Below are 57,671 nucleotides of genomic sequence, written 5' to 3'. Positions count from 1 at the left end.
TGGAATCCATCAAGAAGAACTGCGTCTTAACCGATTGGATGTAGAGCTGGAGAACCGTTTGAACCATCTGAGTGAGGAATATCAGCTTTCTTATGAACGAGCTAAGGAAAAATACAGCTTGAAAATGGAGCCAGACGAAGCCAGGACGAAAGTGAAGCTTATCAAGCGTGCTATCGATGAACTCGGCACAGTAAACCTGGGAGCGATCGATGAGTACGAGCGGGTGTCTGAACGTTATAATTTCTTGGTCGAACAGCGTGATGACTTGAATGAAGCAAAATCGACCCTTTATGGAATCATTACAGAAATGGATGAAGAGATGACGAAGAGGTTCAAAGAATCCTTCTTCGATATTCGTGAACATTTCCGTGAAATTTTCCGTGAGTTGTTCGGTGGTGGAAGAGCTGACCTTGAATTGACAGACCCGGATGATCTATTGAATACAGGGGTCAATATTCTTGCGCAGCCTCCAGGTAAAAAGCTTCAACATCTCGCATTGTTATCTGGCGGTGAACGAGCATTGACAGCCATTGCTTTATTATTCGGAATTCTAAGAGTAAGACCGGTTCCATTTTGTATCCTCGATGAGGTTGAAGCCGCACTCGATGAAGCTAATGTAAGCCGTTTTGCAAAGTTTTTACGTGCATTCAGCGAACAGACGCAATTCATCGTCGTAACCCATCGGAAAGGTACGATGGAAGAAGCGGATGTCCTTTATGGAGTAACGATGCAGGAGTCAGGCGTTTCGAATCTTGTATCAGTCAAATTGGAAGAAACAAAAGAACTTGTGACGACATAGTAATGAGGTGGAACATATGAGTTTTTTTAAACGTTTAAAAGATAAGCTAACCACACAAAGTGACACGGTTACTGAAAAGTTCAAGGATGGTTTGGGGAAAACACGGACATCCTTTTCAACCCGAGTCAACGATCTTGTGAAGAATTATCGTAAAGTAGATGAAGAGTTTTTTGAGGAACTGGAAGAGATCCTTATTGAAGCGGATGTCGGTGTAGCGACTGTTATGGATCTGATCGACGAATTGAAAGATGTTGCCCGGACTAGGAACATTAAAGAGACCGAAGAACTTCAAGTCGTTATCTCAGAAAAGCTCGCTGAACTGCTTATTAAAGGAGAAGAAAGTACGAAGCTTAACATCCAAGAAAATGAACTGACAGTCATATTATTCGTGGGAGTCAATGGCGTAGGAAAAACGACTTCGATCGGAAAACTCGCTCATAAACTAAAACAAGAAGGTAAATCTGTACTAATGGCAGCTGGAGACACGTTCCGTGCTGGGGCGATCGATCAGCTCCAAGTATGGGGTGATCGTGTCGGCGTCGATGTCATCAAGCATAGTGAGGGTGCAGATCCTGCGGCGGTTGTATTTGATGCAGTGAAATCCGCGCAATCACGTGGTGTGGATGTTCTTTTGTGTGACACTGCTGGACGACTTCAGAACAAGGTCAATCTGATGAACGAACTTGAAAAGATCAAGCGCGTCATCGGAAGAGAGCTGCCTGGTGCACCACACGAGGTCTTACTCGTGGTCGATGCTACAACTGGCCAGAACGCAATGAATCAGGCGAAGACGTTCAGTCAAGCAACAGATGTCAGCGGAATTGTGTTGACGAAGCTTGATGGAACAGCGAAGGGCGGTATCGTACTCGCCATCCGCCATGAACTTGAAATCCCGGTCAAGCTTGTCGGACTTGGAGAAAAAGTTGAAGACCTTTATGAATTCGACGCTGATCAATTCGTCTACGGACTGTTTTCTGACATACTGCCAGATGTAACAGAAGAGGAATCAGTAGATCGCTTTTGACTTGATAAAATAAGATTCCGAGATCTTATCGGACAACTGAGACCTTATATATGAAAAAATGGATGTTTTAGAAAAATAGCGGACACCAAAGACCTTATTTCGTTGAAAGCAAGGTGAATCATCTTATTAGTACAAATAACTGTGCAGGTGTCCGGTAAACTTCATACTCAACCCAACAAACGCTTCCGCCGAAGCGTTTGTTTCATTTGAACCTCCGGAACCTCGGTGCCTGGCACCGAACGAAAAGCCTAGCGCCCCAACGGTTTTAAAAAGGTGCCTGGCACCGAACGAAAAGCCTGGCGCCCCAACGGTTTTAAAAAGGTGCCTGGCACCGAACGAGAAGCCTAGCGCCCCAACGGGTTCAAAATGGTGCCAGGCACAAAAATCAGTACGAAAACTGATGTTAAGAAAAAAACTTGACAAAGGTTTCTATGGGGTGTAGTATGATTAATCGTAAAGGCATTTCGCTTAACAAGGAGTGGATTGAGTGCTTGAGAAAACGATGCGAATCAATTTACTGTTTGATTTTTACCATGCTCTTTTAACTCCGAAACAGCGGAAATATATGGCCCTTTATTATCTCGATGATCTTTCCCTTGGAGAGATTGCAGAGCAATATGAAGTGAGCCGCCAAGCAGTTTATGACAATATCAAACGAACAGAATCAATGCTCGAAGAATACGAAGAAAAGCTTGAACTTCTCGGAAAGTATCAGACCAGACAGCAGCTATTGAGTGAATTACGCAAACAAGTTGCTGAGCAAAAAGATCAGAAAGAGTTGCTCGATACGATCGATCGTGTCGAGAAATTGGATTAGGAGGCGGCATTCTATGGCATTTGAAGGTTTAGCCGACCGACTTCAACAAACACTTCAGAAGGTTCGCGGAAAAGGTAAAGTTACCGAAGCGGACGTTAAAGTCATGATGCGAGAGGTTCGACTGGCGTTATTAGAGGCTGACGTAAACTTCAAGGTTGTTAAGCAATTCGTTGCAAAGGTCAAAGAAAGAGCGATCGGACAAGAAGTCCTTGAAAGTCTTACACCTGGTCAACAAGTCGTCAAAGTAGTCAATGAAGAATTGACAGCGCTGATGGGTGGAGAGCAAAGCAAGCTTGCGGTTGCCAACAAACCACCGACAGTCGTGATGATGGTGGGACTTCAAGGTGCAGGTAAGACGACGACAACCGGTAAACTGGCTAATCATCTCAGGAAGAAGAATAACCGGAAACCGTTACTTGTCGCAGCCGACGTGTACAGACCGGCAGCAATCAATCAATTGCAGACACTAGGAAAACAGCTCGGTATGCCTGTATTCGATCTCGGTACAGATACGAGTCCCGTTGAAATCGCGAAGCAAGGGATTGCAAAAGCGAAAGAAGAGCATCACGATTATGTGATCATCGATACAGCGGGTCGACTGCATATAGATGAAGGTTTGATGGATGAGCTATCTCAAATCAAAGAGCTTGCAAAGCCGGATGAAATCCTGTTGGTTGTAGATGCGATGACTGGTCAAGATGCAGTCAATGTCGCTGAGAGCTTCAACGACCAGCTCGGTCTCACGGGTGTTGTCCTTACAAAACTAGATGGTGATACACGTGGTGGGGCAGCCTTATCAATCAGATCTGTAACCGAGACGCCGATCAAGTTCGTCGGTATGGGCGAAAAGCTGGATGAACTGGAGCCTTTCCATCCTGAACGTATGGCTTCAAGGATTTTAGGTATGGGAGATGTTCTTTCTCTCATTGAAAAAGCTCAAACGAATGTGGATGAAAAGAAGGCGAAAGAGCTTGAAGAAAAAATGCGGACGATGAGCTTTACGTTCGATGATTTTCTTGAACAGCTTACCCAGGTACGAAGCATGGGTCCACTTGATGAACTACTTGGCATGTTACCGGGTTCCGGACAGATGAAGCAGTTGAAGAACGTCAAAGTTGACGAAAAACAGCTCAATCATGTTGAAGCAATCATCCAGTCGATGACGAAGGGTGAAAAGCAACAACCTGATACAATCAACGCTAGTCGAAAGAAACGTATCGCAAAAGGAAGCGGTCGTTCCGTTCAAGAGGTAAACAGGCTCTTGAAACAGTTTGAGGACATGAAGAAAATGATGAAACAAATGTCCAATATGCAAAAAGGTAAGAAAAAAGGTGGAATGGGCGGTATGAAATTCCCATTCATGTAAAGAGAGATTTCACCGGTACTCGATACCGTGAAAATAAAACAATTTATAAAAAATTTAGGAGGAATTATAGATATGGCAGTAAAAATTCGTTTAAAGCGTATGGGAGCAAAAAAATCTCCATTTTATCGTTTGGTAGTAGCAGATTCTCGTTCACCTCGTGATGGACGTTTCATCGAAGAGATCGGATACTACAACCCGATTGCACAACCAGTTGATGTGAAAATCGACGAAGAGAAAGCTCTTGATTGGATGTTGAAAGGTGCAAAGCCTTCTGACACAGTACGCAACCTTTTCTCTGACGCTGGTCTGATGGAAAAGCTTCACAATGCTAAAAACCAAAAATAAGTAGGGTGGGATTGATATGGAAGAGTTAATCGAAACGATTGTTAAGGCTCTTGTCGATCACCCAGAAGATGTGCGCATAGAAGAGGTTGAAACGAGCAGCACTGTCACTTATCAACTCACTGTTCATAGTGAGGACATGGGTAAAGTGATTGGAAAGCAAGGTCGGATCGCCAAGGCGATTCGAACCGTAATCAATGCTGCTGGTACCAATGAGCGTAAAAAGATAAATTTAGAGATTGTTTGATTCAAGTGAGAGGTGGGGGCAACCCCGCCTCTTCTTTTACACTGTGAGAAAGATGTTAAAATAGAGGACAACTATTCCGATATTTTTGAGATTATGGCTTGTTTTCAAAAAATAGAGGACAACTGTTCCGCTATTTCGGTGAAACACCTCTGATTTTTTCGAGTTTCAGGCAAATAAGGTCTCTGATGTCCTCTAATTTGATCAGTGAAAAATCTTCTTACACCTGAAGGCGCGAAGCCAACACCATAGGTTTGGCTTTGCCAGGTTGGCTAGAAATTTCAGGACCAAGGGGCGAATATATGTTTTTTGATTGAATCATGATAGTAGGAAATAAGTTATTCGGGGGAAAAATGATGAGCGAATGGTTTAATGTAGGAAAAATCGTCAATACACATGGAATCAGGGGTGAAGTGAGAGTCATCACCCGTTCGGATTTTGCTGATGAGCGATATGAGGAGGGTTCGAAGCTTTATCTATTTCAACCTGGGAAAAAAGAGCCTGTTCCCTTAGTAGTCCGCTCCCACCGCAAGCATAAACAATTCGACCTTGTCTCTTTTGAAGGCTACCCGTCCATTAACGAAGTCCAACCATTGCGGGATGGTATATTGAAGGTCCATAAAGAACAACTTGAGGATCTGCCTGCAGGTGAATTCTATTATTATGAAATCATCGGATGCGAGGTTAAGACAATAGAGGGTGAACATCTCGGTAAAGTGAAAGACATACTATCCCCTGGTGCGAACGATGTCTGGGTCGTCTATTCAGATGAAACGAAGAAAGATGTCTTGATTCCATATATAGAACATGTTGTAAAAGAAGTGGATGTTGTCGAAAAACAAATTTTGATTGAACCAATGGAAGGGCTATTAGAATGAAAATTGATATTTTAACCCTTTTTCCCGAGATGTTTGATGGCGTCTTGAATAGTTCCATTTTGAAAAAAGCTCAAGAAAAAGAAGCAGTAACGTATTCTGTTATCGATTTCAGGGAATACACCACGAACAAACATCGGAAAGTCGATGATTATCCTTATGGCGGAGGTGCAGGAATGGTTTTGACTCCGCAGCCCTTGTTCGATGCGGTGGACCAGCTTAAAAGTGGTCAGGAAACTTCCTCCAGGGTCATTCTGATGTGTCCGCAGGGAGAACGTTTGACGCAGCAAAAGGCGGAAGAACTATCACAAGAAGATCATTTGATTTTCATCTGCGGTCATTATGAAGGATATGATGAGCGTATTCGGGCGCATCTTGTTACAGATGAAATTTCGATTGGGGATTATGTTCTTACCGGGGGAGAACTAGCTGCGATGGTAGTGATCGATAGTGTTTCAAGGCTCTTACCCGAAGTGCTAGGCAATGAAGAGTCTTCTAAGCTGGATTCATACTCTTCCGGACTCCTTGAACATCCCCATTACACTCGGCCGGCAGACTTTCGGGGAATGAGGGTACCTGAGGTTCTTCTTTCTGGAGACCACGCGAAAATCCAAAAATGGCGGGACCAAGAATCGTTGAAAAGGACGTTCTTAAGGCGTCCTGATTTGATCGATATGGCGGCATTAAGTGAAGAAGACCGAATCTACTTGGAAAAGGTAAAAAAAGATAGAGATTCATAAACAAAGTCTTTTCAGGATATTGCGTCATCACTACGTTTATGCTATGATATTCTTTGTGGCTTATGCCGCTTGATTACGATGTTCCGCTGTTATGATGGAAAAGCATAGACAAGAACATTTGTAAGGAAGGAGGAAATACCATGCAACAACTACTTAATGATATTACAAAAGAGCAGTTGAAAACAGATTTGCCAGAATTCCGTGCAGGAGATACTGTCCGTATCGACGTTAAAGTTGTCGAAGGAACGCGTGAACGTATCCAGGTATTCGAAGGTGTTGTAATTAAACGCCGCGGATCTGGAATCAGCGAAACATTTACTGTTCGTAAAATTTCTTACGGCGTTGGAGTTGAGCGTGCTTTCCCAGTACACTCACCAAAAATCGCTAAGATTGAAGTTGTACGTCACGGTAAAGTACGTCGTGCTAAGCTATACTATCTACGTGCACTACGTGGAAAAGCAGCACGTATTAAAGAAATTCGCAGATAATGACGCACACTCGTGCGTAAAGGAGCTTGGAAACAAGCTCCTTTTTACATACCTTTTTATATTAGGATGAATTTCTTTGAGCGAAATTTGCGACACTTTCTGTGTGAAAAGCGAGCCAGGCAAGACACCACAGCGAATTAAGGATCTTCGACTAACAGCCACCACGTGGCATGGTGAACGTCGAAGCCAGCATAAGGAAAGCTTCTAAGAATTCTCATCGCCAGACACGAAAATGTTTTCTTGTGTTGAGATCCTGTGCAAGTGAGCGAGGAGGCTTGCGGATCGCCTGCGGAAAGCGAGTATATTTCCACGCTATAACAATAGAATTGTGAAAAAAACACTCTTTAGATCCAATAGAAACAAATGAATCTTTCACACTGACAGATGATTGTTTTAACCATTTCGAATATAATGAAGTATAGATAAATGGTAAATAGAAAAACTGGGGTGGAGAAATGACAAAGCGCAAAAGTGAATCTTGGGAATGGCTGAAGGCACTTGTTATTGCATTAGTGATTGCAGCAGGTATCCGTTACTTCTTATTTGCACCAATTGTGGTAGATGGGGAGTCAATGATGCCGACACTTCATAATGGAGATCGAATGATCGTCAATAAATTCAGTTATGAGGTAGGGAAACCTGACCGCTTCGATATTGTTGTGTTCCATGCTCCTGAAGGAAAAGACTATATAAAAAGGATAATCGGTCTTCCAGGGGATAAAATCGAATATAAAGATGACACACTATACGTGAATGGGAAAGCAGTTCCGGAGCCATACTTGAAGGAATTTAAACAGGGCCTTTCAGGAGGTAATCTGACCTATAATTTCGATTTAAGTGATGAAATCGGCACCCAAACTGTTCCAAAAGGACATGTGTTTGTACTGGGAGATAACAGACAACATAGTAAAGACAGCCGGAACATTGGCGCAATTCCGATGGATCAAATCATTGGTAAAGCGAATGTGATATTTTGGCCGGTTGCACATTTTGAAGTGCTAAAGTAGGTGAATTAAATGCAAATCCAATGGTTCCCTGGTCATATGGCCAAAGCAAGACGCGAAATTACAGAAAAACTGAAGATGATCGATGTCGTGTTCGAGCTTGTTGATGCACGAATCCCTTTGTCTTCACGGAATCCCATGATTGATGAGATTGTTGAACATAAACCTAGGCTGGTTTTGCTGAACAAGACCGATATGGCCGACCGTGCAATCACCAAAGAATGGGAAGATTATTTTGCCGCACGTAATTTGAGGACTGTCACAGTGAATTCCAAAACAGGACAAGGTCTAGAAAAGATTTCGGAAATTGCTAGAGAGCTTGTAAAGGACAAGCTAGATAAGATGATTGAAAAGGGTGTGAAACCTCGGGCAGTCCGAGCTTTGATATTGGGAATACCGAATGTCGGCAAATCAACGCTCATCAACCGACTCGCAAACAAGAAGATTGCGAAAACAGGTGATCGACCTGGAATAACACAAAGGCAGCAATGGATCAAAGTTGGAAAAGAACTTGAGTTGCTTGATACTCCAGGAATATTATGGCCGAAATTCGAGGATCAGACTACGGGTTATCGATTAGCAGTAACTGGTGCAATCAAGGACGACATCCTCGATTTTGGAGACATTGCCTTTTTTGCAGTTCAATATTTGAAGGATGCCTATCCTGAAAAACTGATTGATCGTTACAAGTTGACCGATACATCTGCTCCTCCGCTTGAAGTCTTTGAAGAGATTGGAAAAAAGAGGGGTTGCCTCATCAAAGGTGGAGAAGTAGATTTTGAAAAGGCTGCTGAAATCATCTTAAGAGACATCCGTTCTGAAAAGCTTGGACCGATTTCATTCGAAAGACCAGCAGACTACGAATAAGACGCTGAAACAAGGGGTTGGCTTGATAGTGATGAAACTATCATGCCACCCCTATCTTTACATTGAAAGAAAGTATAAATACTTTCTTCAATATTAGAGCAGATAAAGCTCAGCCTGCGCCAAAGGCTTGACCTTGCCAAGCTTTTTTTATGTATTTAGAGAAGGTAAACTATAATTCAATAGCTGGTGTGCAAAAGGGATAATTTCGCCGAAATCACCAATTAATAAAAGTTTCTACATAAACATTCTTTACAAAAAGGAGAAAACGATGGAAAAGAAATCAATTAAGGAGCTTCGGGCGCATATCGAAAGTCACGAAGGAGACCTTGATGATGGGTTTATTCAACAATTGAAAAATGATCCAAGAAAAGGCGTCCAACAGCTTTATGCACAATGGTGCAAGCGCAAGGAACAAGAAAAGGCACGAATTGATACATATAATCGTATGTCGATGATCGAAAACCATTGTTATTTGAATGGGTATCGTTTGGTAGCTGGAATTGATGAGGTTGGTCGGGGACCACTTGCTGGACCAGTCGTCGCCAGTGCGGTCATTTTAGATGCAAATACACCGATCATTGGACTGAACGACTCAAAGAAGCTTTCTGAGCCTGTTAGAGAGAAGTTATACGAAAAGATCATCAGGAATGCTGTGACAATTGGTGTCGGGGTTGTATCCGTACAAGAAATCGATCGGTTGAATATTTATCAAGCTAGTAAAATTGCGATGATGAAGGCAATCGAGGATTTGCCAATCGAACCTGATTATCTATTAATAGATGCGATGGACCTCCCAATGGATCTTCCGCAAGAGAACATCATTAAAGGGGATTCGAAAAGCAATTCAATAGCTGCTGCTTCAATCGTGGCAAAAGTGACTAGGGATAAGTTGATGAAGGAAATCGATCGTAAGTATCCGCAATACTACTTCAAATCAAACGTTGGCTATGGAACGGCACAGCATTTAGAAGCATTAAAAGCCCATGGGATCACACCTGAACATCGTAAATCGTTTGCCCCTGTTTCCGAATTGGTACCAAACAAAAGCTAATGTGATGCCGATATAAGGTAGGAACAGTTTATGACGGAGGGGGTTACGTTATGAAGGCGATGCCGATCGAATCCATCATTCGAAATATAGGTCGTTTGAACCCTGTAATAGAATTGAAACCCGGGCAGATTTTTTCAGGTAAAGTATTGGCTTTGTACCCGAACGATCTAGCCCAGGTACAACTGGCAGGCCGGAAAATAAACGCTCAGCTGTTGACCGGCTTGACCCGAAACGAAAACTATTGGCTCCAAGTTAAGTCAAGTACAAGTGGCGGGATACCGGTTTTGGAAGTACTAGAGCAAAACAAGGTTAATCAGCTGCCTGCACAGATTTTCGGTAACCGTAAAAATCAGCCAGCTATACAACAGATGTTTAAGAATCTTTCTAATGAACGACTTCCGATCACAAAGGAGTTGATCACTGTTGCTGAAAAATGGTTAACCCAAATGCCTTCCGTAGATAAAGGGATACAAGCTGTCAAAACAATGTTGATTAAAAATCTTCCTGTTACAGAAGCCATTTTTAAAGCACTTTACCATGTGCAAGATAGCCGATCGCTGACCTCAGAACTCCAATCACTACAGCAAAACATAAAAGGAGCAACGACGTACGGTGGAGAAAGCGCGGTTGAAAAGGTGATTTCCCGTGTATTGGATGCCACATCACGGAACACAGCCATAGAGACTGTCAAACAGCTTATGCAGTTATATTCTCTTCCGACGACTGATTCGCAATCGAAGCTGCAAATTGAAAACATATTTCGGACGTTGGATATGAAAATACCATATATGTATCAAGAGTTACATACACATTCTGGCAAGACTCAAATTTCAGATGAAGCGTTTTTGAAAGAGTTGAAGCTGAATATGTCTCTTCCGAAAGGCGAACTTTATTTACAGCAAAAATTAAGTACAATCAGCACGGAACAGTTGAATTGGATCCATGAGCAGCTAAATATGAATAAGACACCGAAGCCGCATCTTAATTTAATTGAAATCGTCCGTGGACTTGGTTTGACGTTCGAGCATGATTTGATCAACACACAGCTTGGAGAACTGAAAAATCAGCAACAATTAAAATCTGCACTTCTAGAGCTGTTATCTCAGGAATTACCTGGCAGTATCAAGGATAGGGCTGAAGTGTTGTTACATAGACTTACTGGTCAGCAGCTGTTGCATTCGAGTGAGAACCAATCCATCACCTCATTATTTTATCAATTTCCTGTTCACTTCAAAGAATGGGAGAGCGATGTGATGATGCGTTGGGATTTGAAGAAGGAAACGTCTGGGGAGATTGATGAAAATTTCAGCCGCATCCTTTTTTATCTGGATTTACAATTTCTCAAAGAAACGGTCGTTGATATGAATGTACAGAACAGAATCATTTCCGTTAGAATCATCAATGAAAGTGAATCCCTTAAACATCATATCTCAGAAATAAAACCCCAATTGAAAGATGCGCTTGAGAAAATCGATTACAAGCTGTCTACTGTGAAAATAGAGAACCCTTCTGAAGGATCCACGCTATCCTTCCAAACTGGATTACAAGACATGTCTTCACGAGGAGTGGATCTTTCCATATGACGAACCAAGAACGTAAATCAGCTGTAGCTTTGAAATATGATCAATCTACCAACAGCTCACCAAAAGTGGTAGCGAAAGGCAAGGGGACTACAGCTGAAGAGATTTTAGAAACAGCACGGCAGAATCAGGTACCGATTCAAGAAGATACGTCGTTAGTCCAATTGCTTTCAAAGCTCGAAATCAACCAGGAAATTCCACCAAACCTATATCAGGCGGTAGCCGAAGTTTTCGCTTTCGTGTATCAGTTGGATCAGGCATCGAAACCGAAGGATTGAACAAGGACTCATAATGAAAGGCAAAACACCGCATACTATTAAAAAATAGAGAGGTGGTTGTTTATGAGGAAAAACAAGCTGGAAGTACCAGGATGTGATCAAGCAGTCCAACAATTCCGTGAAGAATTTGCTGAAGAATTCGGTATTTTTCGACCGGCAGCCGAGCGTGAAAGCATCACGAAGAAAATCGTGGATGAGCGAAAAAAGAATGAAGACTGTTAAATAAAGCAATTGGCACTTGTGTGGATCTTAAAAATTCACAAAGTGCCTTTTGTTATTTCTCCTGTATAAGATGATTGCTTTAAGCCCCAATTTCGACTTTTCCATCCCAAATTCTTGAAATTCAAGAGAAATCAGTCGCAACGGTGGACATGAGAGCGGTTTATTTATACAATAAAAACGGTGTTGCATAGATTAGACACATGATAGGAGGATGGAGAATGAATATCCACGAGTATCAAGGAAAAGAACTCTTGAGAAAGTATGGGGTATCAGTTCCTAATGGAAAGGTTGCATATACGATTAAAGAAGCAGTAGATGCAGCTAAAGAACTCGGTACTGAAATCAATGTAGTTAAAGCTCAGATTCACGCTGGTGGACGTGGGAAAGCCGGCGGTGTTAAAGTTGCTAAAAATCTTGATGAAGTGCGTACATATGCTGAAGAGATTTTAGGCAAAACACTCGTTACCCATCAAACAGGCCCTGAAGGAAAAGAAGTTAAGCGTCTTCTAATTGAAGAGGGCTGTGACATCAAGAAAGAATACTATGTAGGACTTGTATTGGACCGTGCTACTTCACGTGTCGTCATGATGGCATCTGAAGAAGGCGGTACTGAAATCGAAGAGGTAGCAGAAAAGACACCTGAAAAAATCTTTAAAGAAGTGATCGATCCGGTAGTTGGACTTAGTCCTTACCAGGCTCGCCGCTTAGCTTTCAACATCAATATTCCGAAAGAACTCGTGAATAAAACAGTCAAGTTCATGATGGGCTTATATACTGTATTTGTTGAGAAGGATTGCTCAATTGCAGAAATCAACCCTCTCGTAACGACTGGAGATGGAAATGTAATGGCGCTTGATGCGAAATTGAACTTTGATTCAAACGCATTATTCCGTCATAAAGATATTCTAGAATTGCGTGACTTAGATGAAGAAGATCCTAAGGAAATCGAAGCTTCTAAGTACGACCTCAGCTATATCTCCCTAGACGGTAATATCGGTTGTATGGTTAACGGAGCAGGTCTTGCGATGTCAACGATGGACATCATCAAATATTACGGCGGGGACCCTGCGAACTTCCTTGATGTTGGGGGCGGTGCAACAGCTGATAAGGTAACTGAAGCGTTCAAAATCATCTTGTCTGATCAAAATGTAAAAGGTATCTTCGTAAACATTTTCGGCGGAATCATGAAATGTGATGTTATTGCTGAAGGTGTAATCGAAGCTACGAAACAAGTAGGTCTTGAACTTCCTCTAGTCGTACGTCTGGAAGGAACGAATGTAGACCTTGGTAAAAAATTGTTGAATGAATCCGGATTGAACATCACTGCAGCTGAGTCTATGGCTGACGGTGCAGAAAAAATCGTTTCACTAGTGAAGTAGGAAGGTGGGGAAAACTCGATGAGCGTTTATGTTAATAAAGATACGAAAGTAATCGTACAAGGGATCACAGGTTCAACAGCCCTTTTCCATACGAAACAAATGCTTGAATACGGTACTAAAATCGTTGGAGGAGTGACGCCTGGTAAAGGTGGAACAGAAGTTGAAGGAGTTCCTGTATTCAACACAGTTGAAGAAGCAGTGAAAGAAACTGGAGCGAATGCTTCTGTCATTTATGTGCCTGCACCGTTCGCTGCAGACGCGATCTTTGAAGCAGTAGATGCAGAGCTTGACCTAGCGATCTGTATTACAGAGCACATTCCTGTAATCGACATGGTGAAAGTCAAGCGTTATATGGAAGGCAAGAAGACGCGCTTGGTCGGTCCGAACTGTCCTGGTGTCATCACTCCAGAAGAATGTAAAATCGGAATTATGCCTGGCTATATCCATAAGAAAGGACATGTCGGGGTTGTTTCCCGTTCTGGAACATTGACTTATGAAGCAGTCCATCAGCTGTCTCAAGCTGGTATCGGCCAATCTACAGCAGTAGGTATCGGTGGGGACCCAGTCAATGGTACAGACTTCATCGACGTGCTTAAAGCATTCAATGAGGATGAAGATACTTATGCAGTCATCATGATCGGTGAAATCGGTGGTACTGCTGAAGAGGAAGCTGCAGAGTGGGTAAAAGCGAACATGACGAAACCTGTTGTTGGATTCATTGGCGGTCAAACTGCACCTCCAGGAAAGCGCATGGGACATGCAGGTGCAATCATTTCAGGCGGTAAAGGTACTGCGGAAGAAAAGATCAAGACCATGAATGCATGTGGAATCAAGGTAGCTGAAACGCCATCTGTAATGGGAGAAACGTTGATTTCTGTATTAAAAGAACAGAATCTATTAGAATCTTGCACAACACATAGCAAATAATACAACAAGGGGCTGGCCCGAAGAAAGGTTTCAGAGATCTCCGATCAGAGATGTCTGGGGCTAACGGACCGGCTCCTGTTTCTTTTTATATGGGCAAGGAGTTCGTCCGCAGAGTTAGATACATAAATGTTGCTCCGTTATGCTTTACATAATTGTTACATGAAATCAGATGCTTTATTAATGAAGGCTCTTTTCTAAAAGATTGTGGCTCTTGAGTTATTTTTAAAAAATAACCTAGTGCAAGTTGATTGGAGAGCAAGGTGCGAGACTCCTCGAAAATGAAAATCGCATTTTCTTCGTGCGATGTAACGCTGCCGAAGCTTTCCTTGTCCTGCGGGATCAGCGTGCCTACTACCTGAATAATCTCCTCGCAAGGCATGCGACGAGGAGGCTCGCTTCGACAGGACTTTCTTGTAGACGCAGGAGCACAAATGCTTCCTTGAAAAGGAGACTCCTGAGGTCGCAAGGCGACGAGTGGGCTCACCGGCACGCCCCGCGGAAAGCGAGCATCCTGGAGCGGAAATCAACGCCTTTTAAAGAAAACTTGGCGAGACCAAGCCTTTTGTAGGTCGAGCCTTAGCTGCCCTTATACTGAAGAAAGTATTTTATACTTTCTTTAAGTGCAAGAGCAACTAAGTTTGCGAAAACAGCCTTAAAGAAAAACCGCAACAACCATGGGGGAAAGGTGGTCAATCGCAATCTAGATTAAGCAGCCACTTTTTACATAACGGACACCAGAGCCGTTATTTGTGAAAAAAGCAGCTGTTTTACTATGATATTTGCGAAATAAGGTCCCTGGTGTCCGTAAGGTTTATAGAAATCTATTGTTTTGGTCAAATAACGTCTCCTGTGTCCGTTAAGGGTAAGTACAGTACAACCTGGTTCCAGTGAAGAACTTTTCCTAGATTCAACAACTATAAGAATAACGGAGCAAAAAAATAAAGGTGAATTGCCTATACATATCGAACAAATCGTGAAGAAGATTTTTCCTCAAGTGGATACATTGCACAAAAATCGTAATAAAACATTCCAGTTTATAAAAAGAGGAGATCGATTCATTGTTAAGTAGAAAGAAAGAACGTCTTTTATTTTTATCTGAGTGCAAGGGTTTGGGGATTAAAACATTGTCTAGAATGATTAGGGAAGACAGTACGCTTGAAAAAGTGTTTCAATTGAGTAATCATCAATTAAAGACACAGTATCTACTTTCCCAATCGACTGTAGTCCAAATCAGAGACAAAAAGAAGCAAGAAGCGTTTTTGAACAAATCCCAGAAATACAAGAATGAAAACATCGAAGTCATTACCATATTCGATGCGGGATATCCTTCCTTATTGAAGGAAATTTTCGACCCTCCGCTTGTTCTATATGTAAAAGGGGATTCGAGTCTTTTGCAAGGAGAAAAAATATTGAGCGTTGTCGGAACAAGAGATGTATCAATTAACGGTCGGCGCAGCCTCGAGAAAATCATCACTCCCATGATTGAACAAGGCTGGACCATTGTAAGCGGACTGGCTTACGGAATTGATATTTTAGCACATCGGATCACGATGACATCGAATGGTCAGACGATTGCTGTTCTTGGCAGCGGGTTCAATCATATTTATCCTCGGGAACATGCCGAGGACGCACAAAGGATTGCATCGGAACATCTTTTGATTTCCGAATTCCCACCTGATCGGAAACCGGCAAAGTGGCAGTTTCCAATGAGAAACAGGATTATTAGCGGGCTTTCCAGGGGAACATTGATTGTAGAAGCCCGTGAAAAGAGTGGTTCCTTGATAACAGGTGATCAAGCGCTTCAACAAGGAAGAGAAGTTTTTGCGGTGCCTGGTTCGATATTAGAACCACGTACGATGGGGACACATCACTTGATACAGCAAGGCGCAAAGCTTGCCGCAAGTGCGGAAGATATTCTTGAAGAGTTGTCTGACTTTAAATCTTAAGTTTGACAAACCAACATACTATATACAATAATAGGGAAGATTTTAAAATTAGAAAAAAAGGGGGAGACAGATAGAATTATGGCTGATTACTTAGTAATAGTAGAATCTCCCGCCAAAGCAAAAACGATTGAAAAATATTTAGGAAAAAAATATATCGTAAAAGCTTCAATGGGACATGTACGTGATTTACCGAAAAGCCAAATGGGTGTTGATGTAAATAACGATTTTGAACCTAGATACATTACGATCAGAGGGAAAGGTCCTGTACTGAAAGACCTGAAGACTGCTGCAAAGAAAGTAAAAAAGATTTTTCTCGCAGCCGACCCCGATCGTGAAGGTGAAGCGATTGCTTGGCATTTGGCCCATAGCCTTGAAATGGATGATACATCTGATTGTCGGGTTGTGTTCAATGAAATTACGAAACAAGCTATCAAAGACTCGTTCAAGAGACCTCGTAAGATCAACATGGATCTTGTAGATGCCCAACAAGCGAGACGGATTCTAGATCGACTGGTCGGCTATAACATCAGTCCTTTGCTATGGAAGAAAGTGAAAAAAGGATTAAGTGCCGGTCGTGTCCAAACTGTTGCATTACGCTTGATTGTCGAACGAGAAAAAGAAATACAAAATTTCAAACCAGAAGAATACTGGAAAATCAAAGCGATATTCGATCAAAATGGTGAACAATTCGAAGCGTCCTTCTTTGAATTGAATGGTGAAAAGGTTGAACTTTCGAATGAAGAAAAAGTGAAGGAAGTCTTGAAACACATCAAAGGTGAATCATTTGATGTCACTTCTGTTCAGAAGAAAGAGCGTAAAAGAAATCCAGCCGCTCCATTTACCACTTCTTCATTGCAACAGGAAGCAGCAAGAAAATTGAATTTCCGTGCAAAGAAAACCATGATGATGGCACAGCAATTATACGAAGGGATCGATATTGGGAAAGAAGGGACTGTCGGTCTCATCACCTATATGAGAACCGATTCCACACGTGTATCTGATGTAGCCAAAAGTGAAGCACGCGATTATATTACAGAACAATATGGATCGAAATTCACGAGCAATCGACCGACTGGAAAAAAGTCCAATAATGCACAGGATGCCCACGAAGCAGTACGCCCGACGTCGACTCTGCGGGATCCGAAAGCTGTCAAAAAGTATTTGAGCCGGGATCAGTATCGTTTATACAAATTGATTTGGGAACGTTTCGTTGCAAGTCAGATGGCACCAGCGATCATGGATACCATGGCGGTCAACCTGGACAATAACGGAGTACGTTTCCGTGCAAACGGATCAAAAGTGAAATTCCCTGGTTTCATGAAGGTTTATGTTGAAGGTAACGATGATAACAAGAAAGATGAAGATAAGATCCTCCCAGACCTGAAAGAGGGTGATTCGGTCAAAACAGAAGATATTGAACCGAGCCAGCACTTCACGCAGCCTCCACCAAGATATTCAGAGGCGAGATTGGTCAAAACGATGGAGGAACTTGGAATCGGACGACCATCCACCTACGCACCAACACTCGATACGATTCAACGTCGTGGATATGTGGCATTAGACGCGCGGAAATTCGTACCGACTGAGCTCGGGGAAATCGTATTGGAGCTAATCCTTGAGTTTTTCCCTGAAGTCATTGAAGTCAAGTTTACCGCTGAAATGGAAACGAGTCTCGACCATATCGAGGAAGGTACAGAAGAGTGGAAGAAAATCATTGCTGCCTTTTATAAAGAATTTGAGAAAAAATTGAAGGTTGCAGAGGAAGAAATGAAAGAAGTAGAGATCCAGGACGAACCTGCCGGTGAAAATTGTGAGAAATGCGGCAGCGAGATGGTCTATAAAATGGGTCGATACGGGAAGTTCATGGCTTGCTCGAATTTTCCTGACTGCAGAAACACGAAACCGATTGTCAAAGATATCGGTGTAAAGTGTCCAAAATGTAATGAAGGAAATATCGTTGAGCGAAAAAGTAAAAAGAGGCGCATCTTCTATGGTTGCGATCGATATCCAAAATGTGATTTCGTTTCATGGGATAAACCGATCAGCCGGCCATGCCCGAAGTGCGAAAGTTTACTCGTCGAAAAGAAAACCAAGAAAAGCAATACGATCCAGTGTACGAATTGCGACTATAAAGAGAAACAAAATTAGGGTGATGGAAATTGAATTTACAAGCAGTTAATGTCGTAGGTGCAGGGCTAGCAGGAAGTGAAGCTGCTTGGCAGTTGTCAAAACGCGGAATTAAAGTCAATCTATATGAAATGAGACCGAAGAGGCAGACACCGGCACATCATACGGATAAATTTGCAGAATTGGTTTGCAGCAACTCACTTCGTTCGAATGCCCTGACTAATGCTGTAGGGGTACTTAAAGAAGAGATGAGACATTTGGATTCTGTCATCATCCAAAGTGCAGATGACTGTTCTGTCCCTGCCGGAGGTGCGTTGGCAGTAGACCGCCATGAATTTGCAGCGAAAGTGACAGAACGCGTAAAAGGTCATCCTAATGTGACGGTCTATGAAGAAGAAATCCGTGGAATTCCTGAAGGACCTACGATCATTGCGACAGGTCCATTGACTTCTGAGGATCTATCAAAATCGTTATTATCACTGACAGGTGAAGAGTATCTGTATTTCTATGATGCTGCAGCCCCAATTATTGAAGTGGATAGCATCGACCGTGATAAAGTTTATTTGAAATCCCGGTATGATAAAGGGGAAGCCGCATACTTGAACTGTCCGATGACAGAAGAGGAATTCGATCGATTTTATGAGGCGCTTATTTCAGCCGAAACGGTACCTTTGAAAGAATTTGAAAAAGAAATTTTCTTTGAAGGATGCATGCCAGTAGAGGTGATGGCAAATCGGGGAAAGAAGACTTTGCTTTTCGGACCAATGAAACCAGTAGGACTAGAAGATCCGAAAACCGGGAAACAACCATATGCCGTTGTTCAATTACGACAGGACAACAAGACTGGTACACTCTATAACATCGTAGGTTTCCAAACCCACATGAAATGGGGCCCGCAGAAGGAAGTCATAAGATTGATCCCTGGTTTGGAAAATGCGGAGATCGTTCGATATGGTGTCATGCATCGGAATACGTTTATCAATTCACCAAATTTACTTAAACGGACATACCAGTATAAAGACCGTGATGATTTGTTCTTCGCCGGTCAAATGACAGGTGTGGAAGGTTATGTGGAAAGTGCGGCTTCTGGTTTGATCGCAGGAATCAACGCTGCACGTCTTGTTCAAGATCAAGAGCCAGTTGTTTTCCCGCTGGAAACGGCATTGGGCGGCATGGCAGAATATATTACGACTGCCAACCCGGATAACTTCCAGCCAATCAATGCGAATTTTGGACTCTTTCCTCCGCTTGATAAGAGAATCAAGAATAAGAAGGAACGATACGAAAAGATTGCAGAGCGAGCACTGGGAACAATTCAGAATTTTTTAACAAAAGTGTGAATATATATTGTCAAGACCTCTAAGTTGTGATACGATTTAGGGGTCTTTATGCTAATTGTTCCACTATTCAGAAAATAATAGGAAGTTGATCGTGATATGCAAGAAGACATCCGTCTTTTCATCGAATATTTACAAATTGAAAAAAATTGTTCGCAGCATACCGTCATCAATTATCAAGTTGACATCGACGATTTTGTGGAATTCATGAGGCAGCAAGGCTTGGACCTATTTGCTGCTGTTTCTTATGTACATGTCCGTCACTATCTGACAATATTGCATGAAAAGAAATATGCCAGAAAATCTGTAGCAAGAAAAGTCTCAACATTACGAAGTTTATATCGGTTTTTAATCAGAGAAGAACGCTTAGAACAGAATCCTTTTAAAACTGCTAGTCTACCGAGACAAAACAAGCGACTCCCCAAATTCTTTTACGCAGAAGAACTTGAGGAGTTGTTTGAAGTTTCAGACTTAAACACTCCCTTGGGACAGAGGAATCAAACGTTGCTCGAACTTCTTTACGGAACGGGAATTCGAGTCAGTGAATGCTGCGGTCTTACTCTGAAAGACATCGATCTTTCGATTGAAACGATTCTTGTAAGGGGAAAAGGGCGCAAGGAAAGATATGTCCCGATCGGCAGTTATGCAATCGAATCGTTGGACCATTATTTGAACTCTGGCAGGAAGACATTAATGAAAACGAAAGAGCATGATAAACTCTTCGTGAATTATAAAGGGGATCCTCTGACGGACCGAGGTGTGAGGAAAGTTCTGAAAAAGATGATCGAATCGACATCTTTGACAATGAACATCACACCACATATGCTGCGTCATACGTTTGCGACCCACTTGTTGAATGAAGGTGCTGATTTGAGAGCAGTGCAGGAACTATTGGGTCATTCCCAACTGTCTACCACTCAAATTTATACACATGTTACAAAAGATAGATTACAGCAGATGTATCGCAATTTTCATCCAAGAGCTTAAACGGGGTTAGGATTCAATGATGGGAGGAGGTCTATTATGAGTACATTCCATGCTACCACCATTTTTGCTGTCCATCATAAGGGTGGCTGTGCAATGGCAGGAGACGGGCAAGTGACGTTCGGAAATGCCGTGGTGATGAAACATACTGCGAAGAAGGTCCGAAAGTTATACGACGGTAAAGTTCTAGCTGGATTTGCGGGTTCAGTCGCGGATGCTTTCACTTTATTCGAAAAATTTGAAGCCAAACTAGAGGAATTCAATGGGGATCTGCAACGATCTGCAGTAGAACTTGCAAAAGAATGGCGTGGTGACAAGATGCTTCGAAAACTGGAAGCGATGTTGATCGTCATGAACAAAGAAACACTTCTGCTTGTTTCCGGCACTGGTGAAGTCATCGAACCGGATGATGGGATACTAGCCATCGGATCAGGTGGTAACTATGCATTGTCGGCTGGAAGGGCGCTGAAAAGGCATGGTGAACATTTATCTGCCGCAGATATCGCGAAAAGCGCATTAGAGATCGCTGCAGAGATTTGCGTTTATACGAATGACCAGATAATTGTTGAACAATTAACTTGAAACGGGGGAGTTTGACACGATGAAAATGGATTATACACCAAGACAGATTGTTGAACGACTTGATCAGTTCATTGTTGGTCAGAAAAGTGCGAAGAAAGCGGTAGCTATTGCACTCCGAAACCGGTATCGCAGAAGTTTGATCGACGAATCGATAAGAGATGAAGTCGTACCGAAAAATATACTGATGATCGGTCCAACTGGTGTAGGGAAGACTGAAATCGCTAGAAGGCTGGCTAAGATCGTAGGCGCGCCTTTTGTAAAAGTGGAAGCGACCAAGTTCACCGAAGTCGGTTATGTCGGCCGTGATGTCGAATCCATGGTCCGTGACCTGGTTGAAACATCAATCCGTATTGTAAAAGAAGAGAAAATGGCCTCGGTTAAAGAACCTGCCGAGCAGAATGCGAATAAACGGCTAGTGGAAATGTTGGTACCTTCAAAGAAACCCGAACAGACTTCTTATAAGAACCCTCTGGAAATGTTGTTCGGAAATCAACAACAACAAGATTCAAACGACAATTCCGATCCTGAAAAAGATCAAATTGCTTCAAAAAGGAAACAGATTGCTCATCAACTATCGCTTGGTGAATTGGAAGATCATTATGTCACTGTAGAGGTTGAGGAACAAAACCAGAATATGATGGATTTGTTCCAGGGCTCAGGAATGGAACAAATGGGAATGAATATGCAGGATATGCTCGGTAATCTGATGCCGAAGAAAAAGAAAAAACGCAAGCTTACCGTAAAGGAAGCAAGAAAGGTCCTGACCCATGAAGAAGCACATAAATTGATCGATATGGACGAAGTTGGTCAAGAAGCTGTTACAAGAGCCGAACAAACGGGTATGATTTTTATAGATGAGATAGATAAGATTGCAGGTAAAGGCAATCAATCAGCAGATGTCTCACGTGAAGGGGTGCAAAGAGATATATTGCCGATCGTAGAAGGATCGACAGTTGTCACGAAGTATGGCCCTGTCAAAACGGATCACGTGTTATTCGTTGCAGCAGGCGCGTTCCATATTGCAAAGCCTTCAGATCTTATACCTGAGCTCCAAGGAAGGTTTCCGATCCGGGTAGAATTGTCCAGTCTCAACATTGATGATTTCGTATCGATCCTGGTAGACCCTGACAATGCGTTGACAAAACAATATATAGCACTTTTGCAAACTGAAGGTATAAACATAGAATTTTCTGACGATGCTATTCGTAGAATTGCGACAATCGCAACCGAAGTGAATCAAAATACTGACAATATTGGAGCTAGAAGGCTTCATACGATTTTGGAAAGGTTATTGGAAGATTTATCTTTTGAAGCCCCGGATATTAATCTTGAGACTATTACAATTACTCCTGATTATGTCGATGAAAAACTAGGAGCCATTGCAAAAGATCGAGACTTGAGTCAGTATATCTTATAACAATTAGGAGGAGTTACAAATGAATTTATTAGAAAAAACAAGAAAGATCAATGCGTTATTACAAGAGTCTGGTGGTAAACCAGTTAACTTTAAAGAAATGGCTGGTACACTATGTGATGTGATCGAAGCGAATATTTTCGTCGTCAGTCGCCGCGGGAAATTACTTGGATTCTCTCTCGTACAGGAAATTGAGAATGAGAGAATGAAGAAGATGCTCGTTGACAGACAATTCCCTACAGAATATACGAAGAACCTTTTCAACATTACAGAAACATCTTCAAACCTGGATATCAACAGTGACTATACCGCTTTCCCTGTTGAAAACAAAGATCTATTCGGTAAAGGCCTTACGACAATCGTGCCGATCGTTGGTGCAGGGGAACGTTTAGGGACCTTGATTCTTTCACGTTTGAATGAATCGTTCAAAGATGACGATCTCATTCTTGCTGAATATGGTGCAACAGTTGTAGGTACTGAGATTCTCCGTGAAAAATCTGAGGAAATCGAAGAAGAAGCTCGTAATAAAGCAGTAGTGCAAATGGCAATCAGTTCATTATCGTATAGTGAATTAGAAGCCATCGAGCATATTTTTGAAGAATTAGATGGAAACGAAGGACTGCTTGTCGCAAGTAAAATTGCTGACAGAGTTGGAATAACACGTTCAGTGATTGTAAACGCGCTCCGTAAGCTAGAAAGTGCGGGGGTAATCGAATCTCGTTCACTCGGAATGAAAGGGACGTATATCAAGGTATTGAATGATAAATTCTTACATGAGCTTTCTAAATTAAAGGCAATCTAATGAGGAAGAAGGACTGACGCCAATGTCAGTCCTTCTTTTTTTCTGTTATGTAATTCATTATTGTTGATTTAGGCGAGATTGCCTTCCTTTCATTTGTTGCTCTTGAAAGTTGTTGATTTCCGCTCCAGGGTGCTCGCTTTCCGCGGGGCGTGCGGTGAGCCCATTCGTCGCCTTGCGACGTTGAATGGTCTCACCTGTCCCGCTGATCCCGCAGGAGTCTCGCACCTTGCTCTCCAATCAACTTGCACAAGGTGATTTTTCAAAAAATGACTCAAAGCAACAATCTTTTAGGAAAGAGCCTATTTATAAACGCACAGATTGAAATCCGATTCTTTAGCAGCCAATCTCGAATTATGTCGAATATTTATGATTAAAAAGAAGGATTTTTCCTGTAGTTTGCGGAAATTAGGTAGTAAATAAGTCGAAATATGATGATATGAGTCTAAGGTCCTATTTAAATATTAGTCCTTTATATCGAAAAAAATCGAAATATCGGAAAATACATAGACAGTAGATGGTATTAACTATAAAATACACCTGAAAGCAATTTAGAAATTGTTGGATATTGAGGAAATTTTACTATAAGGAGGGTAGATATGCTAAATTCAAGTACAATTCGAAATCTTGAACAGGCATTGAATTATCGTACAGCAAATCATGAGTCGATTGCGAATAATATTTCGAATGCTGATACTCCGAACTATAAAGCTAAATCAGTGGAATTCAGGGATACTTTAAACCGCTCCATAAAAGCCTATCGGACGGACCAGAAGCATATTCCTTTCTCTACAGAAGCTTCAGTTAACCCATCCTTCTTTACTAAAACCAATGCAGACACATCGTATTCCCATAATGGAAACAATGTTGATATTGATAAGGAAATGACGAAACTAGCAGAAAATCAATTGTATTATCAAGCGCTGATCCAGCGAATGAATGGTAAATTCAGTTCAATGAACACGGTGATCAAAGGGGGAAGATAGATAAATGGGATTATTCAACTCAATGAATATTTCGGGTTCCGCATTAACCGCTCAACGGCTTAGAATGGATGTTGCCTCATCGAATATGGCTAACGCAGAAACGTCTCGTTCAGAGCTGGTGAATGGAGAATGGCAGCCTTACCGAAGAAAAATGGTCGTACTTAAGCCAGGAGGGACAGAATTCAATTCGATTTTATCGAAAGTACAATCGGGTGATCAGTTGAAGGGTGTCAAAGTAAGTTCGATTGTAGAAGATGAACAACCTTTTAAATTGGCATATCAACCAGAGCATCCAGATGCAGATGATCAAGGATATGTACGCATGCCGAATGTCGATCCCCTCAAAGAGATGGTGGATTTGATGAGTGCTACTCGGTCTTATGAAGCGAATGTGACTGTAATGAACGCAGCAAAAGGGATGTATATGAAAGCGCTGGAAATCGGAAGGTAAAGGGAGTGTTGTGATTGCAACCAGTACAATTAAATGTGACTACATTACCAGCTGTTGAAAAATCCACACCTAGTCAAGCACGTGATCAGCTGGCGTTATCATTTAAGGATTTACTACATAAGGTCAATGAAGCTCAGATCAAGTCTGATATCGAGACAGAAAAGCTCATTTCAGGCAAGACTGACAACTTACATAATGTGATGATCACAGCTGAAAAGGCAAGTATCACTTTGAATACAGCTGTGGAAGTACGGAACAAAGCGATTGAAGCTTATCAGGAAATCATGAGAATGCAGGTTTGATAGCATTCTATAGCAATTACATTTACGCACATAGTTTTCGAGGGTCATGAAAATTTTCTGACCATTGAAAATAAATTTTTTTGCGAATGACGACCGGGGGATAAAATGAACGAAAAGATCTCGTCATATAAAAATCAAATGCAGCAATATTGGCAAGAACGTACCAAGAAACAGAAAACGTTGATCATAGGTTCTTTTATCGGTTTGTTAACCTTAATCATACTGTTGACCATCATCGTTTCTCATAAGAATTATGTTCCGTTATATTCCGGACTGTCCCCAGAGGAAACTGGGCAGATAAAAAGCAGTCTTGATACAAAAGGAATCAGTTATGAAATTGTAAATAACGGAACAGCGATCAATGTACCAGAAGATAGAGTTGATGCGCTGAAGGTAGACCTTGCTTCAGAAGGCCTGCCGGAAAGCGGGACCATTGATTATAAATATTTTGTGGAAAACAATGGATTCGGTATGACAGATAAGGAATTCGGTGTTGTTGAACGAGCTGCCATGCAAACAGAACTGCAAAATCTGATTGGTAGTATTGATGGGGTTCAAAATTCGAAAGTGATGATCAATCTGCCCAAAGAAAATGTTTGGGTGACTGATGCAGAACAGACGGCTTCGGCTTCTGTCGTTTTGGATTTAGAGCCTGGATACACGCTGAAACAGCAGCAAATCAACTCTTTGTACAACCTTGTTTCAAAAAGTGTACCGTCCTTACCTACAGATAATATCGTCATTATGGATCAATTCTTTAATTATTTTGATTTGAAGGACGCTGAGAAGGAATCTACTACACTTTCAGCTTATGAGCAGCAAAAAGCGATCAAGGATGACGTTGAAAAAGATTTGCAGCGGAACCTACAACGTATGTTAGGCACGATGATGGGGCCGGAAAAAGTGGTGGTTTCAGTCACTACTGACATCGATTTCACTAAAGAAAAACGCCAAGAAGAACTTGTTGAGCCTGTTGATCAGGAGAAAATGGAAGGCATTCAGATGAGTGTCGAAAGGATCCGTGAAACATATACGGGCAACGGAACCCCACCAGGTGGTGTAGCCGGGACAGGAGATACAGACGTCCCTTCTTATCAAGGGGAAGATGGACAGTCAGGTGATTATCAACGTGTAGAAGAACGAATCAACAATGAAGTGAACCGTATACATAAAGAAGTTGAAGAAGCACCATTTACAATCAGGGATATCGGAATCCAGGTAATGGTAGAGCCGCCGGAGCCGGAAAATCCTAATTCATTGCCTGCAGATCGGATAGATGATATCGAACAAGTGTTGAGCAGTGTAGTGCGAACGACCATCTCAAAAGATCAGACAAATGAAATAACAGAAGAACAAATCGGTCAGAAAATCATCGTTTCAGCTCAGCCGTTTAAAGGGAAGGTTGAACTGCCGACTGTGGAAAACAAAGTTCCTCTATGGATTTATATTGTCGGCGGTGTGTTACTGATCTTCATCATCATTCTACTCTTCTTATTGTTGAGAAATCGAAAAGAAGAAGTAGAGGAAGACGAATATAGCGGGGTTGACTATCAGGTTGAAGATGTTCCTGAGTTGAAACCTCAGCAAACAGAAGAAACAACTCGTAAACAACAACTAGAACGACTGGCAAAAGACAAGCCGGATGAATTCGCAAAATTGCTTCGTTCTTGGTTGTCGGATGAATAGGGGTGGTACCAGTGGCTAGAGGACTACAAAAACTTTCCGGCAGAGAAAAGGCAGCTGTTTTGTTGATTTCACTGGGGCCGGATGTTTCAGCACAAGTCTATAAGCATCTAAGTGAAGAAGAAATCGAACGCTTGACATTGGAAATCTCGAATGTAAGAAAAGTTGAATCCTCGATCAAAGAGGACATTATAGATGAATTCCATCAAATTGCGCTAGCGCAGGAATATATCACTCAGGGTGGTATCGGTTATGCAAAAACAGTACTAGAAAAAGCTTTAGGGGCAAGTGAAGCGTCGAACATCATCAACCGCTTGACATCAACTTTGCAAGTCAGACCATTTGATTTTGCAAGGAAAGCGGATCCGGGGCAGATTTTGAATTTCATCCAGAATGAACACCCACAGACGATTGCATTGATCCTTTCTTATCTGGAATCGGCACAATCAGCCCAAATTTTATCGGAACTGCCCCAAGAAGTGCAGGCAGACGTTGCTAAGCGGATCGCTTTGATGGATCGCACATCGCCAGAAGTCATAACCGAAGTTGAGCAGATTCTTGAACAGAAGCTTTCCACGACGGTTACACAAGACTTTACTCAGGCTGGAGGAATCGAGGCTGTCGTGGAAGTCTTGAATGGCGTCGACAGAAGTACAGAACGAACGATCCTTGATGCTTTAGAGGTACAGGATCCTGAATTAGCAGAGGAAATCAAGAAGAGAATGTTTGTATTTGAAGATATCGTAACGTTGGATAACCGATCGATTCAAAGAGTCATCCGTGAAATACCAAATGAGGATCTCTTACTATCATTGAAAGCAGCAAGTGAAGAAGTCAAAGAGATCGTATATCAAAACATGTCCAAACGGATGGTGGATAATTTCAAGGAAGAGATGGAATATATGGGGCCAGTTCGGCTTCGTGATGTAGAAGAAGCGCAATCCCGTATTGTTTCAATCATACGTAGACTTGAAGAAGCTGGAGAAGTTGTGATCGCACGTGGTGGAGGAGACGATATCATTGTCTAGAGTCATCAAGTTTTCACCTTTGTCCAATAAGACTGACCGTGAACCAATCGAAATCAAGCGATTGAACACATTCCGTCCTGTAGAGCCTTTGCAGGACAACGAAGACGTAACAGAATCGGTATGCTTGAAATCAGAGCAAAAAGCACAGGCGATTATCGAAAGAGCTGAACAGCAAGCAGCAGAGCTCTTGAAACAGGCTGAGGCAGAATCTGCGGCCAAGGAAAAAGAGCTCGCAGAAAAAGAGGCAACAATCGATAGACAAATAGAGGAGGCACGAAATCAGGCCTCTTCAGAAGGCTATGAAAAAGGATATCAAAAAGGGCTTGCGGAAGCAGAAGAAGATTACAAAACGAAGTTGGATGAAGCGAACAATATCCTATCTGCGGCACAATCCGATTACCGGAAAAAAATCATCGAATCAGAGCCTGAAATACTGCGATTGAGTGTAGAAATAGCGGGTAAAATCCTCGCTGACAAACTTGAATCTGATGAAAACTGGACAAGATTTATCCAAGAAACTTTGAAACAGGTGAAGGGTGAAGAGGATATCAAACTATTCGTATCTCCAAAATACTATGAGCTGACATCCACTTTTACGAAAGAACTTTCGGTTCAATTAAATTCTGAGATTGTAGTTTTTCCTGAAGAGTCCATCAAAGACCACACTTGTCTGATTGAGACGAAATACGGCCGTATTGATGCTTCTATCGACAGCCAGCTAGAAGAGATCAAGAAAAAACTATTGGAATGTGTGGGTGAGGAACATGGACATTGAACCGATGTTGACTGCTGTTCAAAAGATCGATCCGTTCAAACGCTTCGGTAAAGTGAATCGGGTCATCGGAATCATGATCGAATCAAAAGGTCCGAAAACATCAATCGGGGATGTGTGCTATATCCACACAGGAGATACGATCAACAAAAGGATTCCAGCTGAAGTGGTCGGTTTCAGAGAAGAACATGTCCTTCTCATGCCTTTTACCTCGATCCAGGAAATTTCCCCTGGAAGTTTAGTAGAAGCGACAGGTAAACCACTACACATCAAAGCAGGGAAATCCTTGATTGGCAAAGTGTTGGATGGATTAGGTAGACCGTTGGATGGTGAGGAACTGCCTCATGGCCTATCGGCTTGTTTGACGGATGCCGCACCTCCTAATCCTATGAAAAGGCCCAGGATTACTGAAAATATTAGTTGCGGCGTCAGAGCCATAGATAGTTTCTTGACGATTGGAAAAGGCCAAAGAATTGGAATTTTTGCAGGAAGCGGAGTAGGAAAAAGTACATTGATGGGGATGGTAGCGCGACAATCAAGTGCGGATATTAACATCATCGCCATGATTGGTGAACGTGGCCGCGAAGTTCGAGAATTCGTAGAACACGAACTTGGTGAAGAAGGGCTACGTAAAACGATTGTTGTCGCAGCGACTTCAGACCAGCCAGCGTTACTAAGGATAAAAGGTGCACTCACTGCGACTACATTGGCTGAATACTTCCGGGATCAAGGGCAGGACGTCATGCTGATGATGGATTCTGTCACACGTGTTGCGATGGCACAACGCGAGGTAGGCCTGGCAGTTGGCGAGCCTCCCGCAACCAAAGGGTATACACCTTCTGTTTTTGCCTTATTGCCTAAGCTGCTGGAAAGGTCAGGAACCTATGTGGATGGCAGTATAACTGCATTCTATACCGTATTGGTCGATGGGGATGATATGAATGAACCCATTGCTGACGCTGTCAGAGGGATACTGGACGGGCATATTGTCTTGGATCGTAATCTTGCAAACAAGGGGCACTTCCCATCTATAAACGTATTGAAGAGTGTAAGCCGGATCATGAACAATATAGCTGATCCAGTACATATCAATGCAGCAGCCAAGGCCAGGGAATTCCTTGCTTCTTATGAAGAGTCGGAGGATCTGATTTCAATCGGCGCATATAAAAAAGGAAGTTCGAAAAAAGTGGATGATGCCATTCACTACTATCCTAAAATCATGGAGTTCCTTCGCCAAAAAATCAATGATGATGTAAATGCTTCCCAATCAATTGAAGAGCTTTTAAGACTTTTCCAGGAGGAGAGGTAGACGATGGGGTATCAATTCAGGATGGAACAAGTCCTTGATTATAAGCAACAAGTAAAGGACAAGACCCAAAAGGAATACATAGAAAAACAAGAGCGATTCGAGGAAATCGGCTATGAGTTATATGAAGTCCTAAAAAAGAAGGAAACACTCCAGTCTCAGCAGTCTCAGCGGATGATCGATGGAGATAGGATCGTAACATTGCAGCATTACAATCAGTACATCGATCAACTGGACTACCAGGTGCAATCGTTACAGCAAAGGTTGCAGCATGCCAGGGAGAATATGCAGACGGCGCACGAGAGACTCATGTCGGAGACGATTGATGTGAAAAAATATGAAAAGTTGAAAGAAAGACAATTTAGTAGATATCAATACAATAGTAAGATCGATGAAATGAAAGCAACAGATGAACTTGCTGTATTGAGACATACTTCAAACGAAATCGGGTGAGGCGCTTTTGGAGAAGAAATCGAGTAAAGTTTTAAAATTCCTGCTTGTGGTGGTAATCCCATTACTTTTCGCAGCTTCATTATCAGTCATCATTTTTTCTTTGATGGGTGTGAACTTGATCGAGAAAGGAAAGAACTACGCAGCAAATGTCCCTGTAATTTCGAATTGGGTTGAAGTTGAAAAGGATGCAGAAGAGTCTAACGAGGATTTGATCATATCGATGGAAAGTCAGATCAGAACACTGCAGAAACAAGTTGAAGATGCAGAAAAAGCAGTGCTGCAAAAGGACGATGAAATCAAAGAGCATCAATCCGATATAGCTCTATTGAAAGATCAATTGCAAAAGCAAGAAGAAGACCAAGCTCAAAAAAATGAATCGATGGCAAAAATATCAGATGTGTATACAACGATGGCGCATGGGAACGCGGCTAAAATCTTCGAAAGCATGGAACAGAGTGAAGCGGCGAGAATCATCGCAAGCCTTGATTCGGATACTCAAGCAAATGTGTTAGCTGAGATGAATCCTGAAAAGGCTGCGGAATTGACTAAGCTTTTAACAAATTGATGTTCATCTATTGAAAGGAGGTGAAAAGATGACAATCGTAGCAAACATGTTGATGAACACACAAATGTTCTCTGGTTCAAAAACAGCACAAACAAACACGAAAGTTGGAGAAGGAGCCTTCGGTAAAGTTGTTGCTGAAGCGCTTGGATTGAATCAACAACAGGAAGAGATGACGAGTGAGCAATTGCTGAATCAGCTAGAAAAATTCCGTGACGAGTTGAATGATCTGAATGGAACAGATTTGAGTCTTGAAGAACTGATCGGGCAATTACAAACTGAACTATCAGATAGTCAACAAATCCCTCCGCCTTTGCTGAAGAACCTGATGAAGACGATGCCTATTCTCGAGCCAATACAGCATGGAAATGACCAGAACGTTATCAAAGATCTGAAACAAAGCGGAATGGACAAGCCAGTGCTTGAACTTCTTCAGCAGAACGATCCTCAACTTTTAAAAGGAAACATGAAACCTGAGGGACGTCTGCAAGAGTTCATAAAGTTCCTGATGAAAAATGATGCTGCACACACTTTACCTCAGCAACACAATTTGAAACAGATGTTGATGGATCTGCAAGGGAAAGCGGCACAACAAAGCACTGGAAATACAACAGCGCCAACGAATGAACAGAAAATGACTAGCAAGAATTTCAATCAGTCGATGTTTTTACAAATGAAAAATCAGCCTGCAGCACCTGCCGGGAATACAGGGGGTCAGGAGATCGGAGTCCAACTTCCGAAGTCTGAAGGGGGTACTACATCAGGGCTTTTTAGTGTGACAAGTCCAACGAACATGAGTAAAGTTGAACAATTCATACTGCATGCACCGCAAGAGCATACACCATCTACGCAGTTCGGAAATGAACTTGCAAAGTTGTTGAATCGGGGAAGGATCATGACACTTCCGAATGGCAGTACACAGCTCAGCATTAAACTCTTCCCTGAGAATCTTGGGTCACTCGATATCCAGATTGTCCAAAGAAATGGAGAGATCGCAGCTAAAATCATCGCTTCAACTGTACAGGCAAAGGAATTGATTGAAACGAATCTGCATCAATTACGACATTCATTACAGGGTCAGAATATCACCATCGATAAAATTGAAATCAGCAGCCATACGCCTGATTGGATGAGTGATGATCAAGAACGCGAGAACCAACAATCTTCAAGTGAAGAACATACGCAGGAACAAGAGCATAAAAACGATGAAGAAAATCAAGGTTCTTTCGAGCAACTATTGAAGGAAATGGGAATCGATGAGGAGGTGTAATATCGATGGAAGCTAAAATCGACCAAAGCTTAATGCTCCCGGATCGCGCTCAGTTGAGGCAGACGGGCAACACGAATCTCGGCAAAGATGATTTTCTGAAAATCCTGATCGCGCAATTAGCAAACCAGGATCCTTTAAATCCGATGGAGGATCGTGAATTCATCAGCCAAATGGCCTCATTCTCAAGCCTTGAACAGATGGTCAATATGAATGATACGTTACAGAACTGGGTTTCACATCAGAATAATGGTCAGCTCCTGCAGTACAGTCAATTGATCGGCAAGGAAATCACCTGGATCGATAAGTCAAATGAAGATGGCCAACCGGTAGAAACGACTTTGACAGGTGAGGTTGCCAAGGTCCATTTCGATAAAGGTGAAACCAAAATCGAATTGACGGATGGAACGAAACTATCACCAAGTCAGATCATCACATTATCAGCGTAAGAAAAAAGAAAAGAGGTGATCAGATGCAACGAGTTTATCAACCACCGATCACTTCGTCGATACCACCAAGGAACAAAGTGATCAATAAGAAGGAACAGATCAGGACCAATTTTCAACACCTTCTCCATAGCCAGGTACAAGATTTGAAGGTTTCCAAGCACGCGAATGCTAGATTAGCAGAGCGGAACATCAGGATCGAACAACCTACCTGGGAACGAATCAACGAGAAGATAACCGAAGCGAAACATAAGGGGATCAAGGATTCGCTCGTATTGGTTGGAGAAGCGGCACTAGTCGTCAATACGACGAATAATACCGTCATAACCGCGATGAATAGAGACGAAGCTTCAGATCATATTTTCACAAATATTAATGGTGCGATTGTCTTGAATTATTAAGGAGAGTTAAATTATTCCGGTTACCATCACCGGCGAATTTCTTTGTTACGTTGTCACTCAGATTATCGATAGATACTATGCGCCTGCGTCTTAAAGTAGAGCCTAATAACTGGCTTCCTTGGCGCAACTCGTAGCGAGTAGGTGAGCATTGCTCGTCACTCCGGTCTTCGTGACTGCCGTGCCTCGAAATTCTTGGTTCTGATAATCCTCAAATTTAACTTTATCTTATTAATCTTATTACTAAATAGAGCTGGACCGATAGGAAGCTCTGATGCTGCTGACTGACTGAGGCAGCACACCTAAAATTGAGAGGGGATTTTTAAAGATGTTACGTTCAATGTACTCTGGAATCAGTGGAATGAAAAACTTCCAATCCAAGTTAGATGTGTTGGGGAACAATATCGCAAACGTGAATACATATGGATTCAAAAAAGGGAGAACGACTTTCAAGGATCTGGTGTCACAGCAAATTTCAGGGGCGAGTGCTCCGAATGATAACCGAGGCGGGGTCAACCCGAAACAGGTAGGTCTGGGTTCACAGCTTTCAACCATCGATACGATCCATACACAAGGAAGCCTGCAAACGACAGGACGACCGCTCGACCTTGCATTATCTGGAGATGGATTTTTCGTTGTTGGAGATGAGACGAATAGTTTCTATACTCGTGCAGGAAACTTTTATTTAGATCAAAAGGGAGACTTAGTCAACTCTGATGGATTGAAATTGTTAGATACAGCTGGTCAGCCAATTAATATCCCTGTAGATGCAGAAAGCTTCAGTATCGGTAATAATGGGACGGTTAATTATATTGATGCTACTAGTGGTGAAGTAACAGAAGCTGGACAAATAGGAATAGCGAAATTCGCTAATAACGGAGGACTTGAAAAGGTTGGATCCAACCTTTACCAACAAACTACCAACTCTGGTGAAGTTGATGTAAATGCCTTAGCAACTCCAGGTGAAGATGGGGCTGGTGAAATCGTAGCTGGAGCTTTAGAAATGTCCAACGTGGATCTTTCTGAAGAGTTTACCGAAATGATCGTGGCACAGCGTGGTTTCCAGGCGAATACTCGTATCATCACGACATCAGATGAAATCCTTCAGGAGCTCGTCAATTTAAAGAGATAAAGTGAGGTGAAAGGGGCTGGCACTGACTAGCCCCACATAACATGATCCAACTCACCAAATTGAATGGACAAACCTTTACATTGAATGCCATTTATATCGAACAGGTACAAGCATTTCCCGATACGACGATCACCCTTACAAATGGCAGGAAATTTGTGGTGAAAGAAGGGATTTATGAAGTTCAGGAAGCAGTTAACAAGTTTTATAAGGAAATCTCGATTCTAGGATTGCCGAAGCAAAAGGAGGATGATTAGTCGTGAAAAACAACCTCGTCAAAACCATGCTGGTTATGATTACAGCTATTTCCATTGTTGCTGTAGCGGGTGTAGTGCTTTATATGAATCTATCCTCTAAAGATGAGGTCAAAGCTTCTAATGAGCTATCAGCCAATGAATTGAAGGATCTTTCTGTCGATACTGAACAGATCATGACCAACCTCGAAGATACAGGGTTTGCGAAGATGGCATTCCGAATCCAAGTAGATAACTCGAAAGCGAAGAAAGAACTGGAGACCAGGATGTTCCAGGTGAAGAATTCGATCATCTATCAGCTTTCTGGAACGAAATCCGACGAACTACAGGGTCCTGAAGGTATTGCAAACCTGGAATCCAGCCTGCAAAAGACGATCAATGAGTTTCTTGATAGCGGTAAGGTTATCCGAGTGTTCACTACTGAAAAAGTTGTCCAATAAAAAGCTGAGAATTACAACAGAAAAGAGGTGAGGCTCTTGGCAGATGTACTCTCCCAAAACGAAATTGACGCATTATTATCAGCGATATCCACTGGAGAAATGGATGCTGAGGAACTAAAAAAAGAAGAAGCAGAAAAGAAAGTGAAAGTGTATGACTTCAAAAGAGCACTAAGGTTTTCAAAAGATCAAGTGAGGAGCCTGAGCCGGATACATGAAAATTATGCTCGTTTATTGACTACATACTTTTCTGCCCAGCTTCGTACATACGTCCAAATATCAGTAGCTTCGGTAGACCAGGTTCCATATGAAGAGTTCATTCGATCCGTCCCTAAAATGACCATCCTGAATTTGTTCGAGGCACCGCCTTTGGATGGGCGCCTGCTGATCGAGGTCAACCCGAACATTGCCTATGCGATGCTCGACAGGGTCTTGGGCGGGCAAGGAAAAGGAATGAACAAGGTTGATAGTTTGACAGAAATTGAGACGAGGATCATGAACCAGCTCTTTGACCGTGCTTTGGATTGTTTCGGTGAAGCATGGGGGACGATCATTGATGTGGAACCCGAGATGCTGGATTTTGAAGTAAACCCTCAATTCCTTCAGATGGTTTCACCGAATGAAACTGTTGTTGTCATTTCGTTGACGACTACAATCGGGGAAACAAGCGGGATGATCAATATTTGCCTGCCGCATGTCGTATTAGAACCCATCATTCCTAAGCTGTCTGTACATCATTGGATGCAGAACAAGCAGCGTGAAAGACTGCCTGAAGAAGTCGAAAAGCTGGAGAGCAGGGTGAAGACAGCTATGCTGCCCCTCACCGCTGAGCTCGGCAGGTGCCAGATCTCAGTCCAGGAATTCCTTTCGTTATCGAACAATGACGTTTTAGAGTTAGATCAGAAAATTTCAGAGCCATTGACGATCAATGTACAAGGGAAAAATAAATTTATCGGACAACCCGGTAAGGTAAAAAATCAAATGGCGATCCAAATTATTGATGCTTACGAGAAAGGGGACTTTAATGATGAGTGATGGCATGCTTTCCCAAGAAGAAATCGACGCTTTATTGAATGGCGGAAAAGAAAGTCCAAAAGAGGAAACGAATGAAGAACTGTTAACAAACATTGAGAGAGATGCGATCGGAGAGGTCGGGAACATCTCGTTCGGAAGTGCGGCGACTGCATTGTCCACACTTCTGAATCAGAAGGTTGAAATTACAACACCGAATGTTTCGATTGTGGAACGGAACAAGCTTTCTGATGAATTTCCGAAGCCTCATGTAGCTGTGTTGGTAAGCTATACGGAAGGTTTTGATGGATCGAATTTGCTTGTGATCAAGACTTCAGACGCGCAGATCATTGCAGATCTCATGCTTGGTGGTGACGGTACGAATCCACATGGTGAGTTGGGAGAACTTCACTTGAGTGCAGTGCAAGAAGCGATGAATCAGATGATGGGATCAGCATCCACATCGATGTCGACAGTGTTCAATAAGCGAGTCGATATTTCTCCACCAACCATTGATTTGATGGATGTGAATGCAGATGAAGGGACGGACAATATTCCGAAAGATGATGTTCTTGTGAAAGTCTCATTCAAATTAAAAGTCGGGGATTTGATCGATTCGAATATCATGCAGCTTGTACCGCTGCATTTCGGAAAAGAGCTTGTAGATCAGTTAATGAATCCAGAAAGCGGTAATGGTGCCCTGAACGAAGAACCCGCTTATGAAGAACCTGAGCAATCAGCACCGTCTATGGTACCAGAAAACCATCAAACTGCAGGGTTAACACATCAACAGAGTGAAAGAGAGCAAATTGAACCGTCTTATACGAATCAGCGTAACGCAAATGTCCATCCAGCGGCTTTTACAGATTTCGCTCCTAATGAATCTGTTTCGGTGGACCAACGGAACCTTAACATGTTGTTGGATATTCCATTACAGGTCACCGTGGAACTTGGCCGGACGAAACGAGCCGTCAAAGATATTTTGGAATTATCACATGGTTCGATCATCGAATTGGACAAGCTGGCTGGGGAGCCGGTCGATATCCTGGTCAATCAGAAATTGATCGCAAAAGGGGAAGTTGTTGTCATTGATGAGAACTTCGGTGTAAGAGTAACAGAGATAATCAGCCAGAGAGATCGATTAGAAAAATTACAATAAGACTATTTTCAGGGGGAACGAAACATGGCAAACCGTATTTTAATTGTAGACGATGCAGCATTCATGCGAATGATGATCAAAGATATCCTTACAAAGAATGGATTCGATGTAGTAGGTGAAGCAAGTGATGGCGCACAAGCGGTTGAATTGTATAAAGAACATACACCTGATCTTGTGACGATGGATATTACGATGCCGGAAATGGATGGAATCACAGCATTGAAAGAGATCCGTGCTTTGAATTCTGACGCGAAGGTAATCATGTGTTCTGCAATGGGACAACAAGCGATGGTCATTGATGCAATCCAAGCTGGGGCGAAAGACTTCATCGTAAAGCCGTTTCAAGCGGAGCGCGTCATTGAAGCGATCAAGAAAACACTTGAAGCCTAAGAAGGTGTCACTTGTGAATTGGAAAACAAACATATTGGTCCTTATGATAGGATTCCTTTTATTCGGTGGACCATCGTACATTTCTGCCAATACCGACAATTCACCTGAAGGATGCGAAGGGAAATCTGTTTCCGAGTGTTATAACGAAAGTGGAAAAGAGGTGCCGGAAGAAAAAGAAAATACAGTGAGTGCCTCCGAACCAGACTCAGGACCATCCACATTCGCGACCATGATGAAAGTACTCTTTGCGCTGGCATTGGTAGTCGGGCTTATGGTACTTGTTTTGAAGCTGTTGCATAAACGCACACAGGTGATCCATCAAGGAAAAGGAATCCAGACACTTGGTGGAGCGATGCTTGGAAATCAACGTTCCGTCCAGTTGGTAAAAGTGGGAAATCGGATACTTGTCGTGGGTGTTGGGGATAACGTCGAATTGATCAAAGAGATTGAAGACGAAAAAGAAATCGAAGCATTGATGGCAACCAATGAGACACAAATGACTGGGTCAGAAAAAATGAATGGCTTAGCCGGATGGATCAGTTCGTTATGGAACAACCGAGATAACTCTGACAAAACGAACTTTCAAGGGATTTTGAAGAAACAGCTGAGTGATACGAAACAAAACCGCAATGCGTTGATGGAGTCTTTAAAGAAGAAGGGGCATGACCATGATTGAACTACCAGGTATCAGTAATGAACTGTTCAACAATGATCCAGAAAATGTCGCTACTACAGTTCGGCTGTTAGTCCTGATGACTGTCCTTTCCCTTGCCCCGGCATTTCTCGTATTGATGACTTCGTTTACGAGGATCATCATCGTGCTTTCCTTTGTCCGGAATGGTCTTGCTACACAACAAATGCCGCCTAACCAGGTTCTGATAGGACTCGCTTTATTCCTGACATTCTTCATTATGGGACCAATCCTATCCGATGTGAACGAACAAGCGATCACACCGTTCATGGAAGGTGAAATTTCTCAAGATGAAGCGATGGATCGAGCAAGTATGCCAATGAAAGAATTCATGGCAAAACACACTCGACAAAAAGATCTGGCATTATTCATGAATTATACAGGAGAGGAACGACCGGAAAGTGTTGAGGATATCCCTCTGACGACTTTGGTACCGGCATTCGCCATAAGTGAGTTGAAGACGGCATTCCAGATGGGATTCATGATCTTCGTACCGTTTCTAGTCATTGATATGGTCGTCGCGAGTGTGCTGATGGCAATGGGGATGATGATGCTTCCTCCTGTGATGATTTCATTACCGTTTAAGATATTGTTGTTCGTCCTTGTCGATGGTTGGTATTTGATCGTCCAATCACTGCTGGAGAGTTATTAATAGATGAGAAGGTGTTCGTTCAATGGACTCACAATTCGTTATTTCCCTTGCTGAAAAAGGGGTGTACACTACATTAATCATCAGTGGTCCGCTTCTGATATTGGCACTTGCGGTCGGACTGTTCGTCAGTATCTTTCAGGCCACTACGCAAATTCAAGAGCAGACTTTGGCTTTCATTCCGAAAATTGTAGCTGTGCTTGTTTCACTGATTTTCTTCGGACCCTGGATGTTGACCCAAATGGTGACTTTCACCCATGAACTATACAGCAATATCAATAATTACATAGGTTTGTAGCGTATGGTGGAGTTTGTAAATAGCATTCCTTCTTTCTTATTGGTTCTCGTGAGGGTTACTGCATTTATGGCAACCGTACCGATATTCTCTTATCGGAACATTCCTGTCATACATAAGATTGGATTCTCAGTCGTGTTTTCTTTTTTCATCTTTACGACATTGCAGGCGCCTATGGTTGCTTTGAATGGTGAGTTCATCCTTCTCGTGATGAAGGAATTGATGATTGGATTAAGCATCGGTTTCGTCGCTTCGATCCTCTTATATGGGTTACAAGTAGCAGGAGGTTTCATCGATTTACAAATGGGATTTGCGATTGCGAATGTATTCGACCCGCAAACAGGTATCCAGACACCTCTCATTGGGAGGTTCCTATATATATTCGCAATATTGTTCTTGCTAACGATTGATGCCCATCATATGTTCCTGAATGGAATCTATCAAAGTTATCAATTTGCACCAATCGACCGATGGGCTTTCATATTCGGAGATGGGAATGTTGCTAGGTTAGTAGCGGATACTGTGATCAAGATGTTCTATATCGCTTTTCAGATGGCAATTCCAGTGGTTGGATGTCTGTTTCTCGTCGACCTGGCTCTTGGAATCATTTCACGGACAGTACCGCAAGTGAATGTATTCATTGTTGGACTGCCCTTGAAAATCTTCGTCAGTTTCGTGGTTTTATTGCTTGTCATTCCAGTCATTTTCCAGATGGTCAACTCGTTGAATATCGAAATGCTTGAGGCTATGAGGAAAATGATGAGACTGTTAGGTGGTCGATAATGCCATATTTATCGCTTGATCTTCAATATTTTTCACAAGAGAAAACCGAAAAAGCAACACCAAAAAAGCGGCAGGATAGCCGTAAAAAAGGACAGGTTGCGAAATCGAGCGATGTTAACACCGCTATTATATTATTAATCGTATTTTTATTCCTATGGCTGATCGCACCTTTCATGTTGGATAGGTTATTGGCAATTTACCAGATGAGTTTCAGAGATTTCATCCACTTTGATGCGACAAATGAAAATATCCAGCAAGTGATGTCTGCGATGGCAATTGAAGCAGCTAAAATCGTCGCGCCGATTCTATTGATTGCGATGATTGCCGGTGTAGCCGCAAACTACATGCAAGTTGGTGTCCTCTTTTCGACAGAGCCATTGAAAGCGAAACTGGAGCGGATCAATCCATTGAAGGGATTCAAAAGAATTTACTCGCTCAGGGCGATTGTGGAACTGTTGAAATCGATTTTAAAAATATCGCTTGTCGGTTTTGTCACCTTTGCCGTCTTATGGTTACAGAAGGATGAAATCTTAATGTTGTCACACGGCACGGTTGAACATGCTTTACTCGTGATCGGGAAGCTGACGATCCAAATGGGACTTGCAGCATCCGTTCTCCTCATATTTCTGGCCGTATTGGATTACTTTTATCAAAAGTACGATTTCGAAAAGAGCATCAAGATGAGTAAACAGGACCTCAAGGATGAACATAAGAAGTCAGAAGGGGATCCTCTGATCAAATCCAAGATTAAAGAAAAACAACGACAAATGGCGATGCAGAGAATGATGCAAGAAGTCCCTAAAGCAGATGTAGTCATCACCAATCCCACACATTACGCCATCGCATTGAAATACGATGAAAGCGAACACGATGCGCCAGTCGTAATTGCAAAAGGTGTAGATTTTGTAGCACTGAAAATTCGGGAAGTCGCAAAACACAACGAAATTGAAATCGTCGAGAACCGCCCGCTCGCCAGAAGCCTGTACGACCAGACGGAAATCGGCGATCTCGTCCCAGAAGCCCTGTTCAAAGCTGTTGCAGAGGTGTTGGCTTATGTGTACCGTTTGAAAAAGCTCATTTGATAGGAAAGTTTAAAATAGCCGAATGATAAACTGCGAATTTCTGCGTTACTTGGGTTTAGCGGTCCAAGAAATCGAGCATATGTACCTGCGTCTACAAGTGCTACCGTTGAAGTCAGCTTCCTCGGTACAACTCGCAGTAACTATGCAAGAATTGCTCGTCGCTCCGGTCCTCAAAACCTTCGTGCCTTGAACTTTCGACGCACAGGAAGTGCTAGTACCGGCGTCGTCACAGGACGTGACGGTTTTTAGCCGGTGTTGTTTCTAATTCGTCAATTTTAAACTGATTGATTAAAGATAGGAAAGTTTAAAATAGCCGAATGATGAACTGCGAATTATCAATAACCAAAGCATCAGTTAACGAACCAGAAGGAGAGTACAGCGATGAAGCCAAGAGATCTGACAGTCTTACTAAGTGTAATATTGATCATCACGATGTTGATCATCCCGCTACCGACTTGGATGCTGGACTTCTTGATCATTACAAATATCTCACTAGGACTTCTCATAATCCTGATTGCGATGAATACGAAAGAACCTCTACAATTTTCTATCTTTCCGTCGCTCTTATTACTAGTTACATTATTCCGTTTAGGCTTGAATGTATCGACGACTCGTTCAATCTTAAGCCAGGCGAAAGCTGGGAACGTCATTGATACATTCGGTTCCTTCGTAGTGGCAGGTAATGTTCTTGTCGGTTTCGTCGTGTTTGTGATTTTGATCATCATACAATTTGTCGTCATCACAAAAGGTTCAGAGAGGGTTTCTGAGGTTGCAGCTCGTTTCACGTTAGATGCCATGCCCGGTAAACAGATGAGCATCGATGCCGATTTGAACGCTGGCTTGATTTCTGAACGGGAAGCGCGTGAAAGAAGACAAAAAATCGAGCAGGAGGCAGATTTCTATGGTGCGATGGACGGGGCCAGTAAATTCGTAAAAGGAGATGCGATTGCTGGGATCATCATTGTCATCATCAATATGATCTTCGGTATCATCATTGGGATGGTTCAACAAGGAATGCCGCTTGCTGAAGCCTCCGAAACTTATACTCTATTGACAGTAGGAGATGGACTGGTGAGCCAGATCCCTGCATTGATCATTTCGACGGCCACAGGGATCATCGTCACAAGAGCTGCCTCAGATGGGAACCTTGGGCAAGACATCACAAAGCAATTGCTTGCCTATCCAGCCATGTTATATGTGGCTTCCGCAACGATTGCTCTGTTAGGATTCTTCACACCTATCCATAATATTTTCACTTTACCGATTGCCCTTTTACTTGCGTACGGCGGCTATCATCTGAGCCGTATAGAACAACAACGTCAGGTTTCTGAAGAAGAAGTGGAAGAAGAAATCCAAACAGAAGAATTGAAGAGTCCAGAGAGTGTCGTGAATCTTTTACAGGTCGATCCTATTGAGTTCGAGTTTGGATACAGCTTGATCCCGCTTGCAGATACTAGTCAAGGTGGCGACTTACTGGATCGTATCGTCATGATCCGGAGACAGCTCGCTTTGGAATTAGGTGTTGTCGTACCAGTTGTGAGAATCCGGGACAACATCCAACTGCAGCCGAATGAGTACCGGATCAAGATCAAAGGAAACGAGATTGCTAGAGGCGAGCTCCTTCTTGATCACTTTTTGGCAATGTCTCCAGGTGTGGATGACGAAGAAATCGAGGGTGTAGAAACGGTAGAACCCGCTTTTGGACTCCCTGCCCTATGGATTTCAGAGGATTTGAAGGAGCGAGCCGAGCTTTCGGGGTACACCGTCGTGGATCCGCCTTCGGTTGTTTCGACGCATCTTACAGAAATCATCAAGAAACATTCACATGAGTTATTAGGCAGACAGGAAGTCAAACAACTTGTCGAGCATTTGAAGGAATCCCATGCAGCACTGGTGGAAGATGTGACACCGGATCCATTGACGATTGGTGATATCCAAAAAGTACTTACCAAACTGTTGAAAGAAAATATATCTATCCGGAACTTACCGATAATTTTTGAAACATTAGCCGATTACGGTCAGATGACAAAGGATACGGATCTTCTCACTGAATATGTGCGTCAGTCTTTATCAAGACAGATTTCCAAGCAATATAGTGATGAGCAATCCTCTTTGAAAGTCATCACCTTATCCGGGGGTGTCGAAAAACGGATTGCTGAATCTATCCAACAAACGGAACATGGAAATTATCTCGCAATGGATCCGAACGAGTCACAGACCATTTTTGATTCGATAATGAATGAAATCAAGAAAGTCAGCGATGTAAGTCCGATGACCGTACTTTTATGCTCACCAGCTGTCAGAATGTATGTCCGTCAATTAATCGAGCGATATTTACCGGATGTTGTCGTCCTTTCGTATAACGAACTTGAACCTAGTCTGGAAGTGCAGAGCATTGGGGTGGTGAATGTATCATGAAAATAAAAAAATATATCGCGCCGACCATGCCAGAAGCGATGAAAAAGATCAGGAACGATCTCGGCAAGGATGCAGTCATCCTTAATTCCAAAGAAATTCGTACTGGTGGGTTTCTCGGTTTTTTCACAAAACCTTCTCTTGAAGTATTCGCGGCATTGGATCCTGATCCCATGCCTAGGGACCAAAAGGATGACTACTATAGTCCGCAGTACAATATGGAAAAGTTGACAAATACTACAACGTACTCAAATGAGACTGCACGCAAATCCGAAAAATTGAACAAACCATCCGTGAAAATTGAGCAGGCTCGGCCATCATCTGATGCAATCCAATTCCCTGAAAAAATCACAAAAATCATCGATTACCTTGAAGAACAGGGAGTAAACAATGAAGTGAGGGCAAGCCTATCGAAACGATTATTAAAGAGATGGTATCGAGAAGAATCGGAAATGAAAGCAGACGAGTCGATCAACAAGTGGATGAAAGAAGAGATATGCGGATTAATATCAAACGTTGAATTCGGCGGCTTCGAATATGATAAGAAGTTCCTCAATCTGATAGGTCCCACTGGTGTCGGTAAAACGACTACCATTGCAAAGATCGCAGCGGATGCGGTCCTGAACAAAAAGAAGAAGGTAGCGATGATCACCACTGACACTTACCGGATCGCTGCAATCGATCAGTTGAAAACCTATGCTGAAATACTTAATGTCCCGTTAGAGGTCGCCTATAATCGTGAGGATTTCCAACGTGCCCATGATAAATTCAAGGATTACGACGTCATATTCGTGGATTCAGCTGGACGTAATTACAAAAAGGCACAATATGTCGCTGACTTGGAAGAGGTCTATCAATTCAATGATGATATGGAGAATTACCTGGTACTCTCACTTACCTCCAAATACAGTGATATGAAGCATATTGTAGCCCAGTTTAATACTGTTCCGATAGAGAAATATATTTTTACAAAAAAAGATGAAACAGAGACCTTCGGTGATGTATTGAATTTAATTGATGAGACGGGCTATGGTGTTGCATATATGACGACAGGGCAAAACGTTCCTGATGATATCAGTGAAGCATCACCAGAAAGTATTGCAGACCTTCTGTTAGGAGATGGTCAACGTGCATGATCAGGCAGAAATCCTTCGTCAAAGATTCCAATCAGGTTCGACATCTGCGAGGGTCTGTGCTGTGGTCAGTGGAAAAGGAGGCGTTGGTAAATCAAACCTTACTATCAACCTTGCCCTTTCGCTGGCCAAAACAGGTTCAAAGGTGTTGGTTATGGATCTAGATATCGGGATGGCGAACTTGGATATCTTGATGGGGGTACATTCTCGCTACAATATCGTAGACTTAGTTGAACAGCAGCTGCCGATCCTGGACTTGATAGAAACGGGTCCGGACCAAGTCGATTACCTAGCCGGCGGAAATGGCTTAAATAAACTATTTGAGTTGACGAGTGAGCAATTCAATCACTTTTGTCAACAAATGAAAGTGATTCAAGAACGGTATGATCACATCTTTCTGGATATGGCTGCAGGAGCCTCTCGAGACAGTCTGCAATTCATCACTGCAGCAGATGAAGTACTGTTGGTCACAACTCCTGAACCGACGGCGATAACAGATGCCTACGCCATGTTGAAGCATATCCATCAGCAAGAATCCTCTGGCACAATTTCTGTCATCGTGAACCGTGTTGAGAATAAGCCTGAAGGAGATGATGTGGGCATGAGAATCCAACGAGCAGCTCGACAGTTTCTTCAGAAAGAAATCAAAATGCTTGGGATGCTTCCAGAAGATCGTACGGTCTATAAAGCTGTCAAAGAACAGAAACCATATCGTATATATGCACCATACTCCAATGTTGCAAAATCCGTTCAAAAGTTAGCTGAGATCTATCATGGCACCTCTGACGATTCCCAAAAAAATGAGGGATTCATCCAGCGATTCACACGCTACTTTTCAAGAAAGCAGGGGACCATATGAGCAGTATAAGGGTGATGGTTGTTGACGACTCTGCATTCATGCGAAAAGTCATTTCAGATCTTTTATCAAGCGACCCAACAATCGTAGTCGCTGGTACTGCTCGTAATGGAGAAGACGCATTAAAGAAAATCCCGCAACTTTCACCTGATGTCATCACACTGGATGTGGACATGCCAGTCATGGATGGTTTGACCACCTTGAAGAAAATCATCGAACAATACGCGATTCCTGTCATCATGTTAAGCAGTGTGACAAAAGCTGGAGCTGCCCAGACGATTGAAGCAATCCAGGCTGGAGCTGTTGATTTTATTTCAAAACCTTCAGGCGCGATTTCTCTGGACATTCATAAGGTGCAAGCAGAGTTATTGAACAAAGTGAAGGTAGCAAGTGCGGCTAAGGTAACAAGGACCGCCGAGCGTGAAAAAGGACCGATCACATCTTTTACGAAAAAACCATTGAATAAAGGTTTGACGAAAAAGAAGAAACTAATCGCAATCGGTACTTCTACAGGAGGTCCGAAGGCGTTGGTTGAAGTCATCTCCAACCTTCCGGACTCGATTGAGGCTCCAGTCCTCATCGTCCAGCATATGCCAGTCGGATTCACGAAATCGTTGGCAGAACGGTTGAATAAGCTGTCGGCACTAGCTGTAAAAGAAGCAGAATCAGGTGAAATATTGAGAAACAACACGGTCTATATAGCACCCGGTGGATACCACCTAAGAGCGATACATAAGCAAAATGAAATCATCATCGAACTGGACAATCATACTTCGCCGATCAGAGGACATCGTCCCTCTGTCGATGAAATGTTCACCAGTTTATCTACGGTTCATAGCTACCAAAAGATTGCAGTGATCATGACCGGGATGGGTACGGATGGTACAAGAGGGCTGTTAGCTTTAAAGGAGGAAGAAGACACAATTGCAATTGCAGAATCTGAAGAGTCCTGTGTTGTATATGGGATGCCTCGCTCGGCGATTGCAACACAAAAAGTGGATGAAGTCGTTCATGTCACAGAGATATCAAAACGAATCGTGCGCTATTTATAGTAGGGGGTTGTATACATGGATATGAATCAATATTTAGACGTGTTTGTCGATGAGAGCAGGGAACACCTACAAGCGATTAATGAACATATGCTCAAGCTTGAGAATGATCCAACGGATGTTGCGATTGTAAATGATATTTTCCGATCCGCTCATACCCTTAAAGGGATGTCAGCAACAATGGGATTTGAAGATTTGGCAAGCCTCACTCATCAAATGGAAAACGTCCTGGATGCCATTCGACAAAGTAAGATACAAGTAACGGATGAGGTTGTGGATGCACTTTTTGAATCAGTGGATCATTTAGAAGCAATGGTTGAATCCATCATCGCTGGCGGTGATGGGAAACACGATGTTGACGAAATCGTGAGAAAGCTTAATGTGATTGAAACAGGGGAAAAGCCAGCAACTGTATCCAATGAGCAGGGGCAGTCTAACCAGGGTGATGGACTTGACGAATTTCAACGTTCGATTTTGGCACAATCTTTTGAACAAGGCCTACATCCATACACCGTCAAAGTAACTTTGGAGAAAACCTGTATTCTGAAGGCTGCTCGTGTTTATATGGTCTTTGATGTCATTGAACAATTGTCTGAAGTGATTCATACAGACCCCTCAGTCAACGAACTAGAAGAAGAGAAATTTGATTTTTCATTTTCAGTCACATTGGTTTCTGAGAAAAATGCAGAAGAAATTAGAGAAAAGATAAGCAAAATATCCGAAGTTGAAGAGGTCCGCGTACAAAACTATGAAATCGATTCATCTTCATCAGCAAAAGCAGAGCCAGCTGCTGCAATCGAACTGGAAAAACCGGAAGAGAAGAAAGCAGACATGAAAGGAAAGTCTGAAACATCTTCCAAAAAGGCTCAGAACAATAAAACGATGCGTGTCAATATCAACCGATTGGACCATTTGATGAACTTATTTGAAGAACTTGTCATTGACCGCGGTCGCTTGGAAGCTTTATCGAAACAATTGAACAACAGTGATTTGACGGACACAGTTGAACACATGACAAGACTATCAAGCGATCTGCAGGACGCACTTCTGACGATGAGAATGGTGCCGATCGATCAAGTGTTCAACCGGTTTCCTCGGATGATCCGAAGTTTAGCGAAGGATCTTGGGAAGAAAATCAATTTGGAAATCAGCGGTGGAGAAACCGAGCTGGATCGAACTGTAATCGATGAAATTGGTGATCCTCTCGTCCATTTGTTACGAAATTCTGTCGACCACGGCATCGAGCTGCCTGAGAAACGAACCAAAGCTGGTAAACCTGAAGAAGGAACGATTTCTCTCGTCTCTTATCATAGTGGAAATCATATTTTCATTGAAATTGAAGATGACGGTGGCGGTATCAATCGGGAAAAGGTACTGGAAAAAGCGATCGAAAACCACATCATCGATCCAGCTTATGCAGAGACGATGAAAGATCATGAGGTCTATCAGTTATTGTTCGCCTCTGGCTTCAGTACCGCTGATACTGTTTCAGATATATCCGGAAGAGGTGTCGGGTTAGATGTTGTGAAAAGCAAAATCGAATCCCTCGGTGGTCAGATCATGGTTACATCTGAACCTGGTCAAGGTACGAAATTCGCCATTGAACTGCCTTTGACCCTATCGATTTTATCAGCAATGTTGATAACGATCGGATCGGAAACATATGCAATCCCATTATCTAATATTGTTGAAAGTATTGTGGTTCCGAAGAAAGAACTGATGAAAGCGCATAACCAGTTGGTTGTTGATTTCAGAGGAAAAGTGGTTCCACTTTTGCCGCTCAGGGATGTATTAGAGGTAGAAGGTATTCCAGAAGAAAAAAGTACTTATTCCGTCGTAGTTGTCCGTAAAGGAGATCAGATGGCTGCCTTGATCGTCGACCGATTCATTGGTCAGCAAGAAATCGTCCTGAAGCCTTTAGGAGAATACCTTTCGAATGTTTTTGCGATATCTGGCGCAACGATACTTGGGGATGGGAAAGTTTCATTAATACTAGATTGTAATGATTTGATCAAATAAGGGAGGAATATTAGAAATGTCTGAAATGAAAACTGTAGAAACTGAAATGAAAGCGATCGTGTTTCAACTATTGGATGAGGAATATGGAGTCGATGTGCATCAAGTACGCTCGATTGAACGAATCCAGGAGATTACTAGAGTACCCCGGACGCCTTCCTTCGTTAAAGGAGTCATCAATCTTCGTGGTATCGTCACACCAATCATTGATTTGCGAAGCCGATTTGATTTAGAAGAGGCGTCCTATACAGAGGAAACCCGGATCGTCATCGTCAATGCCAATGACTTGGAGGTTGGTATGATCGTGGATTCAGCGAATGATGTGATCGATGTCCCGGCTGATACAGTGGAGCCAGCACCGAAAGTAGTCGGTGGTATCGAAGCAGAATATCTTGATGGAGTTGCAAAACTGGAAAAGAGATTGTTGATTCTGCTTAATCTGGAAAAGGTGTTGAACCCTGAAGAAATCATTGCCCTTCGCCAATTCAAGGAGACCAATGAATGATCACACCCGAACAGTTGACAGAGTATCATAAAGATATTCTGAAAGAAATCGGTAACATCGGAGCAGGTCATGCAGCAACGGCATTATCTGAGCTGATGCAGAAATCCATCGATATGGCTCTTCCCACTGTGAAACTTGTACCCTTCCATGAAGTTGTACAGATGGTGGGTGGGGAGGAAACTGTTGTCGCGGCAACATTTTTCAGAGTGACAGGTGATGCACCTGGAAATATGTTTCTGATTTTCACATTAGATGAAGCGACTACAATTTTAAGAGAATTGACGGGTGATCCAGAGGTGGATGAAGAACGGATCCTTACATCCGAAATGACCAGGTCAGCTCTTCAAGAAACAGGGAATATACTTGCTGGTTCATATCTTTCCTCCTTTTCAGATTTCACTGGTTTGAATTTGTCGCCTTCTGTACCATTCTTGACGATCGATATGGCCGCGGCTGTATTGTCTTTCGGGCTGATGGAAATGTCACAGGTCAGTGACTATGCAATCATCATCGATACCCAGCTTAAAAATGGAAGTAGTAAACAAACTGGTGTAGACAGTCATTTTCTACTTCTACCTGACCCGGATTCGTTTCAAAAGATATTTCAATCACTCGGAGTTCCGTTAAATGAATAAAACTATGCAAACTGTCAACGTGAAAATCTCAGATTATCAAATTGCGAAAGCACCGAACCGTTTGAAAACGACTGGTCTCGGGTCTTGTGTCGGTATTGTGATTTTTGAGCCTGTGTCCCAGGTTGCGGGTATGGCCCATGTTATGCTCCCGAGTTCAGAACTGTCGAGAGATATGACGTTCAATTTAGCTAAATATGCTGATACAGCACTTCCTGCAATGGTTACGGAACTAGTCCAACATTTTGGTATCCAACGAAATCGATTGAAAGCCAAAATCGCAGGCGGCGCACAGATGTTCCAATTCACAGGGAAGAGTGAAGCGTTACGTGTTGGACCGCGAAACATAAAAGCAGTCAAAGACATTTTAGAGACCTTAAGCATTCCTGTTCTTGCTGAGGATGTTGGTGGACAAAACGGGAGAACTATTGAATTTGATATCGAAAACAGTAAATTGATGATTCGGACGATACATAAAGGAATGACAACCATTTAATGACTGTGGTCAGCAAGATTATAAGATTACGAGGAGGGATTGGATGCGAAGCGGGGCAATTTCAGAAGCGAGTGTACATTGGGACAATTGGTCGAAATTTCGGGATAAAGACTCTTGTGAAGCCTTATTAGAAATGCATTTACCCTTGGTCCAATATCATGTTCAACGTATTGCTGTAGGTTTGCCAAGAAACGTTAATAAAGATGAATTGAGGAGCCATGGACTTCTAGGACTATATGATGCTTTAAAAAAGTTCGACCCTACGAGAGATCTCAAATTCGATACATATGCATCCTTCCGGATCAGAGGTGCAATCCTTGATGGTTTACGTCGCGAAGATTGGCTCCCTCGGTCCTTGCGTGAAAAAACGAAAAAGATTGAGTCGACCATCGAAAGGATGGAACAAGAACAGATGCGTTCTGTGACAGCATCAGAAGTCGCTGTGGAAGTAGGGATGACGGAAGAAGATGTTTTGACGATCATGTCAGAAAGTTTTTTAGCAAATGTATTATCCATTGATGAAGAGAATAAAGACAGCGATTCCAATGAAAAAGTAGGATACACGATTGAAGATAAGAAGGTTGATACCCCTGAAACGCTGATGTTGACGCACGAACTTCACGAACATTTATCTAAAATCATCGAGGATCTTAATGAAAAAGAACAGCTAGTCGTCAGCCTCTTCTACTATGAAGAACTTACACTGACTGAAATCGGACAAGTATTGAACCTGTCTACTTCTCGTATCTCTCAAATACATTCGAAAGCACTTTACAAGCTCAGAAACGTACTGGCGAAATATACAAATTGAGTCAGGAGGAGCATTCGTGGACATTGAGCGATTATCAAAATATGTAAAACTGAAGCTTGGCAAGAAAAAAATGATAGCTGAACTTGTTCCTTTGCATTCATTCGAAGATCACGCTACAGTAGAGGACTTCTTGATCTTTCTCGAAGAATCAGGAATCGTCCACGGTGTGTTGAGAGCAGAGATTGAAAATATCGTAGAGGATATCGAACACTGGACTCAACCTGTCATAGTAGCGGAAGGGACAGAACCAGAGGCAGGGGAAGATGGATATATCAAGCCCATGATTATTAATGGTGGATCCTCCATCGATGAACAAGCTGACTTCATCGACCTGCGTTCGTTCACTGATATCCCATCAGTCCAAAAAGGTGAACGGATTGCTGAAATCATACCTCAAACAGACGGTATCCCTGGTGTTGATGTTAATGGGGAGACTGTCCCGGCTAAATCAGGGAGACCAATCACACTTAAAAAATGCAAAAATACAATCATCGATCATCCTTCTAATGGTATTTATGCTTCAGCAGATGGACAAGTCAGTTATCAAAAACGTGCAGTCCATGTCTTTCCGGTTTATGAAGTGAGAGGTGATCTGGATTTGAAGACAGGAAATCTTTCATTTGTAGGGAATATTCATATACATGGCGATGTTCCTTCTGGCTACACTATTTCAGCTGAAGGCGACATCCGGATTTCTGGAATCGTAGAAGCTTCTGACTTGAAAGCTGGTGGATCTATTTTCATCCGAAACGGAATTGCCGGACATGGAAAATCATATATCGAAGCTGGATGTGACCTGCACACGGGATACATCAATCAAGGGAACTTGAAAGTCGGCGGGGATTTATATGTAAGACTTATCAATTACAGTGATGTACTCGTAGATGGCAATATCTATTGTCAAAAAGGAAAAGGAATCATTTTTGGGGGTCGTGTCAGCGCAGGAGGAGATATCTTCGTCAACCAAACAGGGACTGATGTAATGACAAAAACCCTTCTATATCTCGGGACACCAGCTCACATCCTTGACAAGTCAACTCATTTGTCGAGTCGGATATCTTTAGAAGAGGAGAATTTAAAAAAGCTAGAAAAATTGAAGGCATCCTTAGCATCGAAAGATCTTGCTAAGCTGACGGATCAAGAAAGACTCCTCCTGTTGAAGGTACGGAATACATATCAGCAAACTGAACGTTTATTAAATGGAATGAAAAAGGAATTAGAAGAAGTAAAGGAAGACATCAAACCGCTGCGTGACCAGACACTTGTTGTCAACGGTGTGATGCACCCTGGTGTAGAAGTGACTTTCGGTAAATACAAGAGAGTACTCCCGCACGAATATAAAGCAGTTGAATTTAAACTTGTATCGAGCGAAATCGTTATCCAATCATTGAAATAAGGTAAGTATTTCTCCCTTTAAATCTTTATAACGGTAACCTGATTAGACAAGATAGGAGATTGTGTGATGAGTTTAAAGTTGATTGAACTACAAGTTGCCATACCGAGAACCCAGGATGCAGGGAAAGTTCAAGAGAAACTCCAACAACAATCACAGATCAATCAATCCCATGCAGCTGCCATTGAAAAAGAACGCTCAGAACGGAATCGGACATCGGTTGAAAAGCAAGAACGTACAGATAAACAACAATTCGATGATCGAAATCGTTCAAATGCTCACCATCATCAACAAAATCGACAGACACATGACCAGGAAAAAGAGAATGTAAAACATCCATACAAAGGACAACGGATCGACTTTTCTGGTTAGGAGGAAGAAATGACTGCATTTTTACTTGGTATAAGCTTTATCATACACGTCATCACGCTATTATCCCTGATCATTATATGGAAACGTTCTGGTGCAGCAGACCACCAGGATTTGAAAGTCGCTAAGAAGGAAATGGAAGATATACTTCTAGCGTATACAACTGAGATGAAAGAGGAGAATGAGGCATTTCTGAGGGAACTTGCAACACTGGATAACAGACGAAAAACGGAGAGGAAACAGGCGGATCTAAAAGAAGATGAAATCCCAAAGGAAAAACCGGCAATGGACCCGAAAACCAGTGATGAAATAATACATGATGAAGAAGAAACAATATATTCACCACCTATTAATGAAGAAAAAGAAACGTTCGGTGTTTCTCTCGGTTCACAAATTATTTCCTTGCATAACAATGGTTTCTCTTTAGATGAAATCGCAAAGAAAGTTAATAAAGGGAAAGGCGAAGTTGAACTTATGATAAAATTTCATCGAGATGGGCAATAGGTACTTGCTAGTTCCATTCGATATATGTTATAGTTATTCTCGGTGTTTATGATATAAAAAAATATTTATAACACATCACACACGTTCGTGGATTCAATCATGGGTGCTGTATCGTGGTTAAATTATTCCAAATTTAACTTTAAATACAGTTGTGATTGATCGGAAGCGGGCGGAGGAAAAAAACCACAGGAGGTGCCATTCATGGCAGTAATTTCAATGAAACAATTGTTAGAAGCTGGTGTTCACTTCGGTCACCAAACACGCCGTTGGAACCCAAAGATGGCACGTTACATCTTCACAGAACGTAACGGCATCTACATCATCGACCTTCAGAAGACAGTCAAGAAGGTAGAAGAAGCGTATAATTACGTACGTGACATCGCTGCTGACGGAGGAAAGATCCTTTTTGTCGGTACGAAAAAACAAGCACAAGAGTCTGTTAAGGATGAAGCTCAACGTGCTGGTCAATACTACATCAACCAACGCTGGTTGGGTGGTACATTGACAAACTTCGATACGATCCGTAAGCGTATCAAGCGTTTGAAAGACCTTGAAAAAATGCAAGAAGACGGAACGTTCGATGTGCTTCCTAAGAAAGAAGTTATCCTTCTTAAAAAGGAAATGGATCGTCTTGAGAAATTCCTAGGTGGAATCAAGGACATGAACAGTCTTCCAGACGTTCTTTTCGTCATCGATCCTCGTAAAGAGCGCATTGCGATTGCAGAAGCTCGTAAGCTTAACATTCCGATCGTTGCTATCGTCGACACAAACTGTGATCCAGACGAAGTGGATGTTGTCATCCCAGGTAACGACGACGCAATCCGTGCTGTGAAACTTCTTACTTCTAAAATGGCAGACGCTGTTGTAGAAGCTAACCAGGGAAGTGCGGAAGAAGCTGCATCTACTGAAGAAGAAGAGGCAGAAGTTAAAGCGTAAATGAATGCTCATTTAAGGGTGATAGAGGGGAACTGACCCTTTATCACCTTTTTTAAAGAAATGAAGTTCAAAAAGTCGTCAAATAATAAACGGCGTATTTCGGCGTTACTCGGTTTTAACCCGGATTTCGTAATCAAGTAATGATAACAAAATAATGTTTAAAAGCTACATATTTTAAGGGAGGAATAGACTTATGGCAGTAACTGCACAAATGGTAAAAGAACTGCGTGAAAAAACTGGCGCAGGAATGATGGATTGTAAAAAAGCTCTAACCGAAAATGATGGAGATATGGATAAAGCGATTGATTGGCTACGTGAGAAAGGTATTTCGAAAGCAGCTAAGAAAGCAGACCGTATCGCTGCTGAAGGCTTGACTCATATTGCTACAAAAGGAAACGAAGCTGTAATCGTAGAAGTCAACTCTGAGACGGACTTCGTTGCTAAAAACAATTCATTCAAGAACTTGATCCAAGAAATCGCTGATCACTTGCTTGAAGCAAAACCTTCTTCTGCAGAAGACGCACTTAAACAAACAATGACTGGACAAAGCATTCCTGTTGAAGAGTACATCAACAACGCAATTGCTAAGATCGGTGAAAAGATTTCCCTTCGTCGTTTTGTAATCCTTGAAAAGGAAGACAATGATGCATTTGGCGCATACCTACACATGGGTGGCCGTATCGGGGTTCTATCTGTAGTCGGTGGAACGACTGACGAAGATCTTGCAAAAGATGTATCAATGCACGTTGCAGCAGTAAACCCTCGCTATGTGAACCGTGAGCAAGTTTCTGAAGAAGAAGTCGCTCGTGAGAAAGAAGTTCTTACTCAACAAGCACTTAACGAAGGTAAGCCTGAAAAGATCGTTGAGAAAATGGTTGCTGGGCGTATCAACAAGTTCTTCGAAGAAATTTGCCTTATTGATCAAGGATTTGTTAAAGATCCAGATCAAAAAGTCGGTAAGTACGTAGAAAGCAAAGGCGGTACTGTAAAAGGATTTGTACGTTACGAAGTAGGCGAAGGTATGGAAAAGCGTGAAGAAAACTTCGCTGATGAAGTAATGTCACAAGTAAAGAAATAATTCACTGCTGCAGCATTCAGTAATTATTTCAAAAACATCCACAGAAAAAGGGGACACAAGGTGTGTTCCCTCTTTTTCAAGCAACCCCATATAATAATGCAGGAAACGCTGATGGAGGGAAAAAATGAGTACGCCTAAATACAACAGAGTAGTCTTAAAACTAAGCGGAGAAGCTTTATCAGGTCAGGTCGGTTATGGAATCGACCCGCATATCATCAATTCGATCGCAAAACAAGTGAAAGAACTTGTTGAAATGAATGTTGAAGTTGCTGTTGTGGTAGGCGGCGGTAACATCTGGAGAGGGAAAGCTGGCAGTCAAATGGGCATGGATCGTGCCACTGCAGATTACATGGGTATGTTAGCGACCGTCATGAATTCACTCGCACTACAAGACAGCCTTGAAAGCATCGAAGTAGAAACAAGAGTTCAAACATCAATTGAAATGCGCCAGGTGGCTGAACCTTATATTCGTAGAAAAGCGATTCGTCATCTTGAGAAAAAACGTGTTGTCATCTTTGCAGCAGGAACTGGTAATCCTTACTTCTCGACTGATACAACAGCCGCTCTTCGTGCAGCTGAAATCGAGGCTGAAGTCATCTTGATGGCGAAAAACAATGTTGATGGAGTTTATACTGCAGATCCGAAAACAGATGAAACAGCTACGAAATATAAGAGCCTCTCTTATTTGGAAGTCCTGAAAGAAGGTTTATCAGTAATGGATTCAACTGCCTCATCTCTATGTATGGACAACGATATCCCGCTGATTGTTTTCTCTATTATGGAAGAAGGAAACATCAAGCGTGTTATCGAAGGTGAAAATATAGGAACAGTTGTAAGGGGGAAATAACATGTCAAATACAATCATCAAACAAGCAGATGAAAAAATGCAAAAAGCAGTAGCCGCTTTTCGTCGTGAACTTGCTACTTTACGTGCAGGAAGAGCAAATCCATCACTATTAGACCGTGTTTCTGTAGATTATTACGGAGCATTGACACCTCTGAATCAAATGGCGAACATTTCTGTACCAGAAGCGCGTTTACTTGTAATCCAACCGTATGATAAATCGATCATCGGTGAAATTGAAAAAGCTATTCAAAAAGCCGAGCTAGGTCTATCCCCTTCAAATGATGGGGATGTCATCCGGATTGCAATTCCAGCATTGACTGAAGAGCGTCGTAAGGAACTGGTCAAACTCGTCAAAAAGTATTCTGAAGAAGGTAAAGTCGCAGTCCGAAACATCCGTCGTGATGCAAATGATGAGCTTAAAAAGCTTCAAAAAGACGGCGAAATGACTGAGGACGATCTTCGTCATTATAGCGATGAAGTACAAAAGGTCACAGACCGATTTGTAACAGAAATCGATTCAATTGCGGAGAATAAAGAAAAAGAAATCATGGAAGTCTAACATAATTCAAGTTAAAATAAGATAAGAAAAAAGGGCTGTCCCATAAGTGTCTGACTTACACCGTAACGAACAACATTTTGAGAAAAAATCATGCTTTCGATACAAATGTTGAATTGGCGGTGTTGGGCACTATTGTTCTGGGACAGCCTCTTTGATACATATGGCCAGTTTTCATCTATAATAGAAATAAGGCCATGAAGGTGAACATTCCCTTTTTGTTGTTTGATTTATTCTCTCTGGGGGAGACTATATGTTAAATAAGCTTACGAACTTTACGAAAACTAAAAAAGAAACGACTGATAACCTCGAACTCGATTTATCACGTGTACCAAATCACATAGCCATCATCATGGATGGGAATGGACGTTGGGCGAAGAAGAGAGGTCTACCACGAATCGCAGGTCATCGTGAAGGAATGAAAGTCGTCCGTAAGGTAGTAAAGCGTGCAAATGAATTAGGTGTAAAGGCTTTGACCATGTATGCTTTTTCTACAGAAAATTGGAAACGACCAAAACCTGAAGTGGAATTCATTATGAAACTTCCTGAACAATTCCTATTGACGTATCTGCCTGAGTTGATTGAAGAAAATGTACGAGTCCGGATCATGGGTGAAAAAGAAGGCATCCCTTCTTATACTCAAAAAGCTGTAAATGAAGCAGTCGAGAGAACAAAGGACAACGATGGACTTGTACTGAATTTTGCTTTGAATTATGGAAGCCGTTACGAAATCACTTCTGCTGTTAAACAACTTGCAAAAGAAGTTGAAGATGGAACCATTAAGCCTGAAGATGTAAGTGAAGAGATGATTGGATCTTATATGATGTCCAATGAAGTTGGGGATCCAGAATTGTTGATTCGTACGAGCGGAGAAATCCGTTTAAGCAACTTCATGCTTTGGCAAATGGCTTATACAGAACTTTGGTTTACTGATGTGTATTGGCCCGACTTTTCTGCAGCGGATTTAGACAAGGCGATCTATGATTATCAAAATCGAGGCAGAAGGTTTGGTGGGGTGTAACCCTAGGAGGATTTTATGAAAGAACGTATTATTACAGGAGTTATCGCAGCGCTTGTATTTCTGCCTATCGTATTTATCGGCGGACTCTGGTTCTATAGCATAATAGCTCTGTTAGCTGTGGTAGGGATAAGAGAATTATTAAGAATGAAAGGAATCAAGCTCGTCCATGTCCCTGGAATGATTTCTTTATTGATGGTCATTCTTCTCGTCATACCTAAGAATTTTTGGGATATCAATTATGATATCGATACGGTGAAAATGTACACGATCATCATCGGGTTGTTTTCGATGTTGACGTGGACGGTAATTACAAAAAACCGTTTTACAT

Annotated in this window: 67 protein-coding genes (2 of these 67 cut by a window edge); 66 read left to right on the top strand and 1 reads right to left on the bottom strand. The window is 42.2% G+C overall.

Features of this window, described 5'->3' with window-relative positions:
• The 17 genes from smc to sucD form a co-directional block, all read left to right on the top strand.
• On the top strand, positions 1–799 hold the 3' end of the coding sequence (gene smc, locus ACTWQL_RS10135; protein WP_443142330.1) for a chromosome segregation protein SMC. 2,768 nt of this gene lie to the left of the window's left edge; the window shows 799 of its 3,567 coding nt (coding positions 2,769–3,567); its start codon lies beyond the left edge, outside the window; its stop codon occupies positions 797–799.
• Between the two features lie 16 nt (positions 800–815).
• Positions 816–1,823 carry a signal recognition particle-docking protein FtsY gene (gene ftsY / locus ACTWQL_RS10130; RefSeq protein WP_443142329.1) on the top strand — a complete coding sequence of 336 codons (1,008 nt, stop codon included), beginning with the start codon at positions 816–818 and terminating at the stop codon, positions 1,821–1,823.
• 487 nt (positions 1,824–2,310) lie between these two features.
• A complete protein-coding gene (locus ACTWQL_RS10125) occupies positions 2,311–2,640 on the top strand; it encodes a putative DNA-binding protein (protein WP_443142328.1) in 330 nt (109 codons plus the stop codon).
• Between the two features lie 13 nt (positions 2,641–2,653).
• Complete coding sequence (ffh, locus tag ACTWQL_RS10120) at positions 2,654–4,006, top strand: signal recognition particle protein (RefSeq protein ID WP_443142327.1); 1,353 nt, start codon at positions 2,654–2,656, stop codon at positions 4,004–4,006.
• Between the two features lie 72 nt (positions 4,007–4,078).
• Positions 4,079–4,351 carry a 30S ribosomal protein S16 gene (rpsP, locus tag ACTWQL_RS10115; RefSeq protein WP_221564225.1) on the top strand — a complete coding sequence of 91 codons (273 nt, stop codon included), beginning with the start codon at positions 4,079–4,081 and terminating at the stop codon, positions 4,349–4,351.
• A gap of 16 nt (positions 4,352–4,367) precedes the next feature.
• On the top strand, positions 4,368–4,595 hold the full coding sequence (locus ACTWQL_RS10110; RefSeq protein WP_261132789.1) for a KH domain-containing protein: 228 nt from the start codon (positions 4,368–4,370) through the stop codon (positions 4,593–4,595).
• Between the two features lie 353 nt (positions 4,596–4,948).
• Entirely contained in the window at positions 4,949–5,470 is a 522-nt protein-coding gene (rimM, locus tag ACTWQL_RS10105; protein ID WP_443142326.1) for a ribosome maturation factor RimM, read from the top strand.
• Positions 5,467–6,207 carry a tRNA (guanosine(37)-N1)-methyltransferase TrmD gene (gene trmD, locus ACTWQL_RS10100; RefSeq protein WP_443142325.1) on the top strand — a complete coding sequence of 247 codons (741 nt, stop codon included), beginning with the start codon at positions 5,467–5,469 and terminating at the stop codon, positions 6,205–6,207. Before rimM ends, trmD begins: the two co-directional genes overlap by 4 nt.
• Before the next feature lie 140 nt (positions 6,208–6,347).
• On the top strand, positions 6,348–6,695 hold the full coding sequence (gene rplS, locus ACTWQL_RS10095; RefSeq protein WP_221564237.1) for a 50S ribosomal protein L19: 348 nt from the start codon (positions 6,348–6,350) through the stop codon (positions 6,693–6,695).
• A gap of 455 nt (positions 6,696–7,150) precedes the next feature.
• Positions 7,151–7,702 (top strand): signal peptidase I, encoded by a 552-nt coding sequence (lepB, locus tag ACTWQL_RS10090; RefSeq protein ID WP_443142324.1) that lies wholly within the window; start codon positions 7,151–7,153, stop codon positions 7,700–7,702.
• Positions 7,703–7,711: 9 nt separating this feature from the next.
• On the top strand, positions 7,712–8,566 hold the full coding sequence (ylqF, locus tag ACTWQL_RS10085) for a ribosome biogenesis GTPase YlqF (protein WP_443142323.1): 855 nt from the start codon (positions 7,712–7,714) through the stop codon (positions 8,564–8,566).
• Between the two features lie 268 nt (positions 8,567–8,834).
• Positions 8,835–9,617, top strand: a complete 783-nt coding sequence (locus ACTWQL_RS10080; protein ID WP_443142322.1) for a ribonuclease HII — start codon at positions 8,835–8,837, stop codon at positions 9,615–9,617.
• Between the two features lie 50 nt (positions 9,618–9,667).
• Complete coding sequence (locus ACTWQL_RS10075; RefSeq protein ID WP_443142321.1) at positions 9,668–11,200, top strand: hypothetical protein; 1,533 nt, start codon at positions 9,668–9,670, stop codon at positions 11,198–11,200.
• A complete protein-coding gene (locus ACTWQL_RS10070; protein ID WP_443142320.1) occupies positions 11,197–11,475 on the top strand; it encodes an EscU/YscU/HrcU family type III secretion system export apparatus switch protein in 279 nt (92 codons plus the stop codon). Before ACTWQL_RS10075 ends, ACTWQL_RS10070 begins: the two co-directional genes overlap by 4 nt.
• Before the next feature lie 63 nt (positions 11,476–11,538).
• Positions 11,539–11,697, top strand: a complete 159-nt coding sequence (locus ACTWQL_RS10065) for a small, acid-soluble spore protein, alpha/beta type (protein WP_443142319.1) — start codon at positions 11,539–11,541, stop codon at positions 11,695–11,697.
• 218 nt (positions 11,698–11,915) lie between these two features.
• Positions 11,916–13,076 (top strand): ADP-forming succinate--CoA ligase subunit beta, encoded by a 1,161-nt coding sequence (gene sucC / locus ACTWQL_RS10060; RefSeq protein ID WP_443142318.1) that lies wholly within the window; start codon positions 11,916–11,918, stop codon positions 13,074–13,076.
• Between the two features lie 18 nt (positions 13,077–13,094).
• Positions 13,095–14,003: a succinate--CoA ligase subunit alpha gene (sucD, locus tag ACTWQL_RS10055; RefSeq protein WP_443142317.1), complete on the top strand. Its 909-nt coding sequence runs from the start codon at positions 13,095–13,097 to the stop codon at positions 14,001–14,003.
• An 85-nt stretch (positions 14,004–14,088) separates the two neighbouring features.
• Here the strand turns inward: sucD and ACTWQL_RS10050 are convergent, their stop codons facing one another.
• Positions 14,089–14,382, bottom strand: a complete 294-nt coding sequence (locus ACTWQL_RS10050; RefSeq protein WP_443142316.1) for a hypothetical protein — start codon at positions 14,380–14,382, stop codon at positions 14,089–14,091.
• A gap of 754 nt (positions 14,383–15,136) precedes the next feature.
• Between ACTWQL_RS10050 and dprA the strand changes: the two genes are divergently transcribed.
• From dprA to ACTWQL_RS09805, 49 genes are all read left to right on the top strand, one after another.
• Complete coding sequence (dprA, locus tag ACTWQL_RS10045; protein WP_443142439.1) at positions 15,137–15,949, top strand: DNA-processing protein DprA; 813 nt, start codon at positions 15,137–15,139, stop codon at positions 15,947–15,949.
• A gap of 78 nt (positions 15,950–16,027) precedes the next feature.
• Entirely contained in the window at positions 16,028–18,097 is a 2,070-nt protein-coding gene (gene topA / locus ACTWQL_RS10040; RefSeq protein ID WP_443142315.1) for a type I DNA topoisomerase, read from the top strand.
• Positions 18,098–18,108: 11 nt separating this feature from the next.
• Positions 18,109–19,416: an FADH(2)-oxidizing methylenetetrahydrofolate--tRNA-(uracil(54)-C(5))-methyltransferase TrmFO gene (gene trmFO, locus ACTWQL_RS10035; protein WP_443142314.1), complete on the top strand. Its 1,308-nt coding sequence runs from the start codon at positions 18,109–18,111 to the stop codon at positions 19,414–19,416.
• A 96-nt stretch (positions 19,417–19,512) separates the two neighbouring features.
• Positions 19,513–20,400 (top strand): tyrosine recombinase XerC, encoded by an 888-nt coding sequence (xerC, locus tag ACTWQL_RS10030; RefSeq protein ID WP_443142313.1) that lies wholly within the window; start codon positions 19,513–19,515, stop codon positions 20,398–20,400.
• A gap of 36 nt (positions 20,401–20,436) precedes the next feature.
• Positions 20,437–20,979 carry an ATP-dependent protease subunit HslV gene (gene hslV / locus ACTWQL_RS10025; protein WP_443142312.1) on the top strand — a complete coding sequence of 181 codons (543 nt, stop codon included), beginning with the start codon at positions 20,437–20,439 and terminating at the stop codon, positions 20,977–20,979.
• A gap of 19 nt (positions 20,980–20,998) precedes the next feature.
• Complete coding sequence (gene hslU, locus ACTWQL_RS10020) at positions 20,999–22,396, top strand: HslU--HslV peptidase ATPase subunit (protein WP_443142311.1); 1,398 nt, start codon at positions 20,999–21,001, stop codon at positions 22,394–22,396.
• 19 nt (positions 22,397–22,415) lie between these two features.
• The gene (codY, locus tag ACTWQL_RS10015; protein WP_221564278.1) at positions 22,416–23,195 is read left to right on the top strand and encodes a GTP-sensing pleiotropic transcriptional regulator CodY; all 780 of its coding nucleotides are present in this window, start codon (positions 22,416–22,418) and stop codon (positions 23,193–23,195) included.
• A 184-nt stretch (positions 23,196–23,379) separates the two neighbouring features.
• Positions 23,380–23,517: a hypothetical protein gene (locus tag ACTWQL_RS10010; protein WP_443142310.1), complete on the top strand. Its 138-nt coding sequence runs from the start codon at positions 23,380–23,382 to the stop codon at positions 23,515–23,517.
• Between the two features lie 274 nt (positions 23,518–23,791).
• The gene (gene flgB / locus ACTWQL_RS10005) at positions 23,792–24,178 is read left to right on the top strand and encodes a flagellar basal body rod protein FlgB (RefSeq protein WP_443142309.1); all 387 of its coding nucleotides are present in this window, start codon (positions 23,792–23,794) and stop codon (positions 24,176–24,178) included.
• Positions 24,179–24,182: 4 nt separating this feature from the next.
• Positions 24,183–24,629, top strand: coding sequence for a flagellar basal body rod protein FlgC (gene flgC / locus ACTWQL_RS10000; RefSeq protein WP_443142308.1), 447 nt, complete (start codon positions 24,183–24,185; stop codon positions 24,627–24,629).
• A 14-nt stretch (positions 24,630–24,643) separates the two neighbouring features.
• A complete protein-coding gene (gene fliE, locus ACTWQL_RS09995; protein ID WP_443142307.1) occupies positions 24,644–24,931 on the top strand; it encodes a flagellar hook-basal body complex protein FliE in 288 nt (95 codons plus the stop codon).
• 105 nt (positions 24,932–25,036) lie between these two features.
• Positions 25,037–26,617 carry a flagellar basal-body MS-ring/collar protein FliF gene (gene fliF / locus ACTWQL_RS09990; protein ID WP_443142306.1) on the top strand — a complete coding sequence of 527 codons (1,581 nt, stop codon included), beginning with the start codon at positions 25,037–25,039 and terminating at the stop codon, positions 26,615–26,617.
• An 11-nt stretch (positions 26,618–26,628) separates the two neighbouring features.
• Entirely contained in the window at positions 26,629–27,642 is a 1,014-nt protein-coding gene (fliG, locus tag ACTWQL_RS09985) for a flagellar motor switch protein FliG (RefSeq protein WP_221564291.1), read from the top strand.
• Positions 27,635–28,417, top strand: coding sequence for a flagellar assembly protein FliH (fliH, locus tag ACTWQL_RS09980; protein ID WP_443142305.1), 783 nt, complete (start codon positions 27,635–27,637; stop codon positions 28,415–28,417). Before fliG ends, fliH begins: the two co-directional genes overlap by 8 nt.
• On the top strand, positions 28,407–29,723 hold the full coding sequence (gene fliI / locus ACTWQL_RS09975; protein WP_443142304.1) for a flagellar protein export ATPase FliI: 1,317 nt from the start codon (positions 28,407–28,409) through the stop codon (positions 29,721–29,723). Before fliH ends, fliI begins: the two co-directional genes overlap by 11 nt.
• 3 nt (positions 29,724–29,726) lie before the next feature.
• Positions 29,727–30,173 carry a flagellar export protein FliJ gene (fliJ, locus tag ACTWQL_RS09970; RefSeq protein WP_443142303.1) on the top strand — a complete coding sequence of 149 codons (447 nt, stop codon included), beginning with the start codon at positions 29,727–29,729 and terminating at the stop codon, positions 30,171–30,173.
• Positions 30,174–30,180: 7 nt separating this feature from the next.
• Positions 30,181–30,738 (top strand): MotE family protein, encoded by a 558-nt coding sequence (locus ACTWQL_RS09965; protein WP_443142302.1) that lies wholly within the window; start codon positions 30,181–30,183, stop codon positions 30,736–30,738.
• 28 nt (positions 30,739–30,766) lie between these two features.
• On the top strand, positions 30,767–32,005 hold the full coding sequence (locus ACTWQL_RS09960) for a flagellar hook-length control protein FliK (protein ID WP_443142301.1): 1,239 nt from the start codon (positions 30,767–30,769) through the stop codon (positions 32,003–32,005).
• 5 nt (positions 32,006–32,010) lie between these two features.
• Positions 32,011–32,451 carry a flagellar hook assembly protein FlgD gene (flgD, locus tag ACTWQL_RS09955; protein WP_443142300.1) on the top strand — a complete coding sequence of 147 codons (441 nt, stop codon included), beginning with the start codon at positions 32,011–32,013 and terminating at the stop codon, positions 32,449–32,451.
• 23 nt (positions 32,452–32,474) lie between these two features.
• On the top strand, positions 32,475–32,849 hold the full coding sequence (locus tag ACTWQL_RS09950) for a TIGR02530 family flagellar biosynthesis protein (protein ID WP_443142299.1): 375 nt from the start codon (positions 32,475–32,477) through the stop codon (positions 32,847–32,849).
• Between the two features lie 325 nt (positions 32,850–33,174).
• A complete protein-coding gene (gene flgG, locus ACTWQL_RS09945) occupies positions 33,175–33,978 on the top strand; it encodes a flagellar basal body rod protein FlgG (protein WP_443142298.1) in 804 nt (267 codons plus the stop codon).
• Positions 33,979–34,019: 41 nt separating this feature from the next.
• Positions 34,020–34,232 (top strand): flagellar FlbD family protein, encoded by a 213-nt coding sequence (locus ACTWQL_RS09940; protein ID WP_443142297.1) that lies wholly within the window; start codon positions 34,020–34,022, stop codon positions 34,230–34,232.
• 2 nt (positions 34,233–34,234) lie between these two features.
• Positions 34,235–34,669, top strand: a complete 435-nt coding sequence (locus ACTWQL_RS09935; RefSeq protein WP_443142296.1) for a flagellar basal body-associated FliL family protein — start codon at positions 34,235–34,237, stop codon at positions 34,667–34,669.
• A 36-nt stretch (positions 34,670–34,705) separates the two neighbouring features.
• Positions 34,706–35,701: a flagellar motor switch protein FliM gene (fliM, locus tag ACTWQL_RS09930; RefSeq protein ID WP_443142295.1), complete on the top strand. Its 996-nt coding sequence runs from the start codon at positions 34,706–34,708 to the stop codon at positions 35,699–35,701.
• A complete protein-coding gene (gene fliY, locus ACTWQL_RS09925) occupies positions 35,691–36,836 on the top strand; it encodes a flagellar motor switch phosphatase FliY (RefSeq protein ID WP_443142294.1) in 1,146 nt (381 codons plus the stop codon). Before fliM ends, fliY begins: the two co-directional genes overlap by 11 nt.
• 24 nt (positions 36,837–36,860) lie before the next feature.
• On the top strand, positions 36,861–37,226 hold the full coding sequence (locus tag ACTWQL_RS09920) for a response regulator (protein WP_443142293.1): 366 nt from the start codon (positions 36,861–36,863) through the stop codon (positions 37,224–37,226).
• 13 nt (positions 37,227–37,239) lie between these two features.
• Positions 37,240–37,902, top strand: a complete 663-nt coding sequence (locus tag ACTWQL_RS09915) for a flagellar biosynthetic protein FliO (protein WP_443142292.1) — start codon at positions 37,240–37,242, stop codon at positions 37,900–37,902.
• The gene (gene fliP / locus ACTWQL_RS09910) at positions 37,895–38,569 is read left to right on the top strand and encodes a flagellar type III secretion system pore protein FliP (RefSeq protein ID WP_443142291.1); all 675 of its coding nucleotides are present in this window, start codon (positions 37,895–37,897) and stop codon (positions 38,567–38,569) included. The genes ACTWQL_RS09915 and fliP overlap by 8 nt, the downstream gene beginning before the upstream one ends.
• Positions 38,570–38,591: 22 nt before the next feature.
• The gene (fliQ, locus tag ACTWQL_RS09905; RefSeq protein ID WP_221564333.1) at positions 38,592–38,864 is read left to right on the top strand and encodes a flagellar biosynthesis protein FliQ; all 273 of its coding nucleotides are present in this window, start codon (positions 38,592–38,594) and stop codon (positions 38,862–38,864) included.
• Positions 38,865–38,867: 3 nt separating this feature from the next.
• Positions 38,868–39,644, top strand: a complete 777-nt coding sequence (gene fliR, locus ACTWQL_RS09900; RefSeq protein ID WP_443142290.1) for a flagellar biosynthetic protein FliR — start codon at positions 38,868–38,870, stop codon at positions 39,642–39,644.
• Entirely contained in the window at positions 39,644–40,726 is a 1,083-nt protein-coding gene (gene flhB / locus ACTWQL_RS09895; protein WP_443142289.1) for a flagellar biosynthesis protein FlhB, read from the top strand. Before fliR ends, flhB begins: the two co-directional genes overlap by 1 nt.
• Positions 40,727–41,107: 381 nt before the next feature.
• A complete protein-coding gene (flhA, locus tag ACTWQL_RS09890; RefSeq protein ID WP_443142288.1) occupies positions 41,108–43,144 on the top strand; it encodes a flagellar biosynthesis protein FlhA in 2,037 nt (678 codons plus the stop codon).
• Positions 43,141–44,277, top strand: a complete 1,137-nt coding sequence (flhF, locus tag ACTWQL_RS09885; RefSeq protein WP_443142287.1) for a flagellar biosynthesis protein FlhF — start codon at positions 43,141–43,143, stop codon at positions 44,275–44,277. The genes flhA and flhF overlap by 4 nt, the downstream gene beginning before the upstream one ends.
• Positions 44,270–45,133 (top strand): MinD/ParA family protein, encoded by an 864-nt coding sequence (locus ACTWQL_RS09880; RefSeq protein ID WP_443142286.1) that lies wholly within the window; start codon positions 44,270–44,272, stop codon positions 45,131–45,133. The genes flhF and ACTWQL_RS09880 overlap by 8 nt, the downstream gene beginning before the upstream one ends.
• Positions 45,130–46,182: a protein-glutamate methylesterase/protein-glutamine glutaminase gene (locus ACTWQL_RS09875; protein WP_443142285.1), complete on the top strand. Its 1,053-nt coding sequence runs from the start codon at positions 45,130–45,132 to the stop codon at positions 46,180–46,182. The genes ACTWQL_RS09880 and ACTWQL_RS09875 overlap by 4 nt, the downstream gene beginning before the upstream one ends.
• Positions 46,183–46,197: 15 nt before the next feature.
• Positions 46,198–48,198, top strand: a complete 2,001-nt coding sequence (locus tag ACTWQL_RS09870) for a chemotaxis protein CheW (protein ID WP_443142284.1) — start codon at positions 46,198–46,200, stop codon at positions 48,196–48,198.
• Between the two features lie 16 nt (positions 48,199–48,214).
• Entirely contained in the window at positions 48,215–48,700 is a 486-nt protein-coding gene (locus tag ACTWQL_RS09865) for a chemotaxis protein CheW (protein ID WP_443142283.1), read from the top strand.
• On the top strand, positions 48,697–49,335 hold the full coding sequence (locus ACTWQL_RS09860; protein ID WP_443142282.1) for a chemotaxis protein CheC: 639 nt from the start codon (positions 48,697–48,699) through the stop codon (positions 49,333–49,335). The genes ACTWQL_RS09865 and ACTWQL_RS09860 overlap by 4 nt, the downstream gene beginning before the upstream one ends.
• The gene (locus tag ACTWQL_RS09855) at positions 49,328–49,828 is read left to right on the top strand and encodes a chemotaxis protein CheD (protein ID WP_443142281.1); all 501 of its coding nucleotides are present in this window, start codon (positions 49,328–49,330) and stop codon (positions 49,826–49,828) included. The genes ACTWQL_RS09860 and ACTWQL_RS09855 overlap by 8 nt, the downstream gene beginning before the upstream one ends.
• A 43-nt stretch (positions 49,829–49,871) precedes the next feature.
• Entirely contained in the window at positions 49,872–50,639 is a 768-nt protein-coding gene (locus tag ACTWQL_RS09850) for a FliA/WhiG family RNA polymerase sigma factor (protein ID WP_443142280.1), read from the top strand.
• Between the two features lie 16 nt (positions 50,640–50,655).
• Positions 50,656–52,035 (top strand): DUF342 domain-containing protein, encoded by a 1,380-nt coding sequence (locus tag ACTWQL_RS09845; protein WP_443142279.1) that lies wholly within the window; start codon positions 50,656–50,658, stop codon positions 52,033–52,035.
• Positions 52,036–52,101: 66 nt separating this feature from the next.
• Positions 52,102–52,404: a hypothetical protein gene (locus ACTWQL_RS09840; protein WP_443142278.1), complete on the top strand. Its 303-nt coding sequence runs from the start codon at positions 52,102–52,104 to the stop codon at positions 52,402–52,404.
• Positions 52,405–52,413: 9 nt separating this feature from the next.
• Entirely contained in the window at positions 52,414–52,905 is a 492-nt protein-coding gene (locus ACTWQL_RS09835) for a DUF6115 domain-containing protein (RefSeq protein WP_443142277.1), read from the top strand.
• 201 nt (positions 52,906–53,106) lie between these two features.
• Entirely contained in the window at positions 53,107–53,841 is a 735-nt protein-coding gene (gene rpsB, locus ACTWQL_RS09830; protein WP_221564369.1) for a 30S ribosomal protein S2, read from the top strand.
• A gap of 193 nt (positions 53,842–54,034) precedes the next feature.
• Positions 54,035–54,919, top strand: coding sequence for a translation elongation factor Ts (gene tsf, locus ACTWQL_RS09825; protein ID WP_443142276.1), 885 nt, complete (start codon positions 54,035–54,037; stop codon positions 54,917–54,919).
• A gap of 124 nt (positions 54,920–55,043) precedes the next feature.
• Positions 55,044–55,766, top strand: a complete 723-nt coding sequence (gene pyrH / locus ACTWQL_RS09820; protein ID WP_261132878.1) for a UMP kinase — start codon at positions 55,044–55,046, stop codon at positions 55,764–55,766.
• Between the two features lies 1 nt (position 55,767).
• Positions 55,768–56,325: a ribosome recycling factor gene (gene frr / locus ACTWQL_RS09815; RefSeq protein WP_443142275.1), complete on the top strand. Its 558-nt coding sequence runs from the start codon at positions 55,768–55,770 to the stop codon at positions 56,323–56,325.
• A gap of 250 nt (positions 56,326–56,575) precedes the next feature.
• Positions 56,576–57,343 (top strand): isoprenyl transferase, encoded by a 768-nt coding sequence (locus ACTWQL_RS09810; protein ID WP_443142274.1) that lies wholly within the window; start codon positions 56,576–56,578, stop codon positions 57,341–57,343.
• Between the two features lie 15 nt (positions 57,344–57,358).
• Positions 57,359–57,671: the 5' portion of a phosphatidate cytidylyltransferase gene (locus tag ACTWQL_RS09805; protein WP_443142273.1), read on the top strand. Its footprint extends 485 nt past the window's final position; the window shows 313 of its 798 coding nt (coding positions 1–313); it begins with the start codon at positions 57,359–57,361; its stop codon lies off the right edge, out of view.

The organism is Pseudalkalibacillus sp. R45 (assembly GCF_052246725.1).
GTDB lineage: Bacteria > Bacillota > Bacilli > Bacillales > Fictibacillaceae > Pseudalkalibacillus.
Note: the sequence above shows the minus strand (reverse complement) of the source record. Positions and strands in the feature narration are given on the sequence as shown.

Coding starts and splice junctions, on each gene's coding strand:
- ftsY (WP_443142329.1), top strand. CDS start 816: ATGAGTTTTTTTAAACGTTTAAAAGATAAGCTAACCACACAAAGTGAC.
- ffh (WP_443142327.1), top strand. CDS start 2,654: ATGGCATTTGAAGGTTTAGCCGACCGACTTCAACAAACACTTCAGAAG.
- rpsP (WP_221564225.1), top strand. CDS start 4,079: ATGGCAGTAAAAATTCGTTTAAAGCGTATGGGAGCAAAAAAATCTCCA.
- ACTWQL_RS10110 (WP_261132789.1), top strand. CDS start 4,368: ATGGAAGAGTTAATCGAAACGATTGTTAAGGCTCTTGTCGATCACCCA.
- rimM (WP_443142326.1), top strand. CDS start 4,949: ATGAGCGAATGGTTTAATGTAGGAAAAATCGTCAATACACATGGAATC.
- trmD (WP_443142325.1), top strand. CDS start 5,467: ATGAAAATTGATATTTTAACCCTTTTTCCCGAGATGTTTGATGGCGTC.
- rplS (WP_221564237.1), top strand. CDS start 6,348: ATGCAACAACTACTTAATGATATTACAAAAGAGCAGTTGAAAACAGAT.
- lepB (WP_443142324.1), top strand. CDS start 7,151: ATGACAAAGCGCAAAAGTGAATCTTGGGAATGGCTGAAGGCACTTGTT.
- ylqF (WP_443142323.1), top strand. CDS start 7,712: ATGCAAATCCAATGGTTCCCTGGTCATATGGCCAAAGCAAGACGCGAA.
- ACTWQL_RS10080 (WP_443142322.1), top strand. CDS start 8,835: ATGGAAAAGAAATCAATTAAGGAGCTTCGGGCGCATATCGAAAGTCAC.
- ACTWQL_RS10075 (WP_443142321.1), top strand. CDS start 9,668: ATGAAGGCGATGCCGATCGAATCCATCATTCGAAATATAGGTCGTTTG.
- ACTWQL_RS10070 (WP_443142320.1), top strand. CDS start 11,197: ATGACGAACCAAGAACGTAAATCAGCTGTAGCTTTGAAATATGATCAA.
- ACTWQL_RS10065 (WP_443142319.1), top strand. CDS start 11,539: ATGAGGAAAAACAAGCTGGAAGTACCAGGATGTGATCAAGCAGTCCAA.
- sucC (WP_443142318.1), top strand. CDS start 11,916: ATGAATATCCACGAGTATCAAGGAAAAGAACTCTTGAGAAAGTATGGG.
- sucD (WP_443142317.1), top strand. CDS start 13,095: ATGAGCGTTTATGTTAATAAAGATACGAAAGTAATCGTACAAGGGATC.
- ACTWQL_RS10050 (WP_443142316.1), bottom strand. CDS start 14,382: ATGCCTTGCGAGGAGATTATTCAGGTAGTAGGCACGCTGATCCCGCAG.
- dprA (WP_443142439.1), top strand. CDS start 15,137: ATGATTAGGGAAGACAGTACGCTTGAAAAAGTGTTTCAATTGAGTAAT.
- topA (WP_443142315.1), top strand. CDS start 16,028: ATGGCTGATTACTTAGTAATAGTAGAATCTCCCGCCAAAGCAAAAACG.
- xerC (WP_443142313.1), top strand. CDS start 19,513: ATGCAAGAAGACATCCGTCTTTTCATCGAATATTTACAAATTGAAAAA.
- hslV (WP_443142312.1), top strand. CDS start 20,437: ATGAGTACATTCCATGCTACCACCATTTTTGCTGTCCATCATAAGGGT.
- hslU (WP_443142311.1), top strand. CDS start 20,999: ATGAAAATGGATTATACACCAAGACAGATTGTTGAACGACTTGATCAG.
- codY (WP_221564278.1), top strand. CDS start 22,416: ATGAATTTATTAGAAAAAACAAGAAAGATCAATGCGTTATTACAAGAG.
- ACTWQL_RS10010 (WP_443142310.1), top strand. CDS start 23,380: ATGGTCTCACCTGTCCCGCTGATCCCGCAGGAGTCTCGCACCTTGCTC.
- flgB (WP_443142309.1), top strand. CDS start 23,792: ATGCTAAATTCAAGTACAATTCGAAATCTTGAACAGGCATTGAATTAT.
- flgC (WP_443142308.1), top strand. CDS start 24,183: ATGGGATTATTCAACTCAATGAATATTTCGGGTTCCGCATTAACCGCT.
- fliF (WP_443142306.1), top strand. CDS start 25,037: ATGAACGAAAAGATCTCGTCATATAAAAATCAAATGCAGCAATATTGG.
- fliI (WP_443142304.1), top strand. CDS start 28,407: ATGGACATTGAACCGATGTTGACTGCTGTTCAAAAGATCGATCCGTTC.
- fliJ (WP_443142303.1), top strand. CDS start 29,727: ATGGGGTATCAATTCAGGATGGAACAAGTCCTTGATTATAAGCAACAA.
- ACTWQL_RS09960 (WP_443142301.1), top strand. CDS start 30,767: ATGACAATCGTAGCAAACATGTTGATGAACACACAAATGTTCTCTGGT.
- flgD (WP_443142300.1), top strand. CDS start 32,011: ATGGAAGCTAAAATCGACCAAAGCTTAATGCTCCCGGATCGCGCTCAG.
- ACTWQL_RS09950 (WP_443142299.1), top strand. CDS start 32,475: ATGCAACGAGTTTATCAACCACCGATCACTTCGTCGATACCACCAAGG.
- flgG (WP_443142298.1), top strand. CDS start 33,175: ATGTTACGTTCAATGTACTCTGGAATCAGTGGAATGAAAAACTTCCAA.
- ACTWQL_RS09940 (WP_443142297.1), top strand. CDS start 34,020: ATGATCCAACTCACCAAATTGAATGGACAAACCTTTACATTGAATGCC.
- fliY (WP_443142294.1), top strand. CDS start 35,691: ATGATGAGTGATGGCATGCTTTCCCAAGAAGAAATCGACGCTTTATTG.
- ACTWQL_RS09920 (WP_443142293.1), top strand. CDS start 36,861: ATGGCAAACCGTATTTTAATTGTAGACGATGCAGCATTCATGCGAATG.
- fliP (WP_443142291.1), top strand. CDS start 37,895: ATGATTGAACTACCAGGTATCAGTAATGAACTGTTCAACAATGATCCA.
- fliQ (WP_221564333.1), top strand. CDS start 38,592: ATGGACTCACAATTCGTTATTTCCCTTGCTGAAAAAGGGGTGTACACT.
- fliR (WP_443142290.1), top strand. CDS start 38,868: ATGGTGGAGTTTGTAAATAGCATTCCTTCTTTCTTATTGGTTCTCGTG.
- flhB (WP_443142289.1), top strand. CDS start 39,644: ATGCCATATTTATCGCTTGATCTTCAATATTTTTCACAAGAGAAAACC.
- flhA (WP_443142288.1), top strand. CDS start 41,108: ATGAAGCCAAGAGATCTGACAGTCTTACTAAGTGTAATATTGATCATC.
- flhF (WP_443142287.1), top strand. CDS start 43,141: ATGAAAATAAAAAAATATATCGCGCCGACCATGCCAGAAGCGATGAAA.
- ACTWQL_RS09875 (WP_443142285.1), top strand. CDS start 45,130: ATGAGCAGTATAAGGGTGATGGTTGTTGACGACTCTGCATTCATGCGA.
- ACTWQL_RS09870 (WP_443142284.1), top strand. CDS start 46,198: ATGGATATGAATCAATATTTAGACGTGTTTGTCGATGAGAGCAGGGAA.
- ACTWQL_RS09865 (WP_443142283.1), top strand. CDS start 48,215: ATGTCTGAAATGAAAACTGTAGAAACTGAAATGAAAGCGATCGTGTTT.
- ACTWQL_RS09860 (WP_443142282.1), top strand. CDS start 48,697: ATGATCACACCCGAACAGTTGACAGAGTATCATAAAGATATTCTGAAA.
- ACTWQL_RS09855 (WP_443142281.1), top strand. CDS start 49,328: ATGAATAAAACTATGCAAACTGTCAACGTGAAAATCTCAGATTATCAA.
- ACTWQL_RS09850 (WP_443142280.1), top strand. CDS start 49,872: ATGCGAAGCGGGGCAATTTCAGAAGCGAGTGTACATTGGGACAATTGG.
- ACTWQL_RS09840 (WP_443142278.1), top strand. CDS start 52,102: ATGAGTTTAAAGTTGATTGAACTACAAGTTGCCATACCGAGAACCCAG.
- ACTWQL_RS09835 (WP_443142277.1), top strand. CDS start 52,414: ATGACTGCATTTTTACTTGGTATAAGCTTTATCATACACGTCATCACG.
- rpsB (WP_221564369.1), top strand. CDS start 53,107: ATGGCAGTAATTTCAATGAAACAATTGTTAGAAGCTGGTGTTCACTTC.
- tsf (WP_443142276.1), top strand. CDS start 54,035: ATGGCAGTAACTGCACAAATGGTAAAAGAACTGCGTGAAAAAACTGGC.
- pyrH (WP_261132878.1), top strand. CDS start 55,044: ATGAGTACGCCTAAATACAACAGAGTAGTCTTAAAACTAAGCGGAGAA.
- frr (WP_443142275.1), top strand. CDS start 55,768: ATGTCAAATACAATCATCAAACAAGCAGATGAAAAAATGCAAAAAGCA.
- ACTWQL_RS09810 (WP_443142274.1), top strand. CDS start 56,576: ATGTTAAATAAGCTTACGAACTTTACGAAAACTAAAAAAGAAACGACT.